At 36.2% G+C, this 57,671-nt stretch carries 58 protein-coding genes and 1 other annotated feature (1 of these 59 running past the window's edge); of the genes, 7 read left to right on the top strand and 51 right to left on the bottom strand.

Annotated elements, in window-relative coordinates; translation table 11 throughout:
- From VF726_RS11160 to panE, 29 genes are all read right to left on the bottom strand, one after another.
- Positions 1 to 345, bottom strand: partial view of an RluA family pseudouridine synthase gene (locus tag VF726_RS11160; RefSeq protein WP_001980601.1) — the start only. 564 nt of this gene lie to the left of the window's left edge; the window shows 345 of its 909 coding nt (coding positions 1-345); it begins with the start codon at positions 343 to 345; its stop codon lies beyond the left edge, outside the window.
- Positions 346 to 349: 4 nt separating this feature from the next.
- The gene (gene lspA, locus VF726_RS11155; protein ID WP_001980603.1) at positions 350 to 808 is read right to left on the bottom strand and encodes a lipoprotein signal peptidase LspA; all 459 of its coding nucleotides are present in this window, start codon (positions 806 to 808) and stop codon (positions 350 to 352) included.
- 124 nt (positions 809 to 932) lie between these two features.
- Entirely contained in the window at positions 933 to 1,262 is a 330-nt protein-coding gene (locus VF726_RS11150; RefSeq protein WP_001004659.1) for a molecular chaperone DnaK, read from the bottom strand.
- 156 nt (positions 1,263 to 1,418) lie between these two features.
- Positions 1,419 to 4,184 (bottom strand): isoleucine--tRNA ligase, encoded by a 2,766-nt coding sequence (gene ileS2, locus VF726_RS11145; protein WP_440168023.1) that lies wholly within the window; start codon positions 4,182 to 4,184, stop codon positions 1,419 to 1,421.
- A 71-nt stretch (positions 4,185 to 4,255) separates the two neighbouring features.
- Positions 4,256 to 4,480, bottom strand: a binding site (T-box leader).
- 51 nt (positions 4,481 to 4,531) lie between these two features.
- On the bottom strand, positions 4,532 to 5,038 hold the full coding sequence (gene divIVA, locus VF726_RS11140) for a septum site-determining protein DivIVA (RefSeq protein WP_001131611.1): 507 nt from the start codon (positions 5,036 to 5,038) through the stop codon (positions 4,532 to 4,534).
- 89 nt (positions 5,039 to 5,127) lie between these two features.
- Positions 5,128 to 5,895, bottom strand: coding sequence for an RNA-binding protein (locus VF726_RS11135; protein ID WP_440168021.1), 768 nt, complete (start codon positions 5,893 to 5,895; stop codon positions 5,128 to 5,130).
- Between the two features lie 15 nt (positions 5,896 to 5,910).
- Positions 5,911 to 6,174 carry a YggT family protein gene (locus VF726_RS11130; RefSeq protein ID WP_048530595.1) on the bottom strand — a complete coding sequence of 88 codons (264 nt, stop codon included), beginning with the start codon at positions 6,172 to 6,174 and terminating at the stop codon, positions 5,911 to 5,913.
- A 6-nt stretch (positions 6,175 to 6,180) separates the two neighbouring features.
- Positions 6,181 to 6,651 (bottom strand): cell division protein SepF, encoded by a 471-nt coding sequence (locus tag VF726_RS11125; RefSeq protein WP_000119136.1) that lies wholly within the window; start codon positions 6,649 to 6,651, stop codon positions 6,181 to 6,183.
- A 19-nt stretch (positions 6,652 to 6,670) separates the two neighbouring features.
- Positions 6,671 to 7,345 (bottom strand): YggS family pyridoxal phosphate-dependent enzyme, encoded by a 675-nt coding sequence (locus tag VF726_RS11120; RefSeq protein ID WP_440168018.1) that lies wholly within the window; start codon positions 7,343 to 7,345, stop codon positions 6,671 to 6,673.
- A complete protein-coding gene (pgeF, locus tag VF726_RS11115; RefSeq protein WP_440168016.1) occupies positions 7,342 to 8,160 on the bottom strand; it encodes a peptidoglycan editing factor PgeF in 819 nt (272 codons plus the stop codon). Before pgeF ends, VF726_RS11120 begins: the two co-directional genes overlap by 4 nt.
- A gap of 120 nt (positions 8,161 to 8,280) precedes the next feature.
- Complete coding sequence (locus tag VF726_RS11110; protein WP_440168014.1) at positions 8,281 to 8,565, bottom strand: YlmC/YmxH family sporulation protein; 285 nt, start codon at positions 8,563 to 8,565, stop codon at positions 8,281 to 8,283.
- Between the two features lie 166 nt (positions 8,566 to 8,731).
- Positions 8,732 to 9,511 (bottom strand): RNA polymerase sporulation sigma factor SigG, encoded by a 780-nt coding sequence (sigG, locus tag VF726_RS11105; protein WP_000197753.1) that lies wholly within the window; start codon positions 9,509 to 9,511, stop codon positions 8,732 to 8,734.
- 157 nt (positions 9,512 to 9,668) lie between these two features.
- Entirely contained in the window at positions 9,669 to 10,388 is a 720-nt protein-coding gene (gene sigE / locus VF726_RS11100) for an RNA polymerase sporulation sigma factor SigE (protein ID WP_000976948.1), read from the bottom strand.
- A 19-nt stretch (positions 10,389 to 10,407) separates the two neighbouring features.
- Positions 10,408 to 11,325 (bottom strand): sigma-E processing peptidase SpoIIGA, encoded by a 918-nt coding sequence (gene spoIIGA, locus VF726_RS11095; RefSeq protein WP_440168011.1) that lies wholly within the window; start codon positions 11,323 to 11,325, stop codon positions 10,408 to 10,410.
- Between the two features lie 259 nt (positions 11,326 to 11,584).
- On the bottom strand, positions 11,585 to 12,739 hold the full coding sequence (gene ftsZ / locus VF726_RS11090) for a cell division protein FtsZ (RefSeq protein WP_000888987.1): 1,155 nt from the start codon (positions 12,737 to 12,739) through the stop codon (positions 11,585 to 11,587).
- 39 nt (positions 12,740 to 12,778) lie between these two features.
- Positions 12,779 to 14,086 (bottom strand): cell division protein FtsA, encoded by a 1,308-nt coding sequence (gene ftsA / locus VF726_RS11085; protein WP_001087553.1) that lies wholly within the window; start codon positions 14,084 to 14,086, stop codon positions 12,779 to 12,781.
- A 400-nt stretch (positions 14,087 to 14,486) separates the two neighbouring features.
- The gene (divIB, locus tag VF726_RS11080; RefSeq protein WP_000798231.1) at positions 14,487 to 15,257 is read right to left on the bottom strand and encodes a cell division protein DivIB; all 771 of its coding nucleotides are present in this window, start codon (positions 15,255 to 15,257) and stop codon (positions 14,487 to 14,489) included.
- A 98-nt stretch (positions 15,258 to 15,355) separates the two neighbouring features.
- The gene (murB, locus tag VF726_RS11075) at positions 15,356 to 16,261 is read right to left on the bottom strand and encodes a UDP-N-acetylmuramate dehydrogenase (RefSeq protein WP_440168007.1); all 906 of its coding nucleotides are present in this window, start codon (positions 16,259 to 16,261) and stop codon (positions 15,356 to 15,358) included.
- 61 nt (positions 16,262 to 16,322) lie between these two features.
- Positions 16,323 to 17,417: an undecaprenyldiphospho-muramoylpentapeptide beta-N-acetylglucosaminyltransferase gene (gene murG / locus VF726_RS11070; protein WP_087959020.1), complete on the bottom strand. Its 1,095-nt coding sequence runs from the start codon at positions 17,415 to 17,417 to the stop codon at positions 16,323 to 16,325.
- 105 nt (positions 17,418 to 17,522) lie between these two features.
- Positions 17,523 to 18,614, bottom strand: a complete 1,092-nt coding sequence (spoVE, locus tag VF726_RS11065; protein WP_166701990.1) for a stage V sporulation protein E — start codon at positions 18,612 to 18,614, stop codon at positions 17,523 to 17,525.
- Positions 18,615 to 18,704: 90 nt separating this feature from the next.
- Positions 18,705 to 20,057 (bottom strand): UDP-N-acetylmuramoyl-L-alanine--D-glutamate ligase, encoded by a 1,353-nt coding sequence (murD, locus tag VF726_RS11060; RefSeq protein ID WP_166701989.1) that lies wholly within the window; start codon positions 20,055 to 20,057, stop codon positions 18,705 to 18,707.
- Complete coding sequence (gene mraY, locus VF726_RS11055; protein ID WP_062923009.1) at positions 20,058 to 21,032, bottom strand: phospho-N-acetylmuramoyl-pentapeptide-transferase; 975 nt, start codon at positions 21,030 to 21,032, stop codon at positions 20,058 to 20,060. It abuts the gene before it with no gap.
- A gap of 22 nt (positions 21,033 to 21,054) precedes the next feature.
- A complete protein-coding gene (murE, locus tag VF726_RS11050) occupies positions 21,055 to 22,530 on the bottom strand; it encodes a UDP-N-acetylmuramoyl-L-alanyl-D-glutamate--2,6-diaminopimelate ligase (protein ID WP_342715541.1) in 1,476 nt (491 codons plus the stop codon).
- Between the two features lie 208 nt (positions 22,531 to 22,738).
- Positions 22,739 to 24,655: a stage V sporulation protein D gene (locus tag VF726_RS11045; RefSeq protein WP_048530613.1), complete on the bottom strand. Its 1,917-nt coding sequence runs from the start codon at positions 24,653 to 24,655 to the stop codon at positions 22,739 to 22,741.
- A 54-nt stretch (positions 24,656 to 24,709) separates the two neighbouring features.
- Complete coding sequence (locus VF726_RS11040) at positions 24,710 to 26,869, bottom strand: penicillin-binding protein (RefSeq protein WP_440168003.1); 2,160 nt, start codon at positions 26,867 to 26,869, stop codon at positions 24,710 to 24,712.
- Positions 26,870 to 26,890: 21 nt separating this feature from the next.
- Positions 26,891 to 27,253: a cell division protein FtsL gene (ftsL, locus tag VF726_RS11035; RefSeq protein ID WP_000067082.1), complete on the bottom strand. Its 363-nt coding sequence runs from the start codon at positions 27,251 to 27,253 to the stop codon at positions 26,891 to 26,893.
- Positions 27,254 to 27,268: 15 nt separating this feature from the next.
- Complete coding sequence (gene rsmH, locus VF726_RS11030; protein WP_166701987.1) at positions 27,269 to 28,201, bottom strand: 16S rRNA (cytosine(1402)-N(4))-methyltransferase RsmH; 933 nt, start codon at positions 28,199 to 28,201, stop codon at positions 27,269 to 27,271.
- A 368-nt stretch (positions 28,202 to 28,569) separates the two neighbouring features.
- Positions 28,570 to 30,186 (bottom strand): bacillithiol biosynthesis cysteine-adding enzyme BshC, encoded by a 1,617-nt coding sequence (gene bshC, locus VF726_RS11025; RefSeq protein WP_440168001.1) that lies wholly within the window; start codon positions 30,184 to 30,186, stop codon positions 28,570 to 28,572.
- 79 nt (positions 30,187 to 30,265) lie between these two features.
- Positions 30,266 to 31,150 carry a 2-dehydropantoate 2-reductase gene (gene panE, locus VF726_RS11020; protein WP_440168303.1) on the bottom strand — a complete coding sequence of 295 codons (885 nt, stop codon included), beginning with the start codon at positions 31,148 to 31,150 and terminating at the stop codon, positions 30,266 to 30,268.
- 302 nt (positions 31,151 to 31,452) lie between these two features.
- Here panE and VF726_RS11015 point away from each other — a divergent pair, with 302 nt between their 5' ends.
- Complete coding sequence (locus tag VF726_RS11015; RefSeq protein ID WP_000506704.1) at positions 31,453 to 31,926, top strand: N-acetyltransferase; 474 nt, start codon at positions 31,453 to 31,455, stop codon at positions 31,924 to 31,926.
- Positions 31,927 to 31,960: 34 nt separating this feature from the next.
- Here the strand turns inward: VF726_RS11015 and VF726_RS11010 are convergent, their stop codons facing one another.
- The 3 genes from VF726_RS11010 to VF726_RS11000 form a co-directional block, all read right to left on the bottom strand.
- Positions 31,961 to 32,467, bottom strand: coding sequence for an RsfA family transcriptional regulator (locus tag VF726_RS11010; protein ID WP_087958559.1), 507 nt, complete (start codon positions 32,465 to 32,467; stop codon positions 31,961 to 31,963).
- A gap of 128 nt (positions 32,468 to 32,595) precedes the next feature.
- On the bottom strand, positions 32,596 to 32,769 hold the full coding sequence (gene rpmF / locus VF726_RS11005; protein WP_001984764.1) for a 50S ribosomal protein L32: 174 nt from the start codon (positions 32,767 to 32,769) through the stop codon (positions 32,596 to 32,598).
- Between the two features lie 62 nt (positions 32,770 to 32,831).
- Entirely contained in the window at positions 32,832 to 33,332 is a 501-nt protein-coding gene (locus tag VF726_RS11000; protein WP_000872144.1) for a YceD family protein, read from the bottom strand.
- 153 nt (positions 33,333 to 33,485) lie between these two features.
- Between VF726_RS11000 and VF726_RS10995 the strand changes: the two genes are divergently transcribed.
- Positions 33,486 to 34,727: a nucleotidyltransferase gene (locus VF726_RS10995; protein ID WP_440168301.1), complete on the top strand. Its 1,242-nt coding sequence runs from the start codon at positions 33,486 to 33,488 to the stop codon at positions 34,725 to 34,727.
- A 24-nt stretch (positions 34,728 to 34,751) separates the two neighbouring features.
- Here VF726_RS10995 and VF726_RS10990 read toward each other — a convergent pair whose 3' ends face one another.
- Both VF726_RS10990 and VF726_RS10985 read right to left on the bottom strand, forming a co-directional pair.
- Positions 34,752 to 35,777, bottom strand: coding sequence for a SepM family pheromone-processing serine protease (locus tag VF726_RS10990; protein WP_440167997.1), 1,026 nt, complete (start codon positions 35,775 to 35,777; stop codon positions 34,752 to 34,754).
- Positions 35,770 to 36,561 (bottom strand): patatin-like phospholipase family protein, encoded by a 792-nt coding sequence (locus VF726_RS10985; protein ID WP_440167995.1) that lies wholly within the window; start codon positions 36,559 to 36,561, stop codon positions 35,770 to 35,772. The genes VF726_RS10990 and VF726_RS10985 overlap by 8 nt, the downstream gene beginning before the upstream one ends.
- A gap of 113 nt (positions 36,562 to 36,674) precedes the next feature.
- On the opposite strand from VF726_RS10985, the gene ylbJ reads away from it, so the two are divergent.
- Positions 36,675 to 37,904: a sporulation integral membrane protein YlbJ gene (ylbJ, locus tag VF726_RS10980; RefSeq protein WP_440167993.1), complete on the top strand. Its 1,230-nt coding sequence runs from the start codon at positions 36,675 to 36,677 to the stop codon at positions 37,902 to 37,904.
- On the opposite strand, the gene coaD is transcribed toward ylbJ, so the two are convergent.
- A complete protein-coding gene (coaD, locus tag VF726_RS10975) occupies positions 37,896 to 38,387 on the bottom strand; it encodes a pantetheine-phosphate adenylyltransferase (protein WP_000200599.1) in 492 nt (163 codons plus the stop codon). The two genes, ylbJ and coaD, sit on opposite strands and share 9 nt — an antisense overlap.
- The gene (gene rsmD, locus VF726_RS10970; RefSeq protein ID WP_429606865.1) at positions 38,384 to 38,950 is read right to left on the bottom strand and encodes a 16S rRNA (guanine(966)-N(2))-methyltransferase RsmD; all 567 of its coding nucleotides are present in this window, start codon (positions 38,948 to 38,950) and stop codon (positions 38,384 to 38,386) included. The genes coaD and rsmD overlap by 4 nt, the downstream gene beginning before the upstream one ends.
- 649 nt (positions 38,951 to 39,599) lie before the next feature.
- On the opposite strand from rsmD, the gene VF726_RS10965 reads away from it, so the two are divergent.
- Positions 39,600 to 39,989, top strand: a complete 390-nt coding sequence (locus tag VF726_RS10965) for a DUF7147 family protein (RefSeq protein ID WP_000616013.1) — start codon at positions 39,600 to 39,602, stop codon at positions 39,987 to 39,989.
- Between the two features lie 55 nt (positions 39,990 to 40,044).
- Here the strand turns inward: VF726_RS10965 and VF726_RS10960 are convergent, their stop codons facing one another.
- From VF726_RS10960 to VF726_RS10935, 6 genes are all read right to left on the bottom strand, one after another.
- The gene (locus tag VF726_RS10960; protein WP_002080814.1) at positions 40,045 to 40,311 is read right to left on the bottom strand and encodes a YlbG family protein; all 267 of its coding nucleotides are present in this window, start codon (positions 40,309 to 40,311) and stop codon (positions 40,045 to 40,047) included.
- Between the two features lie 126 nt (positions 40,312 to 40,437).
- Positions 40,438 to 40,887 carry a YlbF family regulator gene (locus tag VF726_RS10955; RefSeq protein ID WP_166701979.1) on the bottom strand — a complete coding sequence of 150 codons (450 nt, stop codon included), beginning with the start codon at positions 40,885 to 40,887 and terminating at the stop codon, positions 40,438 to 40,440.
- 115 nt (positions 40,888 to 41,002) lie between these two features.
- On the bottom strand, positions 41,003 to 41,575 hold the full coding sequence (locus VF726_RS10950; protein WP_440168298.1) for a histidine phosphatase family protein: 573 nt from the start codon (positions 41,573 to 41,575) through the stop codon (positions 41,003 to 41,005).
- 82 nt (positions 41,576 to 41,657) lie between these two features.
- Complete coding sequence (locus VF726_RS10945) at positions 41,658 to 41,903, bottom strand: YlbE-like family protein (RefSeq protein ID WP_001200991.1); 246 nt, start codon at positions 41,901 to 41,903, stop codon at positions 41,658 to 41,660.
- 11 nt (positions 41,904 to 41,914) lie between these two features.
- A complete protein-coding gene (locus VF726_RS10940; RefSeq protein WP_440167990.1) occupies positions 41,915 to 42,364 on the bottom strand; it encodes a YlbD family protein in 450 nt (149 codons plus the stop codon).
- 175 nt (positions 42,365 to 42,539) lie between these two features.
- Positions 42,540 to 43,574, bottom strand: coding sequence for a CAP domain-containing protein (locus tag VF726_RS10935; protein WP_166701977.1), 1,035 nt, complete (start codon positions 43,572 to 43,574; stop codon positions 42,540 to 42,542).
- A 206-nt stretch (positions 43,575 to 43,780) separates the two neighbouring features.
- On the opposite strand from VF726_RS10935, the gene VF726_RS10930 reads away from it, so the two are divergent.
- Positions 43,781 to 44,146 (top strand): YugN family protein, encoded by a 366-nt coding sequence (locus tag VF726_RS10930; RefSeq protein ID WP_087958552.1) that lies wholly within the window; start codon positions 43,781 to 43,783, stop codon positions 44,144 to 44,146.
- A 37-nt stretch (positions 44,147 to 44,183) separates the two neighbouring features.
- Here VF726_RS10930 and ctaG read toward each other — a convergent pair whose 3' ends face one another.
- The 6 genes from ctaG to ctaB all read right to left on the bottom strand — a co-directional run bounded on the left by ctaG (position 44,184) and on the right by ctaB (position 50,096).
- Complete coding sequence (gene ctaG, locus VF726_RS10925) at positions 44,184 to 45,089, bottom strand: cytochrome c oxidase assembly factor CtaG (RefSeq protein WP_440167987.1); 906 nt, start codon at positions 45,087 to 45,089, stop codon at positions 44,184 to 44,186.
- A gap of 85 nt (positions 45,090 to 45,174) precedes the next feature.
- Positions 45,175 to 45,507: a cytochrome c oxidase subunit IVB gene (gene ctaF / locus VF726_RS10920; RefSeq protein WP_000985699.1), complete on the bottom strand. Its 333-nt coding sequence runs from the start codon at positions 45,505 to 45,507 to the stop codon at positions 45,175 to 45,177.
- 3 nt (positions 45,508 to 45,510) lie between these two features.
- Complete coding sequence (gene ctaE / locus VF726_RS10915; protein ID WP_000557861.1) at positions 45,511 to 46,134, bottom strand: cytochrome c oxidase subunit III; 624 nt, start codon at positions 46,132 to 46,134, stop codon at positions 45,511 to 45,513.
- Positions 46,134 to 47,969 carry a cytochrome c oxidase subunit I gene (ctaD, locus tag VF726_RS10910; protein ID WP_176539115.1) on the bottom strand — a complete coding sequence of 612 codons (1,836 nt, stop codon included), beginning with the start codon at positions 47,967 to 47,969 and terminating at the stop codon, positions 46,134 to 46,136. Before ctaD ends, ctaE begins: the two co-directional genes overlap by 1 nt.
- Positions 47,970 to 48,029: 60 nt before the next feature.
- Positions 48,030 to 49,079 carry a cytochrome c oxidase subunit II gene (coxB, locus tag VF726_RS10905; protein ID WP_048530648.1) on the bottom strand — a complete coding sequence of 350 codons (1,050 nt, stop codon included), beginning with the start codon at positions 49,077 to 49,079 and terminating at the stop codon, positions 48,030 to 48,032.
- Positions 49,080 to 49,172: 93 nt separating this feature from the next.
- Positions 49,173 to 50,096: a protoheme IX farnesyltransferase gene (ctaB, locus tag VF726_RS10900; RefSeq protein WP_087958549.1), complete on the bottom strand. Its 924-nt coding sequence runs from the start codon at positions 50,094 to 50,096 to the stop codon at positions 49,173 to 49,175.
- A gap of 497 nt (positions 50,097 to 50,593) precedes the next feature.
- Here ctaB and ctaA point away from each other — a divergent pair, with 497 nt between their 5' ends.
- Positions 50,594 to 51,529, top strand: a complete 936-nt coding sequence (gene ctaA / locus VF726_RS10895) for a heme A synthase (protein WP_440167983.1) — start codon at positions 50,594 to 50,596, stop codon at positions 51,527 to 51,529.
- Between the two features lie 86 nt (positions 51,530 to 51,615).
- On the opposite strand, the gene pyc is transcribed toward ctaA, so the two are convergent.
- The 3 genes from pyc to VF726_RS10880 all read right to left on the bottom strand — a co-directional run bounded on the left by pyc (position 51,616) and on the right by VF726_RS10880 (position 56,989).
- On the bottom strand, positions 51,616 to 55,062 hold the full coding sequence (gene pyc, locus VF726_RS10890) for a pyruvate carboxylase (RefSeq protein ID WP_166701972.1): 3,447 nt from the start codon (positions 55,060 to 55,062) through the stop codon (positions 51,616 to 51,618).
- Positions 55,063 to 55,394: 332 nt separating this feature from the next.
- The gene (gene ftsW, locus VF726_RS10885; protein ID WP_440167981.1) at positions 55,395 to 56,576 is read right to left on the bottom strand and encodes a putative lipid II flippase FtsW; all 1,182 of its coding nucleotides are present in this window, start codon (positions 56,574 to 56,576) and stop codon (positions 55,395 to 55,397) included.
- A gap of 125 nt (positions 56,577 to 56,701) precedes the next feature.
- Positions 56,702 to 56,989 carry a YlaN family protein gene (locus VF726_RS10880; protein WP_000135695.1) on the bottom strand — a complete coding sequence of 96 codons (288 nt, stop codon included), beginning with the start codon at positions 56,987 to 56,989 and terminating at the stop codon, positions 56,702 to 56,704.
- A gap of 150 nt (positions 56,990 to 57,139) precedes the next feature.
- Between VF726_RS10880 and VF726_RS10875 the strand changes: the two genes are divergently transcribed.
- Complete coding sequence (locus tag VF726_RS10875) at positions 57,140 to 57,637, top strand: peptidyl-prolyl cis-trans isomerase (RefSeq protein ID WP_440167979.1); 498 nt, start codon at positions 57,140 to 57,142, stop codon at positions 57,635 to 57,637.
- Positions 57,638 to 57,671 lie beyond the last annotated feature (34 nt).

Raw genomic sequence — 57,671 nt, 5'->3', positions numbered from 1 at the left:
ACCGTTCACAAGCGTACCACTTGTATGACCTGGTGCTGGATGTACAACCATACCACGCGGCTTATTAACAACGAGTACATCTGCATCTTCATAATAAATTTCTAAGTTCATATCTTCTGCTTGAATATCTAACTCTTCCGGATCAGGAATCGTTACTGTAATTTCATCATTTTCTTTAACTTTATAATTTACTTTTACCGATTTCCCATTAACTGTTACAACATCATCTTTAATCCATTGCTGTACTTGTGAACGTGACCATTCACCGTTTATTTCTGCAACGAATTTATCAATTCGCTCACTTTTTTGTTCTTCTGCAACTGTTACTTGTACTACTTCACTCATTCAATTACTCCTTCGTTTTCTTGCCTTCTAATAATGTTTGAATAATAATTAATACAACACCAATACATAATGCTGAATCAGCTATATTGAATACTGGGTAGTTGTACGAAAAAATATACACGTGAATGAAATCCACTACTTCTTGTCTAAATACACGATCAATAAAGTTACCAATTGCTCCACCTAAAATTAGACCCAATGAAATTCCTAGAAGCTTGTCTGTTTTTGCGTATTTTTTCATATACATTACGATAAATACTACAAAGACAACTGTAATAATGTAGAAAAACCACATTTTATTTTCTAAAATGCCCCAGGCAGCTCCTCTATTTCGATGTGATGTTATGTATAATACATTATCGATAATCGGAATGCTCGTACCCAATTCCATGTTCTTTACAATTAGCCATTTCGATATTTGATCGATGGCAATGACAAATAACGCTATTACATAATATATCATTTTCATTTCCCCCACAAAGACAGTGTACCTCAAAATTTTAGCATAGCTGCAACCTTTTCACAATGAACCTTTATAGAAGAATAAAATAAATTAAAAAAAGGTAATATAATATCGTTGTGCACATTCATACATTTACTTTTTCATAGAAAAATTCATGTATAGTACGGGCAGTCGGCATCGTCTTCATTTGTTTTACCGAAATTACTCTCCCCGTTTCTTCACAAATACCATACATATCTATTTCCATTTTGAATAATGCACGTTCTACATCTTTTAAATCCTCTTTTATATCATGTAATAACAGTTTTTTCTTTATCTCTTCCTTAATTTCATATCCAAGCTCTTCGCTAAACTCTGTATCATATTTGTGCATGACCTCTTTAGCTAGCCTCTCTTGTAACTCTTTTCGCATCAATTGCAATTCTTCTTTGATTTCCATATACATTTCATTCACGTGTACATTCCTCCCAGCTGCAATGTACGATTAGTGTGTCCGAAATTTCTATGCTTACCTCACACACATTTTTCCTTCATAGGAAAGAGGGTGAAAGTTATTTCAATATATCGTCAATAAAAAAACTGACTGCACTTACGCACAGTCAGTTTTTTATTATTTTACGTAGTTTTCTTTAACAACTGTTGCACAACGCTCACATAATGTTTCATGTTCAGCATCTTTACCAATTGTTTCTGAAACTACCCAACAACGTTCACATGTTTCACCAGTTGCTTGAGCAACAACAACTGCTGTATGCTCATATTTCGGTGCATCTGCTGGCGCTTCTTCCATCATGCCACCAAGTTTGTACTCAGAAACGATGAATAGTTGCTTTAAGTCTTCATTAATAGACTCTAACATAGCTTTCATTTCTGCAGTTGGATATAATGTAATGCTTGCATTTAATGACTTACCGATTACTTTCTCATTACGAGCTACTTCTAACGCTTTTAATACGTCATCACGCAATGTCATAAATGCATCCCATTTGGTTTTTAATGCTTCCGCATCATCTAATTGTACAGCTTCTGGCATATCAGTTAATTGTACACTTTCTTCTGTTACACCTGGAATGTATGGCCATACTTCATCCGCTGTATGCGGTAAGATTGGTGTTACAAGTTTCGTCAACGCAACAAGAACATCATATAATACAGTTTGAATTGCACGACGATCTTCATGGTTTGCACCTTCAATGTATAAAATGTCTTTTGCAAAATCTAAGTAGAATGAACTTAAATCAATTGTACAGAAGTTATGAATTGCATGATATACAGCAGCGAAGTCGTATGTCTCATATGCTTCTTTTACTTTTGTAATTAAGTCATTTAATTTCACTAACATGTAACGATCTACTTCACGAAGTTCAGCTACAGCTACTGTATTTTCACTTGGCTTAAAGTCGTCTAAGTTTCCTAATAAGAAACGGAATGTGTTACGGATTTTACGATACACTTCTGCTACTTGTTTTAAAATATCATCTGAAATACGCACGTCAGATTGATAGTCAACAGAAGATACCCATAAACGTAAAATATCTCCGCCTAATTGATCCATAATTTTCTTCGGTACGACGATGTTTCCAATCGACTTACTCATTTTACGTCCTTCACCATCTAATACGAAACCATGGCTTAGTACGCCTTTATATGGAGCTTTACCTGTTACAGCAACTGCTGTTGATAATGAAGAGTTAAACCAACCACGATATTGGTCAGATCCTTCTAAATATAAATCAGCTGGACGTTGTAAATCATTGCGCTCTTCTAATACCGCTTGGTGAGAAGAACCTGAGTCGAACCATACATCCATGATATCTGTTTCTTTACGGAATTCTCCATTTGGGCTACCTGTATGTGTAAATCCTTCTGGTAATAGATCTTTCGCTTCACGCTCGAACCATACGTTAGAACCGTGCTCACGGAATAAGTCTGCTACGTGGTTAATTGTTTCATCTGTAATGATTGGATCGCCATTCTCTGCATAGAATACAGGGATTGGCACACCCCATGCACGCTGACGAGAAATACACCAGTCACCACGGTCACGAACCATATTATGAAGACGAGTCTCACCCCATGCTGGTACCCATTTTGTTTCCGCAACAGCTTCTAATAATTCTTTACGGAACGCTTCAATAGATGCGAACCACTGTGCTGTCGCACGGAAAATAATTGGTTTTTTCGTTCTCCAATCATGTGGGTATGAATGCGTAATGAATGTTAATTTCAGTAACGCGCCTACTTCTTCTAATTTTTCTGTAATTGGCTTGTTAGCTTTATCATAGAATAAGCCTTCAAATCCAGGTGCTTCATTTGTTAATACACCTTTATCATCAACTGGGCAAAGTACTTCTAATCCATACTTTTTACCAACAACGAAGTCATCTTCCCCATGTCCTGGTGCTGTATGAACACAACCTGTACCTGCATCTGTTGTTACGTGATCTCCTAGCATAACTAATGAATCACGATCGTAGAATGGGTGTTTTGCAACTGTATACTCAAGTTCGCTACCTTTTACTGTTTTCACAACTTCAGCATTTTCCCACTCTAACGTTTTTGCAACTGTCTCAAATAGTTCAGAAGCAATAATATATTTTTCATTATTTACTTTTACAATAGCGTAATCAAGTTCTGGGTGAACAGAAATACCTAAGTTTGCAGGTAACGTCCAAGGTGTTGTTGTCCAGATAATGAATTTCTCATCACCTTCTAATACGTTCTTTCCGTCTTTTACAGGGAATGCTACGTAAATAGATGCTGATTTTTTATCTTGATATTCAATTTCAGCTTCTGCTAAAGCTGATTCACTCGTTGGAGACCAGTAAACTGGTTTTTGTCCTTTATAGATATAACCTTTTTTCGCCATATCACCAAACACTTTAATTTGTTGTGCTTCATAAGCTGGCTCTAAAGTAATGTATGGGTTATCCCAATCAGCACGTACACCTAAACGCTTAAATTGTTCACGTTGACGTTCTACTTGTTCATATGCATACTCTGCACATAACTTACGGAACTCAGCAACTGTCATTTCTTTACGCTTTACACCTTTATTTGTTAAAGCTTGCTCAATTGGTAAACCGTGTGTATCCCAACCTGGCACATATGGTGCACAGTAACCAGTCATTGATTTATAACGTACAATAAAGTCTTTTAACACTTTATTTAATGCATGTCCCATATGAATGTCACCATTCGCATATGGAGGTCCATCATGCAGTACAAATAAAGGACGACCTTTCGTATGTTCTTGTACCTTTTCATAAATATTCATTTCAGCCCACTGTTCTTGCATTGCAGGCTCACGTTTTGGTAAATTCCCACGCATTGGGAACTCTGTTTTTGGCATTAGTAATGTATTTTTGTACTCCATGCTCAATTCCTCCTTACATGTATAAAAGAAACACTTAAAAAACGGAATAAAAAAGAGACCTTCTCATCCCAAAAAGGGACGAGAAAGTCTCCCGCGGTACCACCCTAGTAGATCCTATACGTATGTATACAATCCTCTTTATATTCTTAACGCGAATATACGCCTACGCTTACTCTATTTGTTCAGCGCGGAACTCCAGGGTGATATTCCCATTATCTCCTTATCCTGAGCTTACACCATCCTCAGTTCGCTATATAAGGTATGAAAAAGGTACTTATCCCTATCTTCGTTTTTCTTAATAAATATGTTGTTTAAAATTATATGTAATAATGAGAAAAACGTCAAGCTTACACTGTTTCTTCTTTTTTCAACAGCTCGTCTACTTCGTCTTCTAACTCAATTAATTTATCCCAATCATCGTTGTTTAACATTTCAAGCTGCGTTTCTAGTAACATACGGAAACGCGTGCGGAATACTTTCGCTTGTTTCTTTAGCTCCTCAATATCAAAAGCAACTTTTCTTGATTTTACTAACGCTTCATTAATAATACGGTCTGCATTCTTTTCAGCTTCACGTACGATTAATTTTGCTTCTTTTTGCGCATTACGTTTTACTTCTTCCGCTGCTTCTTGAGCAACGACGATAGATTTGTTTAACGTATCTTCAATATTAGAGAAATGATCTAATTTCCCTTCTAATTGCGCAACTTTTTCTTCTAAAGCTTTTTTCTCACGAATGACTAATTCATAATCTTTGATAATTTGATCAAGAAACTCATTTACTTGATCTTCATCATAGCCACGGAATCCGCGACCAAATTCTTTGTTATGAATGTCTAATGGTGTTAACGGCACAACGCCACCTCCAAGTAGTTATCTAAATTTCCTCTTTCAATTATATCTTTTCTTCGACAAAATAGGAGGATTTCCTTCTAAAAAACCAATCATTTTAGTATACCATACAAAATTCTCCATTTGTCGCGCTTTGTTCTACCTTCTACAGAAAACAATTTACTTCGTCCATATCCTCTCACTGAAAAAACATCTCCTGGATAACATTCATAAGAGGTTTGCTCCACTGTTTTCCAATTGACTTTTACTAAACCATTTTTTATGAAAGGTTGTACTTTTTGTCTGGATATATGTAACATTTCTGCTAATATAACATCTAAACGAAGCGAAGAAACCGTTCCAGATTTCTCTCCCCACGTTTCTTGCATCTGTAGAATTTTTTCTCCTTGCACTGGTGATAAGGAAACCTTCACTTTCCCTATCGATTGTAAGTTCATCTCAATATAAGATACAACTTCTTTCGCAACTACAATTTGGGCACGATCTTCTTGAAGCAAAATATCACCACATTTTTCTCTCGTTAAACCGAGAGACATAAATGTACCTAATATTTGCCTATGCTCTAGCGTATAAAACTTAGAAGGATAGTCAATTTCAAATACTTCTACTTGAAATTCCTCTTCATTTACTACTAGATAGTCCGGATAAATGAGTGCTCTTTTACGCTCTGCATGAGGCGTTGCACCATCAAACTGTACAGCAACATCCCCTTGTCCGATTACCATAGTGACAATTTGTTGTTGTCTTGGATCAAGGAAGTCTGTTAACTTCACTTGATGGTACTCCGCTACTCGCTTCCACTCTAACACCTTATCCACAAAGACCTCTTCATCAGGTCTGAAATGTTCATAGATGCTCATGTATTTAACCTCTTACTATAAGAAATAGGCGAATATACTTACTAAACCCTTCGTAGCAAGCTTTAACGTGAAAATCGCAACGAGTGGAGAGATATCAATCATACCAAGCGGCGGAATAAATCTGCGAAATGGTTCTAAATACGGTTCACAAATACGCGCAAGAACATCTCCGAAAGTTGATTCCTTTGCACCTGGGAACCATGATAGGAGAATGTAAATAATAAGTGCCCACGAGTAAATCTCGATAGCATAAACTAAAAGCCTTAAAACTGTTTCCATGGCGTATTACCACCTCTTTATATTTGTGTCTTCTTCTTCACCGAACAACTCTGAAATTGCACCAACAATATCTACATTTTCAGGCGTACACATAAATGTTTTCGGTCCTATTTTTTGAATGTCCCCGCCTATAGCGTATACAGTACCACTTAAAAAGTCAACGATACGTACAGCTTGATCAGTAGACATCCGTTGTAAATTAATTACAACAGCTCGTCTACCTTTTAAATGGTCCGCAATTCCTTGCGCTTCCGAATATGTGCGTGGTTCTAATAAAACAACTTTTGAAGATTGCTTTGCCGTTTCAATGCTCACAACATTTTGTTTCGGTTGTGCTTTTGGAAACGTAACATCTTGTTGTTCTGGCGGATCTTGCTGCTTCTTCATGTCTGTTTGCTCCTTTTCATAACTATATTGAGCTGCTTCTTTTTCTTCTGGTGTATCAAAAAAGAAGTATTTTACTTTTGACCAACTCATAATAAGATTCTCCTTCCTTTTACGCTTTTCCTACTAAAATCGTCCCCAAACGAATATATGTAGCGCCTTCTTCAATTGCAATCGTGTAGTCATTGGACATCCCCATTGATAACTCCTTACATGGTGCATATGACAATCCTAGCCCCTGCACCTCTGTTTGTAGCACACGTAATTTTTTAAAGCAGCGACGAACCTCTTCCTCTTCTTCCGTAAATGGCGCCATCGTCATTAGTCCGACCACTTCAATCTTATCCAGTTCTTGCAAACTTTGAATAAAAGATATCGTCTCTTCTATTGCCAACCCTTGCTTCGATTCTTCAGGTGAGGTTTTCACTTGAAGAAAGCATTTCACTTTCTTATCGGCACGTTTTTGAATTTCTTTCGCCAAAGAAAGACGATCTAATGAATGTAAATAATCAATTTCATTAATGATTTCTTTTACTTTTCTCGTTTGTAATGAGCCAATAAAATGCCAATTAACTTTTGAGCCAAAATGCTCATATTTCTGTATGAAACCTTCATTTCTATTTTCACCTAAATCGATAATTCCAGCTTCAATTACTTCGCTTGTTTTTTCAGTTCCTACCGTTTTTGTAACCGCAACGAGTTTAATATCTTGCACCGAACGTCCCGCTCGTGCACAAGATTGCTTAATTACTTCGTTTACAGTTGTTAAATTTTTTTGTACTGTCACTTGCTTTCTTCCTCCTTAAAACCTATGAAACTCAACATTCTTCCTGTCTTACCTTGATCACGGCGATGTGAGAAAAATAGTTGCTCTTCACAGCTTGTACAAAGAGATGACATTACAATATTCTCTTCTTTTATGCCTGTTTGTACACATAATATACGATTAATTTCTTTTAAATTAATTGCGTACTGCCCATCAGAAATTTTTTTATAAGGGACAGAACCTTTTACTACTTGCTCTGCTGCTGTTAACACTCGATCATCAACAACGTAACAACAAGATCCAATTGCTGGTCCGATTGCAACATGAATTTCATCGCTTGAAATGCCTTCTGCATTCCATTTTTGAATCATTTCCTTTGCAATCTCTTTTACAGTCCCTTTCCATCCCGCATGCGCAAGTCCTATCATACCATGTGATGGCGCATAAAAATAGAGTGGAACACAATCTGCGTAACAAGATGTTAGAAGAACATCATTATTAGTCGTATAAATGCCATCTGTTTTTGAAATGCCGTCTTCATATGAATAGACGCCACTTCCTTTTTCTTGTTGTCCTACTTTTTCAACATGATGATCATGAATTTGTTCAGAGCAAATCCAGTTTTCTAATGGTTTTTGTAACTTATTTGCTAAAATGCGTCTGTTTTCATGAACGTTCTCCACGATATCATTCACATGTAATCCTAAATTCATCGCATGAAAGGAGCCCGTACTTATCCCACCATCTTTTGTCGTAAATCCAGCAGTAATGTTTCCAAGTTCTTTCCAAGCTTGTAAATACAGTATACCGTCCACATATTTAAATGGTTCTCTCATAACAAAGCGACCCCTTTTAATTAAAATATCATAAAAAAGCATGGTACTTCCTGTCTATTTTACCATACTTTTATTTTTTCATAATCCTAACAGAAAAAAAAGAGGAATTTGTAATATTCTTTATGAAATTGTCGGTGTTTGTATTGATTCTGTTACAGAATTAACAGTATTTACTCTAACAAGTATGACATCTTCCCCAATTTTCACAATTTCTTTCCAAGGAATTACAATTTCTACATCTTTCCCAAAGATCCCTAACATACGTGCCTGTTTGGAAATAATAATAGACCCGATCTTCCCTGTATTCATATCAATTTCAATATCTCCAATATTCCCAAGTCGTTTTCCATTTGAAACATTTATTATATCTTTCATCTGCAATTCCGAAATTCGTATCACTTTCATCCTCTCCCTTATATGTGACGAATTGAAAAAAGCTATTTCTTAAATTAACAGGAAGTACCCTCTTGCCAACCCCATATTATTTTCATTATATGAACACCCTTTCCCTACTATGAGCACAAACAAACTATGTTACATATAAAAAGGTTTCACCATAAATGGTGAAACCTTATCCTTGAATCGTCTTATTCATTTGTTTAATAGCTGATTTCTCTAAACGTGACACTTGCGCTTGAGAAATCCCAATTTCTTCTGCAACTTCCATTTGTGTTTTTCCTTGGAAGAAACGTTTTCGAATAATCATTTTCTCACGATCATTTAAACGCTTCATTCCTTCTTTTAGCGCTAACTCTTCAACCCACTGCTCGTCCTTTTGTTTTTCATCACTTAACTGATCCATAACAAAGATAGGATCTCCCCCATCGTTATAAATCGGCTCAAATAATGAAACTGGATCTTGAATTGCATCTAACGCGAAAACAATTTCTTCATGAGTTACTTCAAGTACTTTTGCAATATCCATCGCTGTTGGTTCTTTTGAATTTTCTGCAATCAACTTTTCTCTTACTTGTAACGCTTTATACGCAATATCTCGTAATGAGCGAGATACGCGAATCGGATTGTTATCACGCAAATATCTGCGTATTTCCCCAATAATCATCGGCACAGCATACGTTGAAAATTTTACATTTTGGCCTAAATCAAAGTTATCAATGGATTTCATAAGTCCGATACAACCAACTTGAAATAAATCGTCAACATATTCTCCTCTGTTATTAAATCTTTGGATGACGCTCAGTACAAGACGTAAGTTTCCATTCACTAATTTCTCTCTTGCGCTTATCTCTCCACTTTGCATTTCACGAAATAATTTACGCATTTCATCATTTTTTAGTACGGGAAGTTTAGCTGTATCAACACCGCAAATTTCTACTTTGTTTCTCGTCAAAGTGTTCCCTCCTATCGGGAGTTGCTGTACAGTGTAAAGTATTTCCTTTGAAGGGGATTTTATGCACATGGTTTTTTCTTCATTTTTCATTTCAGTTGCCTCTCCTCATACAACTAAATAAAATAAGACCAGCCGTTATATAGGCTGATCTTATTCTTTACACCATTTTATTAAATTCTTTTCGTAATCTTTTTATGATTCTTTTTTCTAAACGCGAAATGTATGACTGTGAAATCCCAAGCATATCCGCCACATCTTTCTGCGTCTTTTCCTCTCCTCCAGCTAACCCAAAGCGAAGTTCCATAATTTGTTTTTCACGATCATTTAATTGATGTAATGCTTTCATTAGAAGATGACGATCAACAGTAGCCTCTAAATCTTTTGTAATAATATCATCGTCTGTACCTAATACATCTGATAATAAAAGTTCATTCCCATCCCAATCGATGTTAAGCGGTTCATCAAAAGAAACTTCTGAACGATTTTTATTATTCCGGCGCAAATGCATTAAAATTTCATTTTCTATACAACGCGAGGCATATGTTGCTAATTTTATTTTCTTTTCCGGATTAAATGTATTCACCGCTTTAATAAGGCCGATTGTTCCAATACTAATCAAATCTTCAATATTTATCCCTGTATTTTCAAACTTTCTTGCTATATATACGACTAGCCGTAAGTTGCGTTCAATCAGTAACGATCTTGCTGCCTGGTCTCCTTTTGGCAATTTATTTAAAAGAACTTCCTCTTCCTCTTTCGTTAACGGTGGTGGCAACGCTTCACTTCCACCAATGTAATAAATTTCATCGGTCTTAATTCCTAATTTCAGCAATACTTTATACCAAAGGTATACTAAATAAAATTTTAATTTCATCATATTATCCCGCCTCCCATTATTAAGCAATTACCATTTTTTGCGAAATTAACATTTTCGGATGCACAATACATTGATATTCTCCATTGGTTGACAACTGTTGTGTATTTAACCCAATCAATACTTTGCTGACTACAATAGAACTACCTTCATGATTAATGTGTACACTGTCTGGCTTAACGGCCCATAAAAATTGACTCTCTACTCCTACTGCTCGGAAAGGAATTAAGCGTAATTTTGTCGCCCACCCAGAATCATTTTCTGGTATTTGAGGAATCTCTGTTTTGGAATAAACTTGTTCTGTTAACCAAGCTGGCAAGCAATGTTCTAATGATGAAATATGCATAATCATAACGGGGGTTTTTGTTAACGGATCGTATAGTTGGTTCCCACTATCAATCAAACCTGTGAGTTCTAGTTCCTCTTCAGCTAATTGAATTTTCAATTTCACAATTTGATCATAGTGTATTTTTGTAACCTCTACGCTTTCAATACGCTTTTTAGAAAAATAATAGATTACTGGAAAACCAAAAACAACAAACAACCAGCTAATTGGATCACCGTAAGAAATAGATTGAGATTGAACCAATCCATTTACCATTTCATTCGTTTGCAAAAAGAAATGAGTGCCAATTAACCCTCCGCCAACCATAAAAGTTACAAAATAAAAAGTAAAAACAGTTTGTGCATAATTTCTAAACGTTGTAAATCCAAATGCTGTATACACAATAAGTAACGAATACAGTAGTTTCATAATCGGATGTGTCATCATAGAAGCAAAAGGAGTAAAGGCAAAAATAACAATGGTTGAACCTATAAATGCCCCTAACACAAGCCTCCATCTTTTGATCTTCTTTTTTAACACGGTGGCTGTTAATAAAAGTAAAAGAAAATCAATGCAGGCGTTTAACAACCAAACAACGTCGGCGTAAACAACCAAACAATTCACCTCTTTTTTTAAGTTGAGACTAGTATAATGCATATCCAATAGGAAAGTGTGTCAATTTGCGGAGGTGTTTTTTTGTTATTTTGTGCTTTCTAGACATAATCTGTCGGTAAAAAATAAAAGTATATGTTTCATAGAATACTATACTTCTTTACTTACATATGAATTGAAATATATTAAATAAAAAAAGACCTGCTTAGCAGATCTTTTCCCTGTATAAAACAAAAAAGGAGCATGAAAGCTCCTTTTTCTTTTATCGTCTACGACGATTACGTAAAAATGCTGGAATATCGATATCATCTGAATCTGAATGACGCTCATGTACAACCGGCTCTTCACGCTTCATTTCACGTTTTACTTCACGTTGTTTTGGAGGTTGAGCTACTGGCTGTTGCTGTTGTTGCGTGTGGTTCACATTCGGACGAATGATTGGTTTTGGTGGTTGAGTTGCAATGCTATCATCAAAACCAGTTGCAATTACAGTTACAACGATATCATCTTTTAATCCTTCGTTAATAACAGAACCGAAAATCATATTTACTTCTGGATCTGAAGCTGAAGCTACAATGTCTGCCGCTTCTTGTACTTCATATAAGCTTAAGTTAGCTCCACCCGTAATGTTCATGATAACACCTTGAGCTCCATCAATAGATGTTTCTAATAATGGACTAGAAATCGCTTTTTTCGCAGCTTCAGCAGCACGATTTTCTCCATTACCAGAACCAATACCCATTAAAGCAGAACCTCTATTAGACATAATTGTTTTTACGTCTGCGAAGTCTAAGTTAATTAAACCTGGTGTTGCAATTAAATCAGAAATACCTTGAACACCTTGACGTAATACGTTATCTGCTTCACGGAATGCTTCTAACATTGGCGTATTTTTATCAACAATCTCTAATAAGCGATCGTTTGGAATTACAATAAGTGTATCTACATTTTCTTTAAATGCCGCAATACCAGATGCTGCTTGTGTTGCACGCTTACGTCCTTCAAATGTAAATGGACGTGTTACAACACCAACTGTTAATGCACCTAATTCTTTTGCAACTTGAGCAACAACTGGAGCTGCACCAGTTCCAGTTCCGCCGCCCATACCAGCAGTTACGAATACCATATCAGCACCACGAAGCGCTTCTTGGATCTGTTCTTTGCTTTCTTCTGCAGCTTTTTTCCCTACTTCAGGGTTTGCACCTGCACCAAGTCCACGTGTTAATTTTCCACCAATTTGCATTTTTGTTTCAGCTTTTGATAGATTTAATGCTTGTGCATCAGTATTTACAGCGATAAAGTCTACACCTTGTACACCGTGTTCAATCATACGGTTTACAGCATTGTTTCCGCCACCGCCGACACCGATAACTTTTATATTCGCTAATTGATCTTGAGTAGTATCAAACTCTAACATGTCGAAATCCCCCTAGAACCTCATTTTTCGTGTCCAATTTTAATCCCATAAATAACGGAATACACGTTTTACTTTTGACATCATACGGTCATCATTTTGATTATTATTGTTTTGATTACGAGTTTTTTGTTTCGCAGGTTGCTGTTGTACCGGCGTTGGAGCTGGTGCTGGTACTGGTTCAAAATGCTCTTGCTTTTCCTGCACATTTTTTCCACGTAATTTAGCTTTTTGATAAGAATGTTTAATTAATCCCACTCCACTTGTATATTGTGGCTCACGCACACCAATATAATCAGGAGTTGCTATACGAACATTTTCATGTAAAATATCATATGCAAGATCAAGAACACCTGGCATAGAAGCAATTCCACCGGTTAGTACATAACCAGAAGCTACTTGCTTTACTCCTAACTTACGCACTTCATCTTGAACAAACATTAAAATTTCCTCTACACGAGCCTCTATTATATCCGATAATTCCAATTGAGAATATTGTTCTGTTTGATCGCTTCCCATAATGGGAACCGTAAACATCTCTTCTTCAGATGCTGTATCATAAAAAGCATGTCCATATTTCAACTTAATTTGATCTGCATTTTCTGTTGAAGTTTTCAACCCAATCGCAATATCCTTCGTTATATGGTCTCCACCTAATGGTAATACACTCGTCGCTTGTAACTCTCCATCTTTAAAAATAGATAAAGTTGTAGATCCTCCCCCCATATCAACAAGGGCTACTCCTCTATTTTTTTCATCTGAAGATATAGCAACTGTAGCAGCCGCTAAAGGCTGAAGGCAAATATCAACAATTTCAAGACCTGCTTTTTCTACACAACGAAGTAGGTTATGTAGTAAAGTTCTCGAGCCTGTAATAAGTGTACCTTCCATTTCTAATCTTACACCGATCATCCCTCGTGGATCGTTAATCTCGTCAAGACCGTCTACAATGAACTGTCGAGGTACCACATCAATAAACTCACGTTCTGGAGCAATTGACACAACTTGTGCTGCATCTAGAACGCGTAAGACATCTTCATTCCCGATTTCACGATCTTCATTTGAAACAGCGACTACTCCGTGACAAGGAAGTAGCTGTACCTGGTTTGCATTGACACCTACTACAACTTGCTCAATGTGGATTCCCACCATGCGCTCAGCTTGTTCAATTGCTTTTTTAATTGATCGAACAGTCTCGTCTATATCAACTATCGACCCTTTCTTCAAACCATTTGATTTTACATTTCCAACACCAATTATGTTTAAGCTGTCATTAACCATTTCACCAATGATGACTTTAACATTGGATGTACCGATGTCAAGACTAACATATATTTCATTGCTGTTCATTCTTTGGCACCTCCTTCTTTATTTATACCATACAACTCAATATATGGAACAACAATCGCAACTTTACTATTTATAAGAAAAATATTCAACGTCTTTATACGTTTCCCTTTTTTAACCCTATATTTTTCTTATTTTTATTTAACATTCATTTAAGAATATCGCAGTAAACTGTGAATAACTGCTTATCTTGAAATAATTCTATTTCAAGTGTAAAGATTACCGCCAAGTATAAGTCTACACTAAGATGTACTCATAGAAAAGTGAAACTTGTACCAATCCTAGTATGAATCTAAGAATTTTTACATATTTTTCATCAAATGAACCATTCTTGTAAATTCCTATGCATCAAGTAGAACGTTCGTTTCGTTTTTTCTACAATAACGTAGTGAAAACTATCGTTCTATTCTTTTTTTTCTTCCGCTCCTATTTCTTTCGTATATGCCCCTACTTCTAAGTCAATTAATACCTTTTTACCCGGCTCAATTGTTTTTAATATAAGTGGATAAGCTTCCATACGTTTTGCGAAATTTTGAATCGTAGTGCTCACTTCATACCCTTCATTCATATATAAAGTAAGGTGGTCCTCATTCGCATTTGTCGGCGAATAACGAATTTCAGAAATAGACCTTAAAATAGTTGGTGTTAATTTTTCAAGCTCAGCAATTAACTCCTTCATTTTCTCCTCTTTAAAAGGTTCAAAAATTGGCGCTGCAACAGGAAGTTTTCCGTTCGGAAGTACATCAAGTGTTTTCCCGTTCTCTAATAACGGTTGTAATTTCCCATCTTTGTTTATATAACCAATCGTTAAATATTCTTCAATATGAACATCAATTTTATTTGGAAAACGTTTTTTTACATTTACCGCTTTAATTTCTTTTCGTTTCGTTAAGTTTTCTTCTGCTTTATGTGCTGTCACTCGGAAATAACTTGTATCATATGTCACACCTGATTCCTTCATTACTTGTTCATCTGTCATATAATGATTTCCAAACACACTTATCTTTTTTATATTGCTAAGCGGAGACCGAAAATAAATCAAAAAGAGCACTAATAAAAATAAAATTGATATGTATAAAATCAACCGATGATTAACATTTTTCTTGTTTTTTTTCTGTTGATTTTTTAACTTTGGTACACGATCCTGTAGTTTAATTACTTTACTATTTTTCATGTACGATCCCCCTACGTAACATAAAGAACGGCATGTTCCTCATGCCGTTCTTATCTTCTTATTATAACATAAATGATAATGAGCGGAACGAATAACCGTTATCTTCCAATGATTTCTACTTCTGTATGCATTTCTACGCCAAATTTATCCTTGATTGTTTGTTTTATTAATGCAATTAAAGATAAGACATCTTGCGCACTGGCTCCCCCAGTATTAATAATAAAATTCCCATGCATTTCAGAAATTTGAGCTCCACCTATTTGATAACCACGAAGCCCTGCTTTTTCTATTAAATCTCCTGCAAAGTATGGAATTGGATTTCGGAACACACTTCCTGCACAAGGATGATTCCATGGCTGTGTTTCACGGCGGTAATCTTTATTCTTTTGCATGATACTTACAATTCTTTCACGCTCTCCTATCTGTAATTGAAACTCAGCTTCCAAAACAATACCAGGACGTTTCGTTTGCAATACAGATGTACGATAGGAAAACTCCATTTCTTCATGCGTTAACCAATCAATTGTTCCATCTTCAAACAAAATAAGAGCTTTTGATACTATATTTGATATATCCGATTTATGTGCTCCCGCATTCATATATACTGCTCCACCAACACTTCCTGGAATACCACTTGCAAACTCCAGACCGGCTAATCCTTGACGACTAAGTAAAGTTGATAATTTAATAAGGGGATACCCACCACCAACTCTTACTTTGTATTTTTCGACTTCTAAGTGGTCTAATCCTTCTCCTAAACGAATAACGACACCATCAATACCTAAATCAGATATAAGAAGGTTCGAACCGCGACCAATTACAGTCCACTTTGTTTTATACTTTTTTACTAACTGCAACGTTTTTTCAATACCGGCAACATGCTTTGGCACAATTAAAATATCAGCTGGTCCACCTATTTTCATAGTCGTATAACGAGCTAACGGTTCATCTACTAACACGCGACCAACATTTGCTTCTATAAGCTCATTTACTAATTGTTCCATAAACAATCTCCCCCATACTAAGTATCCTTATTACAGTAGTATGCAGGGCTTTCACCTAACGTTATTTTTTTACAAGCTTATTCATTACTTCATACAACTTATTTGCTGCATCAGGAATACCTAATTGCCCAGCAGCAAGCTTCATATTTTGTAATGTTTGTGTATCTAATAAAATCTCATCAATGTCACGAATAAGCGTTTCTGCTGTTAAATCTTTTTCAAGCAACATTTTTGCTGCTCCTTTATCGACAACAGAACGTGCATTTTTTTCCTGATGGTTATTTGTTACGTAAGGACTTGGAATTAATACACTTGGCTTACCTAACGCTGTTAATTCTGCAAGTGTTGTTGCCCCAGCTCTTGAAACAACAAGATCTACACCTGTAAGCACTTCTGGCATATTATGAATGAAAGGTTTAATAATAACATTACTCGGATTCCCTTTTTGCTTCACTGCTTCCATCACTTTGTCGTAATGAACTTCACCTGTTACATACAATATTTCGTAACTTTTATTTCCAAACTGCTCAATTGCCTCTACGAAAGCATCGTTAATCGGTCTAGCGCCACGGCTTCCACCAAAAATAAGTACGGATTTTTTAGGAAGAGATAAACCTACTGAACGTTTTCCTTTCATTCCATTTTGATCCATTACTTCTGATGCTCGTGGATTTCCTGTCATGACCACTTTCGATTGTGGAAAATGCTCTACAGCTGCATCAAAACAAACCGCAACTTTATCAACATAGCGGCTTAAAAATTTATTCGTTACACCAGGTACACTATTCTGTTCATGTACAATAGTTGGAATACCTAATTTTGCAGCAGCATATACAACAGGTCCACATACATATCCACCCGTTCCAATTACAATATCCGGATTAAAACGACGAATATATCGTTTACTATCTTGTACACCTTTTAGGAAACGCATCACTGTTTTCACGTTATCTAACGATATTTTACGCTTAAATCCACTTATAACAATAGATTGAAACGGTATACCTGCTTTTGGCACAATTGTGCTTTCTAATCCATTCTCCGTTCCAATATATAAAAACCTTGCTTCCGGATTTAATTTTTTTATTTCTCTTATTAAAGCAAGAGCCGGATAAATATGACCTCCAGTGCCCCCACCACTTACTAATACACGCACTACTAACTCCTCCGCTTCTCTGTTTCTAATTTCAGGCGTATTTATTTCTATATACATATTGTTTCTTCACGCACATACGAAAAACCCTGTCTTATAAAACAGGGTTTAGTAGCGAGAATGGCGACTTATATTTAATAATACACCTACTGCCATTAACATTAATGTCAAACTTGATCCACCATAACTTAAAAACGGCAAAGTAATACCCGTAACAGGCATCAATCCTGTTACAACACCAACATTAATCATTACTTGAATCGCAATCATCGCCACAATACCTACTGCTAAAAACGTACCATATAAATCTGGCGCTCCTAAAGCTATACGAATCCCACGCCATAATAATAGACTAAATAATAATAACACAAATGAACCACCAATAAAACCTAATTCCTCGGATAAGATTGCAAATATAAAGTCTGTTTGTGGTTCAGGTAAATAAAGAAACTTTTGTCTACTTTGTCCAAGTCCAAGCCCGAATAATCCACCCGGTCCAATTGCGAGTAACGATTGAATAATTTGAAATCCACTTCCAAGCGGATCTGACCACGGATCTAAATATGATGTTATACGTTTCATTCGATACGGTGCTGATGCAATTAACCCTACAAATCCTGCTACACCAATCAAACCAAACATTGCAAAGTGAAAGACCCTTGCTCCCGAGATAAATATCATAATGATACATGTCCCAACCATTACCGTTCCTGTACCAAGATCTGGCTGTAACATAATCATTCCGAAAGCAAGAAATACAAAACTTAGAGCTGGTAGTAAACCACGTTTAAAAGAAGTAATTAATTTTTGTCGTTCCGCTAAAAATTTTGCTAAGAAAATAATCATCGCAAACTTCATAAATTCTGACGGTTGAATGGAAAATGCCCCGATTCCAATCCAACTTCGCGCCCCGCCTCGAACAAGTCCTACTCCAGGAATAAGAACGAGAATAAGAAGAATGAAGCAAACTAGCAAAATTACTTTTGAGTACGTACGCCACACCCAATAATCAATTTTCATAATTAAAAACATAGCCACTACACCAAGACCTGCAAATAGCAATTGCCTTTTTGCAAAAAAGAATGAGTCCCCCATTTTATAAGAGGCCCAAACCGCACTCGCACTATACACCATAACCATTCCGATTGTTAACAACGCAAGTGTAACGATGATGAGAATAAAATCAGGCGTTTTCTTCATTACCCATAAACACCACCTCTTTAGGCAGAAACTTTTGCCCTATGTAACAAAACATCAGTAGGTGTTAGCCTACTGATGTTTTGATTTACTTTATATAAGTTTATGCACAGCTTGTATAAAAATGTCTCCTCTTTCTTCAAATGTTTTAAATTGATCCCAGCTTGCACATGCTGGAGAAAGAAGAATTACATCACCATCTGTAGAATGAGCGTAAGCTTTCACTACCGCTTCATCTAAAGTATCGACACTTTCAATTGTATCTAATCCTGCTTTTTCTGCAGCTCTTACTAATTTGGGAGCTGTTTGTCCAAATGTTACAATTGCTTTTACATTTTTGAAATATGGAATTAAATCATCAAATTCATTTCCACGATCCAGGCCACCTGCTAATAACACAATCGGTTGTGTAAACGCAGATAAAGCTTTCTCAGTCGCTAACATATTCGTTGCTTTTGAGTCATTATAAACCTTACGATTGTTAATAGTTGTTACATATTCTAAACGATGTTTAACACCCGTAAATCGTTTTAATACCGCCGTAATCGCTTCATTAGAAACACCCAATAATTTTGCGATACTCATCGCTGCTAAAATATTTTCTAAATTATGTTGACCAGGTAAAACGATATCGCCTACTTCAACAACTTTTTCACCTTTAAAATAAAGAGCATTATCTTTTATACACGCGCCATCTTCAATTTCTTTCGTTGTTGAAAATAGTACTTTTTGCCCTTTACTATAAGCAGATAAAGCCATCACATCTGTATCATCTGCATTTATTACACTATAGTCATTTTCTGTTTGGTTTTTAAATATATTTGCTTTCGCTAAACCATATTCTTTCTTCGTCCCATGATAATCTAAGTGGGCCTCAAATAAATTTAAAAACGCAGCAATTTTAGGCTGGAACAATTCTACTCCCATCAATTGGAACGATGAAAGTTCTGTAACTACAACTTCATTTTCTTTTGCATCCTGTGCTACTTCACACGCTACAGTTCCAATGTTTCCTGCAATTACAGGATGCTTTTGTCCTTCTTTTAGCATTTCAAATGTAAGCATTGTCGTCGTCGTTTTACCGTTAGACCCCGTAATTCCAACAAATGGCGCTTCTGAAATACGATATGCTAATTCAACTTCCGTAACAATCGGAATTTGTTTTTCTTTCGCAGCAACTAATATTGGATTAGAATACGGGATTCCTGGATTTTTTACTACAAGAGAAATATTTCTCTCTAACAACTCTAAAGGATGACCACCACATACAACGTCCATTCCTTTTGCTTGTAATTCCGCAGCAAGTACATTATCTGCTAAAGGCTTTCCGTCATTTACAATAACATTTGCCCCTAATTTTTGTAACAACGTAGCTGCTGCATAACCACTTTTTGCAATGCCTAATACAAGAATATTTTTATTTTGAAATTCAGTTACAGTTTTCAATTACATCCACACCCCGATATAAATTCCTAACACAGCTAATAAAAATCCTACAGACCAAAACGTCACAACAACACGCCATTCTGACCAACCACATAATTCATAATGATGGTGTAATGGACTCATTTTAAAGACACGTTTTCCTGTTGTTTTAAATGAAATAACTTGAATAATAACAGATAAAGTTTCCATTACGAATACTCCGCCAATGATTACAAGTAACAATTCTTGCTTTAATAAAATTGCTACAGCTGCAATGGCTCCACCTAAAGCTAAAGAACCTGTGTCCCCCATAAATACTTTCGCTGGATTCGCATTGAATACTAAAAATCCAAGTACAGCTCCTACAACCGCCATACAGAATATCGCTACCCCAAATTGCTCTTGTGCTACAGCAATAATACTAAACGCTCCAAATGCAATAGCAGCTGTTCCTGATAATAAACCATCTAAACCGTCAGTTAAGTTAACTGCATTTGATCCACCAATAAGCATAAATAGTACAAGTACAAAATATGCCCAACCTAATTCAAACTTAACATCTGTTCCCGGAATCATGATGTATGTGTGGAACGCTTGCCCTTTTCCAATTAAAAAGAACGCAATAGCAATAACAAGCTGACCTACTAATTTTTGTTTTGATGTTAAACCAAGATTTCTCTTCTTAACTACCTTTATGTAGTCATCTAAAAATCCAATCAATCCGTAACCAAACGTCACTAATAGTAACAATGAAACCTCTGCACCTAAATGTTTAAACTTAATCGCCATAATAAGTGAAGTTACCATCATAGATACGTATATGACGATACCACCCATTGTCGGTGTCCCTGATTTTTTTTGATGTGACTTTGGTCCCTCATCACGAATACTCTGTCCGAACTTTAATTTTCTTAAAAATGGAATAAACAATGGCGAAAGGGCAACAGAAATTAAGAATGCTACCCCAGCCGTTACTAATAAACCTTGCTCAAGCACATGTAGTCCTCCTCTCACGTTGTTACTCTTCGTTGTTTAAACGCTCTGTAATTGCTTCTTTAGCGACTTCACGATCGTCAAAATGATGAACGTCTTTACCAATAATTTGATACGTTTCATGACCCTTACCAGCAATAATGATGATATCTTCAGCTTTCGCGTTAGCAATTGCATGGTATATCGCTTCTTTTCTATCAATAATTACTTCATAATTATTCCCATTTGCACCCTGTACCATATCATCTAATATAGCCCCTGGTTCTTCACTTCTTGGATTATCTGACGTATAAATTGCGTGGGTTGCATATTTTGTTGCAACACTTGCCATGATCGGTCTCTTCGTTCGATCTCTATCGCCGCCACAACCGACGATACAATATACATCACCTTTTGCAAATTGCTTTGCTGTTTTCAATACATTCTCTAAACTATCTGGTGTATGAGCATAATCAACAATAACTGTATAATTCTGTCCACCATCAACCACTTCAAAACGTCCTGGAACTCCAGCTAGTTTCTTTATCACATCAAGGATTGTTTCTAAACTTACACCAGAAACAAGTCCTGCCGCTGTTGCCGCTAGTACGTTATATACATTAAATTTCCCAATCAATTTCATCGTAACATTTACACTTTCATACGGTGTTACAAGCGTAAATGTAGTTCCACCACTCGTCATAACGATATCTTTGGCCATAATATCACTTGTTGTATCAATTCCATATGTTACAACAGTTGCTGCAGTACTTCTCATATATTCCTCTGTTACAGCATCATCGTTATTCAGTACCGCGTACTTTTCACGATTATGATTATAACTATTGCCAAGTTGTGCAAATAACAACCCTTTTGCATGTTTATATTCTTCCATCGTTTTATGATAGTCTAAATGATCTTGTGTTAAATTTGTAAACACTGCTACATCGTAATCACATCCGTGTACACGACCAAGATCTAAAGCATGTGACGAAACTTCCATTACTGTACTATCCACACCGTGTTCAACCATTTTTGAAAATGTTTGTTGAAGTGTTAGTGCATCTGGCGTTGTATTTTTCACCTCAAATGTTTCATCACCGATTTTCATATTAATCGTTCCAATTAGCCCCGTTTTATGACCATGTGCTCGCATAATCTCATCCATAATATGCGATGTTGTTGTCTTTCCATTTGTACCTGTAATTCCGATTAAATGTAACTTGTGTGTTGGTTGACCATAAAAATAATCAGCTAAAACCGCTAACGAACGAAAAGTGTTTTTCACAAGTACAACTGGAACGTCAACATCAATTGGTCTTTCCGCAACAATAGCAGCCGCTCCTTGTGCCGCTGCTTGCTTAGCAAAATCATGGCTATCAACCGTATACCCTTTCATACATACAAATAAGCTTCCCTCTTTCACTTTACGTGAATCAGCTTCTATAGATGTGATTTCTGGATTTTCTTTTGGAACAACTGGAAAATCATGCAAACATGATACAAGTGTATGCAACTTCATTTCACTAAACCCTCTCTACATTGTGTATTTATCTCTTTTTTTAATAAGCAACACGTTACCTCCTAATTATGTAAAATAGGAGGTAAGTGCTACTGTGTCTAATAAATAGACTTATTTATAATTGAAACTCTTACGGTCTCAAATTAAGTAACTCTTCTATAGAGAACTCACTTCCACCAATTGTACCATAAAACGTACTAGGTTACCTTTAATTCCCGAAGTAAATTCTAATTTTTGAGCCTTCTTTCACTTTAGCTCCTGCTTCTGGGGACTGTTTAATGACTTTCTCTCCATCTCCACTTATATCAAGCTTCAAATCGACGAGCTGCGTCTGTAAGTCTTTCTTTTTCATTCCAATTAAATTCGGAACTTCCACAGTTGGTATATCGCCCCATTTATATTCTCTCTCAACTTGTTCTGTTCTCGGTTTCACTCCCATAACAGGAAGTGCATCCCGAAGAATATTCCCAACAATTGGAGCTGCTACTACTCCACCGAATTGCGTTACACCTTTCGGATTATCAACAGCAACATAAACAACAATTTCCGGATCATCTGCTGGAGCAAAACCGATAAAAGATACAATATAATTATTCTCTAAATATTTACCATCTTTCACTTTTTGAGCCGTACCTGTTTTTCCACCTACACGATACCCATCAATGAAAGCACCTTTACCAGATCCTTTTGCTACAACATTTTCTAATGCATACCGAACTTTTTCTGAAGTTTCCTTGGAAATAACTTTTCTTTTTTCTACAGGTGTCTTTTTGCTTACAACTTGATTGTTTTTCGGATCAATAAATTCTTTAGCTATATACGGTTGATACAAAGTTCCACCATTTACAGCCGCTGCTACCGCCGCTACTTGTTGGATTGGCGTAACAGAAACACCTTGACCGAATGAAGTTGTTGCTTGTTCGACTGGACCGACTTTATCTAAATTAAATAAAATCCCACTACCTTCACCTTGCAGATCAATTCCAGTCTTCTGTCCAAAGCCGAAATTACGAATGTATTTAAACAATCGGTCTTTACCAAGGCGATCACCCAGTTCAATAAATCCTGGGTTACAAGAGTTTTGAACTACTTCTAAAAACGTTTGGCTACCGTGGCCTCCTGCTTTCCAGCATTTCAATCTTGCTCCACCAACTTCAGCTGCTCCATCATCATAAAACGTATCTTTCTCTAAGTCTACTAAATTTTCATTCAAAGCTGCAGCTAACGTAATGATCTTAAATGTTGAACCAGGCTCATACGTACTCCATACTGGTAAATTTCTATTGTACACTTCTGGAGAAACACTTTGAAAATCTGCCGGATCAAAACTCGGCCGACTCGACATACCTAAAATTTCACCATTTTTCGGATTCATCGCAATCGCAATCATACCATCTGGATTATATGTCGACTCTGCAATATTCATTTCTCTTTCCATAATTCTATTAATACGCGCATCAATTGTTAAACCTAAATTCAAACCAGCTTCTGGTTTTTTGAAGTCATCACCAACATTGGGCATCCTTTGTCCTTTTGCATCTGCAAAAAAACGAACATGGCCTTCATCACCATTTAGCTCTTTATCATAATATTTTTCTAGCCCCATAAGACCTTGGTTATCACTACCAGCAAACCCTAATACGTGCGATAAAAAGTTGCCAAATGGATAGTATCGGATAGAGTCTTCTGCGATATAAACACCTTTCAAACTTAATCCTCGTACCTCTTTCGCTTTATCATGCGATATTTTCCTTCCGCCTTTATCTAACCTTACAATTGATTCTTTTTTTGTAATTCTCTTGTAAATCTCATCTTTTTCCACACCTAATACTGCAGCTAACTTCTCTGCAGTCTCTGCTGGTTTTTCAATTTGCCTCGGTACAACAAAGACAGTTGGAGCACTTTTATTCGTAGCAAGTTCCACACCATTTCGGTCTAAAATCTTCCCACGTTCAGGTTCAAAAGTAATATTACGACTCCATGAATCTTTCGCACGATCCGTTAACATATTCCCAAGAAAAAATTGCACATATCCAAGACGAATATCGATGATAGTGAAAATAAGTATACCTGATATGAGTATAAAAATAAGTCTTTTTCTAACTGTTACATTTGATACACGCATATTGGAACAAGCCTCCCTTACGCCTAGCTTGTTCCAATATATGCTTGTACTTATTTAATTAGAACTTGGCTTTTCTGCTTCTTGTTGTGGTTCAAGTGGCGGTACAAGTGTTACACCTAACTCTGTACCAGGTTGCAACAATGTTCCTTCTGGCACACTTTGTTCAGTTACGTATCCTGTACCATTAGGTTTTAGGTTAAGCTTTAATGTTTTCGCTAAATTCATAACATCGCGAAGCGCCCAGCCTTGTATATTTGGCATTGTAGGTTTATCCGCCACTAAGAAGACTCGGTCACCCTTCAATGTTTGTTCAGTCGCTTTCGGTACTTGTTGCTGTACTTTCCCTTCACCTAATACGATTGGACGAAGTTTTGCTTTATCAATAGCTTTTTTCGCTTCTTCCATCGTTTTTCCGGTTACATCTGGAACAGCAGTTTGCTGCTCTTTCACATATTTCTTCGGATCTTTCACTTCATTAGGCTTAATCTTTAAATACTCTAAACTATTCTTCGTTACATATTTAAAAATATCAGCTAAAGGTTGTGCGCCACTCTCATCATCTTTCAACTTCGGTTGTTTAACAGCTACATATACAACAAGTTGTGGGTCATCCATAGGTGCCATACCTAAGAACGAGAATATGTAATTCTCTCTCCCTGTCATATAGCCACCTTTTCCATCCGGAATTTGCGCTGTTCCTGTTTTACCACCAACTGAATATCCATCGACTTTATAAGCAGTTCCAGTTCCTTTCGGCGATGTAACAACACGTTCTAATAACTGTCTTACTTGCGCCGCTGTTGCTTTCGTAACAGGTTTTCCTACTTCTTCTGGCTTATGTTCTAATTTTACTTCGCCTGTTATTGGATCTACAATTTTATCAATTGTATAAGGCTTCATCATTTTCCCATCATTTGCAATAGCTGTTGCAGCTTGTACAAGTTGAATTGGCGTTACAGTAGAACCTTGTCCAAAAGCTGTTGTTACTTGCTGTATTTGCTGATCGAATATAATTGTATTTGACCCTTCACCAGGTAAATCAATGTTCGTTTTTTCATCTAATCCGAAAGCATGGATATATTTTCGGAAACGTTCTGGGCCAAGTTTTTGATCCCCTAAAATTGCAAACGCTACGTTGGAAGAACGCTCTACCCCTTCATCGAACGTGATAGATCCCCATCCAGCACCGCCGTTATGATCTTTTATTTTTCTGTTTCCTACTTGATATGTACCAGACTGATAATAATCTTGTCCCTTATACACACCTTCATTAATAGCTGCTGCTAGCGTGAATATTTTCATTGTTGATCCAGGTTCAAATGCATTTGCAATTGCATCATTATAAAAATACTTAATATTCTCTTGGTTCGGATCATAACTAGGCTTACTAGACATTCCTAATATTTTCCCTGTTTTTGGATCCGCAACAATTCCTATTAAGCTTTCTGGTTCATAATGTTTACTCGCTTCTTTCATTGCGTCTTCTAAATAACTTTGAATACGCTGGTCAAGCGTTAAATATACATTATCTCCATTTTTAGGTGCCTCTACATTCACTTTCCCGCCGTCAAGAGACACACCTTTACGATCGCCTGTATAAGCTACTTTTCCGTTAGAAGCTCCTAAATACTTATCCAAACTCTGTTCTAAACCAAATTGCCCTTTAGCAATCCCCTTATCATCAGGTCTCGCATGACCTACGACATAAGATGCGAAATCACCGTTTGGATATACTCTTGCATTTTCAGTAATAAAAGATATACCTGGCAATTTTAACGCTTCTATTTGATCTTTCTGTTCTTTCGTCAAGCCCTTACCTAATTTCCCAAATTCCACTTGACTTCTACCTTCTTTATTTAACGTGGCTAAAATCGTCTCTTCATCTGTTCCGAGTACTCCCGCAATTTTCTTTGCAGTATCCTCTTTATCCTTAACCGGCTTCGCACCTTTTAATTCCGCTACAAGTTTATAAGAGTTTGCATCTTGCGCTAATACATGGCCGTTTTGATCATAAATCGTCCCGCGATTCGCTTCCAGAACTCCTGTTTTACCATGTTTTTGCTGAGCGAGTTTATCCAAATCTTGATTATGCACGGTTCCTGTTGCTTGTATGTAAAAAAATCGGGCTAATAACAGCAAAAAGAGCAGGAGGAATAAAATCATAAAATACCCTGCTCCCTTATTGGTATGAAATTTAGTCATAGTTCTCTTCATTTTCCCTTCACACCTATTGCCTTATTTGAGGCCTTTCACATTATTCGCATTAATTTCTAGCCCGTGTTTTTTCGCAACTTCAGAGATGCGTTCATAACGACTTAACTTCTCTACTTCAGCTTGTAATTCTTGATTTTCTTTTTGCTGCTGTACAATTTTTTGTTCTATCGTCGCAGCTTCTACATTAACTTGATAAAGACCTGCTTTATTTCCAATAAACGCTACACAGGCATACAATAAAAAGCCAATAAACGCTACATACAACAGTTTTTCGATTCTTGTAATCTTCGCTTTAGCTTTTGGCTGAACCATCTGCTGTGGGGGCGTTTGAATCTGAACCTCTTCTTGCGCTTGTTGTTTGTACTTTACAGCTAAGTTACTCATACCTCTCTCCCCTTTTTATCTTTTTTCAGCGATTCTCAATTTCGCAGAACGCGCTCGATTATTTTCTTCTAACTCAATATCAGAAGGTAAAATCGGTTTTCTCGTAATAAGCTTTAATTTCGGCTTAAATTCATCAGGAATAATTGGTAATCCTGGTGGCAATTGTGGCGTTGTACTATTTCGCTTAAACGTCGTTTTACAAATACGGTCTTCTAAAGAATGGAATGTTATAACACTAACTCTTCCGCCTGGCTTAACCATTTCAATTGCAGATTCCAACGCTTCTTCAAATACTTTCAATTCATCATTTACTGCAATACGGATTGCTTGGAACACTCGCTTCGCAGGATGCCCCCCCGTTCTACGAGCAGGAGCTGGAATACCCTCTTTAATTAGCTCTACTAATTCCCCTGTCGTTTCAATAGCTTTATTCTCACGATACGCTTCAATTTTTCTTGCTATTTGTTTTGAAAATTTCTCTTCACCATACTGGAAGAAAATTCTTACAAGTTGTTCATATGACCAGCTATTTACAACATCATATGCTGTTAACGGTGCATCCTGATCCATTCGCATATCTAACGGTGCATCATGATGATAACTAAAACCACGCTCTGGTGTATCTAATTGCGGGGATGAAACACCTAAATCAAATAAAATACCGTCTACTTCTGTTATACCTAATTCCTGTAGTTTTTCAGATAAATAACGGAAATTACTCTTTACTGTTATGAACTGCTCACCGTATGAAGAGAATTTTTCTTTCGCATTTTGAATCGCTATCTCATCTTGATCAAACGCGATTAATCTTCCGCCTTCAGTTAGTTGGGATAATAAATAAGAACTATGTCCTCCTCCCCCCAGTGTACAATCTACATATGTACCATCTGGCTTTATATCTAAGCCGTCTACTGTTTCCTTCAAAAGCACTGTTACGTGTTTAAACATTGTTGCACCTACTCTTTTTCCAATTAATTATGTTGAATGTATCTCCTCCTCTAAACGCATAATTCACGATTAGAAAACGAAATACTATGAAAGAACGACTCATTTAACTTGCCTACAAAGGCAGCATACTATACAAATCGCTATTTTCTTTTATTATATACTAAATTTTATCATCTTTTGCGGGAATTGAAATAAAAAACTGTCGAAAAAGATAATAATACGTTTACATTTTGTGCTATTTTGTCATATATTTAAGTATCCTGCATAATTACGATATTCACCATTTTTAAATTAATAATTCAGAAAAATTTCACTTCACAGTAAATTCAACGAGATAAAAATAAAATCCTGCTCCTAAGAGCAAGATTCTATAGTTTTATAACATGATGTTTCCCGTTCCAAGAAAATGATGTTTCCATTACACGATCAACGAAATCTAAACCGTACTGATTTAAATAATAACATACATTCCACACACGCTCTTGCGGCGCTCCTGATGGGCGGAGTGCAAATTGTATACGACGGAATTTATTTAATTGCACTTCATGTTTTTTCTCAACATTTCTTTTCAACATTTTTTCCAACAGTTCAATTTGTTCATTAATTTTGAATTCGTTTTTCCCTGCAAATGCACTTAATCCAGGATCTATTTTCTTCACAAATTGTTGTAATGACATATGAATATCAATTATTTCTTTTTTCGCCTCTACAAATCGGTCATCTATCGGTTCCTCTATTTGATTAGACAACCAATCATCACGCAACTTATCTACGTTATTTAAAAACGGATCACTCTCTTGCAATTGTAAATCATGCAAATCTGTCGCTATATCCCTCTCTATATAAGTGATTGTAATACGCGGAACGACAGGCGGCATTCGGAAACCAATCGTATGGAAGACTTGTTGTAATTCACTCCAGTAAGCTAATTCTCCTGGCCCCCCAATAAATGCCAACGTAGGAAATACATACTCTTGCATAAGAGGGCGCGTTACAACATTATTACTAAAGCGCTCCGGGCTTCTTTCCATCTCATCAATCAATTCCTCATATGAAAAGGAATACGCTCCATCCTTCCCAACAAACTTGCCTTGATTGTCTTCAAGTAACACTCGCTCATTATCAATTTCCATGAATATATGCACTGCATTAGACTTCGTTTCAATAATTGGTTTATATCCTAATTCTTTAATTACTTCCTGTTGGTTATGTAGCCCTTCTTGTACGTCTTTATACTTCCCTATAATTTGTTTAAAAAATGGCACTTCTAATTTTCTTAGTTCAGGATGATGCGAATCGACAAGAATTAAACCAGAATTCACGAACATTTTCATAATAAGATGACCAAAGAAATCTACATACGTATTTGATTTCGCCAGTGAATCATCAATAAATTGAAGTACATCCTTTGTAAAATTCGTTTCAGGGTATGTTTTAAAAATTTCTTCAATCCACTTTCTACAGTCTTCCAAAGAAAGCTCGGACTCTGAAGCACTCGCCTTTTTCGGATTACGATCATGAAAAATAGTCTTTTTTATTTTTTTATTCTTCGTTACAAAAGTATGATTGATTTCATCCATATCATGATCTTCACCAGCAATCCAGAAAACAGGAACAACTTTAACACCTAAACTTTCTTCCTTTTCCTTCGCAAGCTGTAAAACTGAAATAATTTTATGAATCGTGTAAAGTGGCCCTGTTAATAACCCAGCTTGTTGCCCAGCTATTACAACATATGTATTTTCATCTCCAAGCGATTTTACATTTTGAATTGTAGCTTCTCCCGCTTGTAATTTTGTATTATATTCTAATAAATGCGCTACTAAATCTTGGCGGAAAAACTCCCTCTCACGCAAATCTTGTACACGCTGTTTAAAAGCATCTTCTGTTAACATATAATCAAAACACGACTGTATCTCTTTTTTACCGTTCATATAGTCCGCTACAACACCTTGTTGCGGAACAGAGATTTCTTTTATCTCCATATAATTCTTCCTTTCGTATCCTGTTCTCTCACCAATCCACATTGTAGTCAATGTTGCACGTAAAAGCAAAGAATTACACTTATACTTTTACTTCTAATCCTTTTATTGCATCAAACAAAAATTGAAGTGTCGGAACGGATCTTTGCTGTTTCTTAGCTTCTTCTAATACATACCCAACAATTGCACCAATTTCCGTTTGTCTATTCGCTCTTACATCTGCCAGCATAGATGATGTATTATGAGACGTTCTTTCACATACGTGACGTACTAGTTCCCATACCATTTCTTTTTCTTCTTTAACAAGAAAAGCGACTTCGTGAAATACTTGCTCCATCATCTGATAAAAAAATGGATTCGTAATCAAATCTCCATTCTTGACTTGTAATAATGCTGTTAATGGATTGATACATACATTAACCACTAATTTTTTGTGCATAACATCCTTCCAATCCTCTTCTATGTGAATCGGAAAATGTGGAAATGGAAAGCAGTTAAACATTTTTTCAAAATGTATAGACCGGCCGTGCACAATTCCAAACTTTGTTACACCTATTCCCGTATGATAAACGGTATGTATTTCTTCTTTTTTTGCACCATGCTCTACAATTCCAACTGCAATATTTTCATTCTCTATTTTCTGCATAGCATGAAGATGTGACATTCCGTTTTGCAAAAAGATTAATGAGGATTTCCCTCGCACAAAAGGTAGTATGTCAGTTATATGATATTGCTTAACAGCAATAAATATATAGTCTAGCTGTTTGTCTAACATACTTTCTATTGGTAAAACAGGCGGGAATACCGTTTCGCGTTTCCCCTCCCTAATACAAGTTACACCCGTTATATTCAATTCATCAGCCTGCTTAGCTGTCCTTGTAAACAACGTAACATCTTGATTACTTTTTTGTAAATAAAATGCATATAATAGACCGATTGCTCCTGGTCCCACAACTCCAATTTTCATTATCACACAAGGAACTTATTTGAACACGATACATAAGTCCCTTTTTCCCCTCCCCTTTTTATCCCGCAAATGCCCAATTGATACGGGATCATAATTAACTAAAGATGAACAAATGCCACCTCTTCTTCCAATATGTACATACTACTTATTAATATGCTCCTACTCTTAGTTTAGCAAATCCTCAAAAAAATAATAAAAGAAATATACTATCATCTTCATAAAAATAAAAAAATGAGTTATAATATTATTATAAATATTTTTACTTTTCTGCATTCAACGAGACAAGAAAAGGATGTGATGTTATGGGATTCCCAAAAGTTGAGCGCTTGCTCATCAATTATAAAACATTAGACGAGTTTAAAAAATTTAAAGGTTGCGGAGCTCAAGAACTATCCATGTTAGAAGAATTACAAGCGAATATTATTGAAAACGATAGTGAATCTCCATTTTACGGTATTTATTACGGCGGATCACTAATTGCACGTATGAGTCTATACATGAAAAGGAACGGCGGGGAACCATTCGAAATTACAGGTACTTACCTAGAACTCTATAAACTTGAAGTGTTACCAACTTTCCAAAAACAAGGATTCGGAGAAATGCTTGTAAATTATGCGAAAGGGCTGCAGTTCCCAATTAAAACGATCGCACGTATCCATTCAGCTGGTTTTTGGGATAAATTAAATTTTCAGCCTGTATCAGTACCCGATGGTGATTTTTACGTTTGGAACCCAGAAACAAATTTGAATACGGTTACAAACGAAGAGTCTGCATAAGAAATAAAAAAACAGCTACATAGCAGCTGTTTTTTTATTTCTTTAACTTCTCTAATTTCCCATTCGAACGAGCACTATTCCTTTCTGCTACCATTACACTTCTTTTTTGATCGATATAATCAAGCAATGTTCTATATTCTTCCTCATATACTGATAATCGTTCCAAAAGACTCTCTTTCTCTGTTTGTAACGATTCAATTTGCTGTTGCAACACCATTAAAGAGTTTTCATCTTTATAATTTTGCAAGAAATCAATAACATCATTCAATGTAATTGACGTAGGCTCTAATACCTTCGTCTCTTTCACTTCATAATTTTCCACTTTACGCAGTTGCTTCGCTTCTTCAATACGTTCTTTGTATTGCTTTCTAACGTAAGAATTCCATCTAAAGCCACATGCTGCTGGTGTACGAGATAAATGTCTTCCCACCTCTTTAAAGGCAGATAATTGCGTTCCGCCTTCTCGAATATGCCGGAGTACTACTTCTGCCAGAAGCAAATCTTCATCATCAGTCCAAGCATCTTGTCTTGTTGTCGCCATCTCTCTAGTCCTCCCTATGCATTTTTTATTAAACATATGCAGTTACTAGAAAAGATAGAATACATCAAATGAAGAATAAGACAAAAAAAATAAACGTAGAAGATATCTTCTACGTTTATTTCCCGCAATTACTTGCTGATTACTTCTTTACCTTTGTAAGTACCGCATGCTTTACATACACGGTGAGCTAATTTCGCTTCACCACAGCTTGGGCACTCTACCATACCAGGTACTGATAATTTGAAATGCGTACGACGCTTTCTTTTTACTGTTTTAGAAGTTCTTCTAAAAGGTACAGCCATTCTTCCCACCTCCTTAAAAGAAATAGTTATTTTCATATGAAGGCCTGAACCAGTCTTCCGAGTTATTTGTCAAAAAACTTTGCAAGTCCTGCTAATCTTGGATCAACAGTCTTTTCTTTGTTTTCTTCCGAAATCACTTGCCAGTCTTGACCTTGCATCGGTGCTCCACCAGAAACATCATCACTGAAAATTTGCATTGGAATCTCCAAAAGTATATTTTCCTTGATTACGGGCAGTAAGTCAAGTACTTCTCCTTCTAAACAATGAATTTCAGCTTCAGTTTCAAATTCTTCTTGTGAAGTTTGGAACACCTCAGTTGTTTTAATGTCAAATGGTAATGTCACATCTACTAAAGAGCGAGAACATGGTAAAACCATGCTTCCAGTTATATGTAGATGGAACGTAAACTTACCGGAGCCAAAATCAACTCTTCCTGTTACATGAACAGGATTAATTTCACGAATATCTTTCTCGACCTCTTTTAGCTCACTTACATCTACCATCTCATCCAATGTCAATCCTTTATTTCTCAATTTATTCAATTGATGGATGGACCATTTCATATCATATCACCTCAAGGCAACAAACAAAATTATAGCTAGCCATTTTATATTTGTCAATGTTTTTTCTTTACACTATAATGAAGTCATCATAGTAAATATTATATAGAGTATCACGTTTTTCAAAAAGATGCTACATCGAAAGGAGAGATTACCATAAAAGCCAGTGGTATTGTCGTTGAATATAACCCTTTTCATAACGGTCATGATTATCATGTGCAACAAACAAAAAAGTTAACACACTCTGATATTACAATAGCTGTTATGAGTGGCCCTTTTTTACAACGTGGCGAGCCGGCACTCGTATCCAAATGGTATCGTACCAAAATGGCCTTAGCATGCGGTGTAGACCTCGTTGTAGAGCTTCCATATGCCTTTTCAACACAAAAGGCTGAAACCTTTGCAAATGGCGCTATATCTATTTTAAACGCCCTACACGTTTCTGAAATTTGTTTCGGTAGTGAAGATGGCCAAATCGAAAATTTTTATAACACCATCTCTGTGCAAAAAAATAAAGAAGAGACTTATAATCGTCTTGTAAAGCAATTTATGAACGCAGGTAATAGTTACGCAAAAGCTACTTCTGAAGCTTTCCGACACATTTTACCTTCCGAAAAAAACATAGACATGTCACAACCGAATAACATTTTAGGCTTCCAATACATGAAAGCAATTTTGACGCAAAATAGTTCTATGCAAGCACAAACGATAAAAAGATTTGCCTCTCATTATCATGATGAAACTTTTAACGACCAACATATTGCAAGCGCAACAAGTATTCGCAAACAACTTTTTAGCGAAAATAGTTCCTTTACAGAAATTGAGCCTTTTATCCCAAAAGCGACTGCCTCTCTTTTAGCAAGTTATAAGCAAAACTACGGGACATTACATAATTGGGAACAATACTTTTCATTTTTCAAATACAAACTTATGACAATGTCTCCAGACGACTTACGACATATATATGAAATTGAAGAAGGTTTAGAGCATCGTATTTTATCAAAAATACAAACCAGTTCCTCCTTCCATTCATTCATGGAAGCATTAAAAACGAAGCGTTATACGTGGACTAGATTACAAAGAGCTTGTACACATATTTTAACGAATACAACAAAAGAAGAAATACATAACGCAAATATAGAGCAGCATGCACCGTACATCCGTCTACTAGGCATGTCACGAAAAGGACAAACTTACCTTTCAAAAAACAAGAAAAAAATAGAGCTTCCAATCCTTACCCATACAAAAATATTTGACCATCCAACTTTACATATAGAGCGAAAAGCCAATTCTGTATATTACTCCATCATGCAAGAACCGTTACGAACACAACTACTAAAACAAGATGCAACACATCATCCCATTCGTTATGATGAAACAACCTCAAAATTTCTATAAAAAACCTCTCTTTTTCAGAGAGGTTTATTTTTTATTGCCTATTTTTTCTAAATACATTAATGCATCTTCCAGCGTATCAACTGGCACAACTTTCATTTTTGTTTTAATGTCTTTCGCAGCCTCAAGTGCATCTTTATAATTCGATTTCTCAGCACCTTTTTCATTTGGTGCAAAGAACACTTCAGCACCAGCATCACTTGCAGCGACCACTTTTTGCTGAATACCGCCAATCGGGCCAATTTCTCCCTTTTCATTAATCGTACCTGTTCCAGCTATTTCATGACCTCTTGTTAAATCCTCTTCCACCAGCTGATTATATATTTCTAATGTAAACATTAGACCTGCCGATGGTCCGCCTATTTCATGAGAATCAATTTTCACTTTCGGATCTACCACTAATTCTCTTTCCGTAACGATAGAAACACCTATACCAACACGCCCATTTCCATTCGGAATGGTCTTTACATTTAAGTTTTCTTTTAACTGTTTTCCATTCCTCTTGTACTCAATACTTACTGTATCTCCTTCTTTTTTCCCTGTCATATATTCAATAAATTGCTCCGTCTTTTCAAATATTTTTCCGTCGACAGCTATGATAACGTCTCCAAGTTTAAGCTTACCTTCTGACGGCATCCCTTTCGCTACACCAGCAACCAATACACCTTTATCTTCAAAAGAAACCGTACGATTTGCACGTTTGTAAGCATTATAGATTGCTGCATTTTGCGAATCTTTCATCGCATAATTTTGGCGAAATTGATATTCTTCATCACTTTCACCTTTTTGCAATATTTCTTCCGCTTTTGAAATATGTGTATATTTATTAAACTGTGCCGCTATTAAATTCACCACATTTGCTGGTCCCATCGAAACCGTAACAAGCATAAAGTCACCAGATTCTTTCGTTCCCCCTTCAACTTGAACGTAAGGCTCTAATTTGGCAGCCATTCCTGGTTTTGTTATATAATACGGTAAACGTACGTAAACAAGTAACATCGCCAATATAACCCCTATTAAAATTGCATATATAAACCGAAAACGCTTAAACATTATGTTTCTCCTTCCACTGCTCAATTAATAAATGAATATTTGCAATATGTTTTTCCGCTTCTACTTCTCCAACTCGAATAATGTCTTCAATGTTTGTAAAAGCACGGGAACTAAATTGTTCTACAGCTGGTCGCATCATTAAATCCGATGCAATTTGCCGATTCATTACAAGCTCATGTTGCATAATTTCAATACTCTGCATAATCACATCATAAATAGACGTAACTTCACCATTTACTTTAATTGGGGATACATCAACAGCAATGACAATATCGGCACCTAACTCTTTCACAACCGATACTGGAATACGATCAATCACTCCGCCATCCACCAATAATCTTCCATCTATTTTCTCTGGTACAAACACTCCAGGTACAGATATGCTAGCTCTCACCGCTTCTGCAACAGGACCACTTGTAAAAACTACTTTTTCCCCCTTCAAAATGTCAGTAGCCACAACAGCCGTCGGGATATCTAACTCTTCTAAATTTTTATTATATGTAAACATTTTAATCATATCTTTGACACGTTTTCCAGCAATAAATCCCATTTTCGGAACCGTAAAATCTAAATAATATTTCCTTTTAAAAACATTTGCCAGTTTATATAGTCTTTCAACGTTAGAGCTAGCTGCATAAAATGTACCTACTAAAGCCCCCATACTACTTCCTGCAATCATATGAATCGGTATACCATTTTCCCTTAAAACTTTTATAACACCAATATGGGCAAATCCTTTTGCACCCCCAGATCCAAGCGCTAAACCAATTTTCGGTTCTTTCATTTTTCTCACCCTTTAATTTTTTTCATTCCTTTTTCATACTTATGGTCTAAATTCACTACGTATCCACGTATACTGAAATGAACGTTTTTTGGGACAAAGGGGGATTTACTTACATGTATGAAAAATGGAAAACGGCTTTCCTTACCATATCAACACTGTTTTTAACCTTTTCTCTTGTACTCCACCCCCAAGCTGCTTTGCAAGCTTCCATTCGAGGGTTAAATATATGGTGGGAAGTTGTATTCCCTTCACTTTTACCGTTTTTCATCATTGCCGAACTTCTCATTAGTATTGGTGTTGTAAAATTTATAGGCGTTATATTAGAACCACTTATGCGACCACTTTTCCGCGTGCCAGGGATAGGCGGATTTGTTTGGGCAATGGGAATGGCTTCAGGATTCCCCGCTGGCGCCAAATTAAGCGCCAGACTGCGTAAAAGCAATCAACTAACACAAATCGAAGCAGAGCGCCTCGTATCTTTTACAAACTCATCCAATCCACTTTTTATTTTCGGAGCTGTTTCTATCGGTTTTTTCAATAATCCGAAATTAGGAATCGTATTAGCTGCTGCACATTATTTTAGTAACTTTTTCGTCGGGTTACTGATGCGATTTTACGGTAATAACAAGATTTCCACGCATGATAAACATACTACTAAAAAACGCTCTTTTCAAAACCCATTTTCAATCCTACACGAAACACGTATGCAAGAAAAAAGACCAATAGGAAAATTACTTGGAGACGCTATCGTTTCTTCTATTCAAACACTACTTATGATTGGTGGATTTATTATTTTATTCTCTGTTTTAAATAAAATGATTACTGTATTTCATATTACCGTAGCTCTTTCTTTTATTATGCAACATATTTTATCATTCTTCCAACTAACTACCGAATTTAGTATTCCGATATTATCAGGCATTTTCGAAATGACACTCGGGAGCCAAATGATTAGTCAAATAAATGATACACCCCTCCTGCAGCAAGCGATGGTAACAAGCTTTATTTTAGCATTTAGCGGCCTTTCTATTCAGGCACAAGTTGCTAGCATATTAGCTGAAACAGACATACGATTTAAGCCTTATTTTTTCGCACGAATTATCCAAAGTATCCTTGCTCCTATTTTTACCTTTATATTTTGGAAACCATTTTATGAAAAAGTAAGCTCTTTTTCACCTATGCAAAAAGATATTCCCGTATTTTTTTCCAACTCTTCTTCTATACTGCATGAAATTTGGACATCTTTTATACACTATGGACCGATATTTACTTTATTTTGTTTATATGTATATGTTATTTTATTATTTTTTCGTAGCAACAAAGAAAAACCCCGTTCACTTTAACGGGGTTTGAAACTTTTCTTTTAAAGCACGTTCTACAACAGGGGGTACAAGATCTACTACACTTCCGCCATATCTCGCGACTTCTTTCACAATGCTCGAACTTAAAAATGAATATTGGTTATTTGTCATAATAAAAAAGGTTTCAATGTTTTCATCTAATTTTCGATTCATAGAAGTAATTTGCATCTCATATTCAAAATCAGAAACCGCTCGTAACCCACGTAAAATTGCATTTGCATTACGCATTTTCGCATACTCCACTAATAGTCCACTATGTGAATCTACTTTTACATTCGGTATTTCCTTTGTTGCTTCTCGAATTAAGTCTAAACGCTCTTCAACTGAAAAGAACGGTTTTTTTGACGAGTTGTTTAAAACTACTACGTATACCTCGTCAAATACCTTTGCTCCCCTTTTAATAATATCCAGATGCCCAAGGGTAATTGGATCAAAACTTCCTGAAGAAATAGCTATACTAGTCATTCTGTCCCCTCACCTTCATACTTATAGATCGATATTGCTGTAACGCCGTAATTCTCAGCTCGCACTTTTACAAGTCTTCCTATAGACTCAGGTAAAACTACATCATTACCATGCTCTGACATAATTAATCCATCTCTATGTAGCAATCCATGTTGATCCATCACACTAATTAAAGATACAATTTTTTGATCTTTATACGGAGGATCAATTAATATAAGATCGAATGCTATTTCACGTTTTATAAGAGCCTTTACCGCACGTTCTGCATCATTTCGATATACTTCAGCTTGTTCCTGTATTCTACAACTTTCTAAATTTTGATGGATTACCTTTATCGCTTTATTATCTCGATCAACAAAGATTGCTTTATCAATCCCTCTACTTATAGCCTCAATTCCAAGACCACCACTACCGCCAAATAAATCAAGCGCGATACCACCATCAAAATAAGGGCCTATCATATTAAAAATCGATTCTTTTACTTTATCTGTCGTTGGACGTGTTGTATTACCCGGCACCGCTTTAAGTGGGTGTCCTTTACATTTTCCTGAAACTACTCTCATCTGTTGTCACTACCTTTATTTCAATCTATCGAGCAATTATAGAAAACCCTTCTCCATTCGGTAACCGCTACCAAACTATACGATTCCATTCATCTTTCAACGAACACTAGAAGAACTTCGTTTAAAATAACTGCTCTGCATTTTTATGTATTCATCTCACCATTCGCTAACACGAACTATTCGTTTCACTTTACCCCGCGTTAACGGGCAGTAAAACTCCCACCTCAAAATTCAGCTAGAGCAAAGAAGTTAGGTGGGAGGTCTAACTGCCCGTAAAAGCCCGATTGGTTCAACTAATAATCAGTGGGAAATGCCCCCACTGATTAAAGTTTCACTTTATCTTTTTTATCCTATCATAAAATAAAAAAAAGAAAAATAAAAAGCCCAACATAAAATTTAATTTCATGATGTATATCTTCATTTAGATTGGACATAAATAATTATAACAACATCACCTTCGATGTTGTTGCCAACCGCGGAGAAGACTTACGTTTCCCCATAAGTTCTTCCTCCGGTTTCTCCTCTCCCTTTGCCTTCTTACTAGTACATGCTAGTATAAGAAGGGCCCTGCTTTGCAGGGTTTTTTTTCGTTGTTTACTTTTCATTTAAAAAGTGAGATGGTACAGTAAAAGAAAGAGGAGGAAAAAATATGATTCAACGCTTTATAGAACTCGGAGAAGGCTACTCTGATTTATATGAATTACTTGAAATTGCCAAAGCAAATCAAGAACGTATAACACATATGTTACAGTTTGAAACGATTAAAAATGAAAAAAAAGTGTGCTCACTTGTTGTAATATTAAAACCAACTACTACTGGTGACTTCCAGCCATTATACATATGTCGTGAAGGCATTCCTGTACTTGAAAATAAAAAAAGTAAACGTGTCCTATTATTTGAAGAAACGGCAGAACAACTAGGAAAAAAAGTGACTACCTTTACAGTAAAACCATCCACAACTTTTCCAGAAAAAGAACTGTTTTTCAATCATTTAATTGGTATTTTACGAATGAATAATTTCATTCCTCCAATGAAATAACACTTTATTCCAATAAAAAAAATCCCCCGCTAAAATTAGCAGGGGATTTTTTCTATTAACTATAATCGTATTCTTTTGCCCGATCAGGACGAGAATTTTCAAATTCCGTTTTTAAATACGGGCGGTACGACTGTTCTATCTTTTTCACAAAAGGAAGTTTATTCAACTTTTGCATCATATGCTCAATTTGTTCCATATCACAATATACTACTGCATATTTTAAGCGTTTTGATATGTAATGTATGTTACCATATTTCCTTAAAATCTTGGCATGTTTCAATGAATGTAAATAAACAATCATACTTTGTCGTTGCCCGAACATAATCTTCTCCATCTTCTCCTTTTAAAAACATATATTTTATATTTTATGAAAACCAATCAGAAATTTATGACATTACAGGACAAACTCTGTATACGTTTTCTTCTATCTTCTAAAAAACGGGGTGATTTACCCCGTTTTACAGCCGCAACCCCCGCCAGTACCACAACCGCCACCACAGCCACCAGCATCGAAAAATGGATTTCCTGTTGGAACTTTGATGGAAGAGGACACCTCAGAACCGATTGCTACACTAACTTCATCTAACAACTTTTGTAAAGCCGTTTCTACTCGTTTAAAAGCTGCAATCTTATCATGTAAGTCTACAGAACGTTTTAACTCCCTCATTTTCGTCGAAACGAAAGTATAATCAGGATGGTATTTACCGAAACGTTGCACTTCCTCATATCGTTCTTTCATCGCTGTAAATTGCTGAATCAACGTTTGAACTTCCATATCTTCATGCAATTCTTTATAACACTTACGATAATCTTCTGCTATATCTGAACAGATAATCGCTTTTGCAAGCTGCTCTGCCTTATCTAATATTAATACGCTTTCCAGCGTCGCTACAATCATGAGTGACACCTCCGAGTATTCATCATACCACATTTAGAATAGAACTACTAATTGAAGTGCCTCACTAAATAGAAAGATATCATTCTAACTATTTTTATATAATGTCCACACAAATTTATACATGAATATGTTCTGCAATATTATATTTAAGAACATCCCATTTCCCACTATTTTCGTTTACATAGCTAATACATGCATTTTTTAACGGTGTCTTAAACGAAATATCTTCCGGGGCAATTGCATGTAGAATCGCTTTTATCGCATGTGAATGGGCTACAATGATAATACGTTTGCCAGAATGAGCCTCTGCAACATCTTTTACAGCAGCAAAACAACGCGCTACAATCTCTTCATCTTGCTCCATACCTTCTACTTCCCCTGCTGCAATTAATTCCCTAACAGTCGCAACCGGCTTCCCAGAAGCTTCACCAAAATTACGTTCAACAAATCGCTCATCTAATAAAATTGATTGTAATCCAGTTGCCCCTGCAATTTCCTTAGCTGTTTCGTGTGCTCTAATTAACGGGCTACTAATAATTACATCCCATGCCTCCGCTTGTAAAGCAGCTGCACTTTGACTCGCTTGCTTCTTCCCTACTTCATTCAGCGGAATATCTTCACGTCCCTGAATAATCTCTTGAAAATTCCAATCAGTTTGTCCATGTCGTACTAAACAAATTTCCGTCATGCTCATGCTGCAACTCCTTTTTAAATAATCCGCTTCTATTGTATCAAAAGTTCTGCATGACGGACATAGTTTTCCCTTCCAATTATGTTGTATTTTGCTGCTTCATATACTGAAACATATCAATCATAATGGAGGCAACTGCTAATTGATTTTGGAATTTCTCAACTTTATCTGGTATCGTTTTTTTGAAATGTTGCATAGCCGCTAACTCAAACGCCTCTTTTTCTTCCGGGTTTCTTGTTAGTTTTCTATACCAGTACGGTTGCTCCCTAATATACCGAGATAAATCCTCATCAGCCTTTATAAACTCCATAATTTCTGCTCTCATCCGCTTTCCCCCTAATCCTTCTGAAAGAAAAATGGATTATTTTCGGAAGTACTCTCTTCTTGCTGCGCGGGCTTCCCTTGAAATTGTTGAAAAGCTTGTTGCACACTACCGATAGCACTCGTCACATTGGCTAAATGCTGTTGCATTTGTTCCACGTCTAGCTTTTTAAAGAAAGACAGCATTTGTCCCATCACATCAGCAGCTTTTTCCTCTTCAGTTCGAGTATCTTTTTCTTTTCTTTTTTCTTTTTTCTTTTCTTTTACTGAAGAAAAAGCAGGTGCTCCATCCGGTCTAAAAGTTGCCCATATCGGATCTTCTTCACCAAGTAAATACCATTCTTCATAAAACTGTTGCCAAGTTTTATTACCACTTCTAACTTCATGAACCATTTTAGGGTGATGGTTTACAAACTCTTTAAACTGTTGAACCGATGGATGTAACGGTCCTTTTGTTGTCGGCATAATCCTCACCTCTTCATGTATATCTACTATATAATAAGAAAAAAAAGGCGCATGGTTCGCCTATTTTTAGACGATTCATGCACCTTTTTATCCTACTAATTGCATGCGGTAACATTACCACCTACAATACGGGTAAATAGCCGAGAGATGTACATCCCTCTACTTAAACTCCATTTTATTTTCGAATAAAGTTTTGTGTGTAAAATTTATCGTATACCCCGACACCTAACCCTGTAAATTGTTCATTTAACAAATTCTTTCTATGACCTTCACTATTTAACCAACCTTGCACCGCCGCAATTCCATCACTATGTTGCGCAGCTATATTCTCACCAGCAAGTTGAAATCCTACTTTCCCGCGCTGCAAACGATCTCCTAACGTACCTAGTGTAGGTGAATCGTGTGAAAAGTAATTATTATCTTTCATGTCTTTACTATGACCAATAGCCACATCTGCCGTTTGTTGATCCCATGTTAATAACGGCAACTCATGACGACTTCGAATAATATTTGTTAAATCAAAAATTTGTTGCATATTTCCATTCTCTATTTGTTTCATTTTCTCTGGAGTTAATGGTTGTTCTGCTAATAATTCACCTGAATAAACAAGCTGATACGGTCTTTGTCGTAATAACGTTTCGTCATCCATATACCGAACACCAACAAGCTCATGTGTAAAATGATCAAAATATAATTGTGCCCAGCCATCTTCTACAGGTATTAATGGTTGTTCCATCACTTCGGTATCAGATAACTCAAATTGATAACTATTCTTCCCTCTTTTTAACGAAATCTCATGAGAGAGTGGATTCTTTTTATACACATCTTCATACTTTTCATTTATATAATAAGGCGGTACTTTAACTTGCTCACCCGCAACATACGCCGTTACAACTTTACGTTCAGCAACCCCAAATTGAACATACTGAGCTAAATCTTGACTGTACACCCACCATTCATATCCGTAAGCAGACGGCTCTATTCGAGAAGGTTCTCCCCATTTTGCTAATAAATTTTCAGAGTCCCCGCCAATCATATTTAAAACCGTATTTGAAGAGTCTTCATTTACTTGCTTTTTCTTTTTCACAATTTTATTTTCTTGCTTTGATTGAGATGGGGTTAATATATATTGTGAAACGAGTAATTTCCCGTATAAATCAACAGCTAAAATTAAAACTGTAATCATTACGATACGCAATAATTTCTTCAATCGATATACCTCCTGCACAAAACATAAAATTGAGATATACACAAATCCTTTTCTTTCCTTTTTTGTGTGTACCGTACTCTTTTCACTATATCATATTTTCGTAAAAAAAGTCTGGATTATCCCTTTTCTCTCAATATGAATTGCACTTTCTTATTATTCATACTATTATAAAAATAATGATGTAACATTAAACAAGGAGGTATTATATGCAATTTACAAATACGAAATTTAATGGGGCAGTCGTTGATTTAACACTATTAACAGAGATTATGGAGAAAAACCATTTTGTCCTTGCTGGACAATGGGATTATGAACGAGTTACATACGATTATAAATTCGAAATATTAAATGATGTTTATTATTTACGCGTACAAGGTTTAGCTGTTGAAGGTGACGTTGGTAGTAGACACGCTGAAATAAAGCTACTTCCTCCCTTATTAGGCAAACATTATTATCCTCACGGCGTTGAATATGGTGATGGTGAAACTTTCCCAACGAATGTACTTCAAAAAAGCGAACAACTCCTACAAAATGTTGAAAAAGAGTTAAAAGAATTCCAAATCATTGAATAAAATAAAAATGAGTGCATCAAGTATGATGCACTCATTTTTATTTCGTCTGTAAATACGGAGGTAATTGTTGCAACTGTTCTTTATCCTTTTCACGCTCTCTACGTGCCCACCTAAAAAATACATAGCCAATAATCGTACCGTACACTATTTCCTGGACAATTTTCATAATGATGCCGCCTGTTTGTTGATCTTGCACGACCGGCATCCAGTGTAAAAATTCCGGTCCAGTTATATTTAAATCAGATAAAGTTCCTGCTGGTACACATAGCTCCATCGCCTTCATCCAAGCAGCCGAATCCGTATACGTTGCAAATAACGGTGCCGTCGCAAAAATGATTAACGCGCAAGCTGGCGTTAATAATATACCGTTAGCAAACATATAACCAAGTTTCTTTATATCACTTAACGTTTGATATTCTGGTAATGGATTTAGCATCGGCCACCACATCATGATTGCTGTAAAGAACAATATAGCGAGACAAATAGGATGAGCAATTTGACTTTGTTTTACTGTATCAAAAACAACTGGTAAATGATAAAAAGAAAACAGGCCATTAAATACAAACAATGCAATAAGTGGCTGAGCAAATATCTTCAATATAATTTGCACGAACTTAAAAGAAGTAATATAACGATATAACCAAACTGGTATACCAAGCAACAATAACGGCGGAACGGCAATATACATGACTGCCATTTCAAACATATGTGCACTAAATATAATATGACCAATTAAATCAATAGGCCCTCCCTTTACAAAATACAAAAGTACAATTCCGGTCGTAAAATAAAAAACTTGCTTCTTACTTACCTTTGTCGCATGTTCAAATCGCATTCTATATGGCCCAATAATTAAAAAGTACCCGACAAGGATTGAAAGCATAAATAGTAAAAAGATCGGACTCCATAGAGCTTGAAAACCAAATATCCACAAGTTACTCATTGTCACACCTACCTTCTTAAGGTTACCCTTTCACATAACATGAAGAGGGAGCTGTGGCGACACAAGCTCCCTTATTCTTCACTTTTCAAATCCACACAATTGTCATAAAAGCTAAAATTGTAATTAACCCGATTAACAGACCAGAATAAAGAAAGAAACTCGCTGCTTCATGTCCTTTATGACTCATATGCATAAAATAATACAATTGAAAAATCACTTGTACCACCGCTAATAGTAAAATAAATGGTACTGAGAAAGTCGGACTAAAAGTTTTCGGATATGCTACTGCTGCAAATGCAACTAATGTTAAAAAAATCATTAATGCAAATGTAATAACTTGATGCTTCATTTCCTCCGCACTTTTTCTCTTCCGATAAACAAGATCAACTTTAGGATTATTCGTTTGCTTTATCGCCATTGTTTATCCCACCATTCCCATCAAATATACTACAGTGAAAATAAACACCCAAACTACGTCAATAAAGTGCCAATAAATCGATGCAACATAAAACTTCGGTGCATTGTATAAATTTAGACCTCTCTTCGCATTTCTAAAGATTAATGTTAAAATCCAGCATAATCCAAACAATACGTGGAGTCCATGTGTACCAACAAGAGCATAAAAAGCAGAACCAAATGCACTACTTCTCATAGTATGCTTAAATTCATGCGTATAATGATAAAACTCATATATCTCAAATCCTAAAAAACCTAAACCTAACAGCACTGTTACGAGTAGCCAAAGTTGCATTTTTTTAAAGTTAAAGTTTTTCATATGATACATCGCATATACGCTCGTTAAACTACTCGTTAATAAAAGCATCGTCATAATGAAAACGAGTGGCATTTGGAACATCTCTTGAGATGTTGGTCCACCATTTGTAGAATTCTTTAACGCCAAATATGTGCCAAATAAGGAAGCGAACAATACTGTTTCGCCTCCAAGAAATAACCAAAAACCGACAAACTTATTTTTCCCCTCAAGGGTTGCTTTTTCAGGCTCTGCTGGAAATGTTTCATTCGTTAATTTTTCATCTACATGCATTATGCCTTGCCCCCCTTATCTTCTAAATCTTCCTTATGAATATGATATCCATGATCATCGATTACTGAACGTAGGAACATTGCACCAAATGTAATGATTAAACCGATAATTGCTACTAATAACCAAAACTTATCTTTTCCACCCTGCATATACATTGCACCGAATGCCGCTATAAACAATCCTAAAGAAATGACAAATGGTGAAAATGATGGATTCGGCATATGAATATCACCAACTGGTTCCGCCGCTGTCATCTCTTTATTCCCTTCACGTTTTTCAATCCAAAACGGATCTAACCCGCGAACAAATGGTAATTGTTTAAAGTTATATTCTGGTGTAGGCGCTGGCATTGTCCATTCTAATGTACGTGCATCCCATGGATCTCGACCAGCCTTTTCTTTTGAAACTGTCGTTTTAATTACATTGAATAGAAGAACGATCGTTCCAAGAGCCATAAATATCGCTCCAATTGAACTAATCATATTCCCCATTTCCAACCCTTGGCCTTCAAGATATGTGTAGTAACGACGTGGCATACCAATTAACCCAAGGAAATGCTGAATAAAGAACGTTAAATGGAAACCGATAAAGAATAGCCAAAATGTTATCTTCCCTAACGTTTCATTCAATACTTTATTAAACATTAGTGGCCAATAATAATGAGCTCCGGCAAGTAAACCAAATACAACACCGCCGACGATTACATAATGAAAGTGAGCTACTACGAAATAGTTATCATGAAATTGATAATCCGCTGGTGCAGATGCTAACATAACACCTGTAACTCCTCCCATTACGAATGATGGAATGAAAGCTACCGCCCACATCATCGGTGTCGTAAAACGAATACTTCCTCCCCACATTGTAAAGAGCCAGTTGAATATTTTAATACCGGTCGGTACTGCAATCGCCATTGTTGCAACTGAGAAGATAGCATTTGCAACTGGACCAAGCCCAACAGTAAACATATGATGCGCCCATACCATAAATCCTAAAAATCCAATCAATACTGTCGCGAACACCATCGACGAATAACCAAATAATCGTTTTTTCGAAAATGTCGCGAAGATTTCTGAGAATATTCCGAAAGCTGGGAGTATAAGAATGTATACTTCTGGATGACCGAAAATCCAGAATAAATGCTCCCATATAATCGTATTCCCGCCCAATGCTGGATTAAAGAAACTTGTTCCAAATAAACGATCTAGCATTAATAGTCCTAATCCTACAGTTAACGGTGGAAAAGCAAATAATATTAGTGAAGATGTTACAAATGTCGTCCATGTAAACATCGGCATACGCATATACGTCATCCCAGGTGCACGCATATTAATAATAGTTACAAGGAAGTTAATACCTCCAATTAATGTACCAATACCAGAGATTTGTAAGCCGAGTACATAAAAATCAACACCATGGCCTTTAGAAGCTAAAGCTAAAGATGCATAAGATGTCCATCCTGCATCAGGTGCTCCACCTAAAAACCAACTTAAATTTAAAAATACTCCACCAAAGAAAAATAACCAAAATCCAAGTGAATTCAAAAACGGGAACGCTACATCACGTGCACCAATTTGAAGTGGTACAGCGGCGTTCATAAATGCAAACACGAGTGGCATAGCTGCGAGGAAAATCATTGTTGTACCGTGCATCGTTAATACTTGATTATAAGCATCCCCAACAAGGAAAGCGTTGTTAGGAATCGCTAATTGAAGGCGAATAAATAGAGCTTCTATTCCGCCTATTACAAAAAACAATCCACCTGCAATTAAATAGAGAATGGCAATCTTTTTATGGTCTACTGTCGTTAAATAATCCCATATGACAGCACCCATCCCCTGTTTTTTTGCTACAGAACTCACGTTTTCAACCTCCCCTTCGCGAATAATCCCTCTTTACTTTTCAACTTTTAACGTTTGTAAGTATGCATTTAATGCATCAATTTGATCATCCGTTAAGTTGCCATATTTACCAGTCATTTTATTTCCTGGTTTCATATTTTCAGGATCTTTCAGCCATTTTTTTAAGTTTTCTTCATTGTTTTCGGCAATACCGGCAACTGTATCGCGATCCGCAAAGTTTGCTAAGTTTGGTGCGATACGAGCGGAAGGTGGTCTACTATCATTAGATCCAACTGCGTGACAACCAATACAGCTTTTATTAAATATTTCTTGGCCTTCTTGCGCCTTCGTTGAAGCTACTTCTTTCTTCCCATCAATCTTCTTCATATCAGCAAGCCACTGTTTGTACTCGCTTTCATCTAAAGCTTTCACTTTGAATTGCATTAAAGAATGTGATGGGCCGCAAAATTCTGTACAAAAACCATTATAAGTGCCCGATTTATCTGCCTTTAACCACATTTTGTTCACATTATCTGTGTTTGTATCCATTTTCCCAGCTAAAGATGGAACCCAAAACGAATGTTTAATATCGGCACCCTTCAAATTCAAATACACTTTCTTACCTGTGGGGATGACTAAATCTTGAGAAGTTACTATTTTTTCTGATTTATAAGAAAATTCCCACCAATAAAGATTCGCTGTTACATCAACAACGATAGTATCTTTATCAATATTCTTTTTCTCCATCGCACTTACATCAGCAAGTTTGAATGTATATGTAACCGTCGGAACAGCTAAGATTAACAAAAGAATAATCGGAATAACTGTCCATATAATTTCTAGTTTGTGATTCCCTTCAACTTGCTCCGGAATATAATCTTCCTGACCTTTCTTTTGTCGGAAACGCACAATTACATATAAGAAAATAATAGTAACTACTAGTACTACTCCTACCATGATTGCACTTGCTAGTAAGAGTAGATCATATTGCATTTTTGCTACTTCTCCTTGCGGAATTAAAGTAGATTGAAAGGCTTTACCGCATCCCCCTAACAGTAAAGCCAGCAGTGAAACGAACGAAAGCAGTCGCCACTGTTTCTTCATACAAACAACCCCCACTTTCCTTGTGAATTAGATTGTACTTTATAGTTAAGTAAAGTAAATCTCAACGTAAAGAAATCCAATTATGCTGTTGTCTTAGAAGAATGTAACTACAATCATTGATACAAATAAGATTGTTAAATAATTTAGGGAATAAACAAACATTTGTACGGACCATTTGATGTCATCTTGCTTACGGAAGCCATAAAATCCTAAAACGATCCATCCGATGTTAAGCAGTGTTGCAATTACCATAAATGTTATCCCTAGTCCACTCATATAAAATGGTAGTGGTAATAAACATACTGTCCAAATCATAATTTGGCGTTTCGTAATTTCAAATCCATGAACTACAGGAAGCATTGGAATTCCTGCATTTCGATATTCATCAACACGTTTCATCGCTAATGCAAGGAAATGTGGGATTTGCCAAATAAACATAATTAAAAATAACATCCAAGCAATTGGATGACCTAAAGATGGATCGATTGCTGCCCATCCAATTAAAGGTGGAACTGCACCAGAGATACTACCTACAACCGTATTTAGTGTATACTTTCTCTTTGTCCATAAACTATATAGAACAACATATGTGAAAGCACCAATAAACCCCATTAATACTGCCATTGGTGTTGTTAATAATAAAAATACAAATCCAAGAAGTAATATAACTAATCCAAATGTAAGTGCAAATCCTGGTTTATACTTTCCAGTAACCGTTGGACGGGTCTTTGTTCTTTCCATTAATGGATCGATGTCTCGATCAATGTAGTTGTTCAAACAACATACCCCTGCCATAACTAATCCAGAACCAACGATTGTAAAGAATAACTTATCCAGATTGTCCATCACACTTAATCCATTAAAGTGTAATGCCAACCAAAATCCTGTAAATACAGTAAGTGTATTTGAGTTTACAATCCCCATTTTAACGAGTGCTTTTAAATCTTGTAACCGAGTTGTTTCCGGTACACTTGTAACAGCAGACTCATCATGCAGCTCACTTGTTGCATGGTTCATCACTTTAACCCCCTCTTAAAACTTTCATCTTTCTTTTTGCGCCTATTTCAAATGAAATATTTCGCTTCTATATAGCAATATTATTACAGTAGAAACATTGTTAACCCATTCTACTACTAATCTACGCCCATACTCCAATATATTAAATCATATTTCCCGAACATTTTGTGAAGAAAACATGAACTTTTTGTGTCGAATGTAAAAAACTTAATTCTTACTTATCCATATCATAACATGATGTTACCTTCTATCATAAACTTTTTTGTCATATTTAACACGTATTCTCCCCATTTCTTTTCAAAATAGCCTATTTTTCACCTAAAAATTTCCTTATACATCTTATTTCCACACCCATTTTCTCTCCCCTGTCTCCACCCGCCATTTCTTTGCTATTTTATTATTTTTTATATATCATAGGAACTAGCGCGTTTTATTCTATACATAATGGAATGAAAATATTTCGCAATAACTTCATAGCAGAAAGATGGTGAAAGAGATTGCAACGCTTTATTAAATGGTTAGCAGTCATTACGAGTCTTGATTTATTAATAGTTTTATTAGGAGGCGCCTTAGTTACAAAAACAGGTTCTGGCCAAGGATGCGGTAAATCATGGCCGCTTTGTAACGGTGAATTTGTTCCATCTAATTTATCAATGGAAACTATTATTGAACTAAGTCATCGCCTTACATCAGGATCAGCAGGAATTCTTGTCACTCTCCTTTGTATTTTGTCCTGGAAATATTATAAACATGTGCGCGAAACAAAAACGTTAGCAATTTTATCCTTCGTATTTTTAGTTGCACAAGCATTAATGGGAGCCGCAGCAGTTGTTTGGGGGCAAATGCCAGCTGTACTTGCTATCCATTTCGGTATTTCCTTAATTTCATTTGCTTCTGTTATTTTATTAACGTGTCTGATCTTTGAAATTGACCAAAAATTCGATGCACGTTCACTTATTATGGACAAAAAAATGAAATTTCATATTTACGGTGTAACAATTTACTGTTATCTCGTTGTCTACACAGGAGCTTTAGTACGTCACGAACGAGCTAGCTTAGCCTGTCCAGACTTTCCTTTATGTAGCAAAAATAGACCTATGCCAACTCAGTTACATGAATGGGTTCAAATGGGACATAGAGTTGCAGCGATGTTAATTTTCGCTTGGATACTATACGCGATGATTCTCGCTATTCGTCATTACAAGCAGCAGCCTGTCGTATACTGGGGATGGATTATTTCATTTATCCTTGTTACACTTCAAGCTATCGTAGGAATTTTAGTCGTATATACAAATGCTAGTTTAGCAATGGCATTATTACATTCACTATTCATTTCTTGCTTGTTTGCTGTACTGTGCTATTTAGTTATGTTAGGTACAAGAAGTAAAGTGAATGCAAAAGAATCTGCATCAACTTCTAAACAAACAAAATAAATCCACATTAAAATACCTTGCCGAATTGGCAAGGTATTTTTTCTTAATAAAGAAAAAGAGCTGCATTTACACAGCTCTTTTCTATTTTAGTGATCTAATTCAATAAGTAAGTCACCCGTTTGAATTGCATCTCCATCGTTAACATATACTTTTTTCACTTTACCATTGAACGGCGCTTGAACTGTCGTTTCCATTTTCATCGCTTCTGTAATTGCCATAGAATCGCCTTTTTTCACTTCATCGCCTTCTTTTACAACTACTTTAATAACCGTTCCTGGCATTGTTGCGCTAATGTGGTTTGGATTTTCACGATTTCCTTTCACACGTTGTGCCACTGTTGCTTTCACACTTTCGTCTTTCACAACAATCTCACGTGGTTGACCGTTAAACTCCAAGTAAAGAACACGATTTCCATCTGGCTGAGGCTCTCCAATTGATACTAGTTTAACCATCAACGTTTTACCTTGTTCAATTTCCACATCGATTTCTTCACCAAGTCTCATGCCATAGAAGAATGTCGCTGTATCAAGAACAGATACATTTCCATAAAGCTCAGCGACTTTTTCGTAATCCATAAATACTTTTGGATATAATGCATATGCAACTACATCAAAAATCGTCACTTCGCGTCCAAGTTTATGGAATAACTCTTCTTTTAACGCGTCGAAATCTACTGGCTCTAATAATTCACCTGGTCTTACTGTTAATGGCTCTTTCCCTTTTAAAATAATTTCTTGCAATTGTTTCGGGAAACCACCATATGGTTGTCCTAAATCTCCTGAGAACATTTCAACAACAGATCCCGGGAAGTCCATAGAATGCCCACGCTCTAAAACATCTTGTTCTGTCAGATGATTTTGAACCATAAATAATGCCATATCACCGACAACTTTTGATGATGGCGTTACTTTAACGATGTCACCAAACATGTCATTCACACGTCGATACATTACTTTTACTTCATCGAAGCGATCGCCTAAACCAACCGCTTTCGCTTGTTGTTGTAAATTACTATACTGTCCGCCTGGCATTTCGTGCATATATACCTCTGTATGAGGAGCATTCATACCACTTTCAAACGGTGCGTAGTATTTACGTACATCTTCCCAGTAATGAGATAGTTTTTCTAATGAATCTATATTAACGTCTGGCTGTCTTTCGTTTCCACCTAACGCATAGTATAGGGTGTTCGCACTTGGTTGTGACGTTTGACCAGCCATAGAACTCACTGCTACATCGACAATATCAACACCTGCTTCAATTGCTTTCGTATACGTTAATATACCATTCCCACTCGTATCGTGTGTGTGCAGGTGAATCGGAATCGATACCGTCTCTTTTAACGCTGAAACTAGATCATATGCCGCATTTGGTTTTAGTAAGCCCGCCATATCTTTAATACCTAAAATGTGAGCTCCTGATGCTTCCAACTCTTTTGCTAAATTTTTATAGTAGTTTAAATCATATTTACTACGTAACGGATCATGAATATCTCCTGTGTAACACATTGTTGCTTCTGCAATTTTACCAGTATCTCGTACAGCATCAATCGCAACTCTCATACCTTCTACCCAGTTTAAACTATCAAAAATACGGAACACATCAATTCCAGCTTGAGCAGAACATTCTACAAACTTTTGAATTAAATTATCCGGATAGTTTTTGTAACCAACTGCATTTGAAGAACGAAGTAACATTTGGAATAAAACGTTTGGCATTTTTTCACGAAGATCTAGTAATCGTTCCCATGGATCTTCTTTTAAGAAACGATACGCAACATCAAACGTTGCACCGCCCCACATTTCCGCTGAGAATAGGTTCGGTAACATTCTCGCTGTCGGTTCTGCAATTTGATGTAAATCTTTTGTACGAATACGAGTTGCAAGTAATGACTGATGTGCATCACGGAATGTTGTATCCGTTAAAAGTACACGTTTTTGATCTTGTACCCATTTCACTAATCCGTCCGCTCCACGCTCATCCAAAATTTGTTTCGTTCCATTTTGGATTGGCTCAGAATGTAATACATTCGGGATACGAGCATCCGGGAAAATTGGTTTCTCTTTTTTTCCTACTCCCGGGAAACCATTTACTGTTACTGTCCCAATGTAATTTAACATTTTCGTTCCGCGGTCTTTACGTTTCGGGAACAAGAATAGTTCAGGTGACGCATCAATAAATGAAGTGTCGTATTCTCCTGACAAGAAGTTTTTATGTTTTACTACATTTTCTAGGAATGGGATATTTGTTTTAATACCACGAATACGGAATTCTTTTAAGTTACGTTCCATTTTCGCAGCAGCTTGTTCAAAAGTAAGTGCCCATGTTGTAACTTTTACAAGTAAAGAATCATAGTACGGTGTAATAACAGCACCTTGGAAACTATTACCTGTATCAAGACGAACACCAAAACCACCACCTGATCGGTATGCCATAATTTTCCCTGTATCCGGCATGAAATTATTTAGTGGATCCTCAGTCGTTACACGTGATTGTATTGCAAATCCATGTACAACAACTTCCTCTTGCTTTGGAACACCAACTATTTTGCTATGTAATGCATGTCCATCAGCTATTAAAATTTGTGATTGAACGATGTCTACTCCTGTAATCATTTCTGTAATCGTATGTTCAACTTGAACACGTGGATTTACTTCAATGAAATAGAAATTATCATCTTTTACAAGGAATTCAACTGTTCCTGCGTTTAAATAGTTTACATTTTTCGTTAACTTCACAGCAGCGTCACAAATACGTTGACGCAAATCATCTGAAAGTGACACACTAGGTGCAATTTCTACAACTTTTTGATGACGACGTTGTACAGAACAGTCTCGCTCGTATAAATGAACAACATTGCCCTCTTCATCTGCTAAAATTTGAACTTCTATATGTTTAGGTTTTTCAACGAATTTTTCTACGTATACTTCATCATTACCAAAGGCTGCTTTTGCTTCTGACTTCGCTCGATTATACGATTCTCTTAATTCTTCACTAGTACGTACAATACGCATACCACGACCGCCACCGCCAAGGGAAGCTTTAATAATAATCGGGTAATCATACTTTTCAGCAAATTCTTCGACTTCTTCTATTGAATCTACTGGACCATCACTACCAGGAATAACTGGAATTTGTGCTAGCTGCGCTTGTGTTCTTGCTTTCACTTTATCTCCAAACATATCTAAATGCTTACTCTTTGGACCGATAAAGATAATTCCTTCTTCTTCACAACGTTTTGCGAATTGAATATTTTCTGACAAGAAACCATATCCAGGGTGGATTGCATCTACATGATTACTTTTCGCAATCTCAATAATGCCCTCAATATCTAGATAGGCATCAATTGGCTTTTTCCCTTCCCCAACTAAATAGGACTCATCGGCTTTATAACGATGATAAGAACCACTATCCTCTTTAGAATAGATTGCAACTGTTTTTAATCCAAGTTCCGAACAAGCTCGAAACACACGAATTGCAATCTCTCCACGGTTAGCTACCAATACTTTTTGAATACGTTGCAGCTTTGTCATGATTTTCCCCCTCTACTTTCCTACCACTCTAGAGATAAAATATATACACACCATAAAGAGCGTGAAGTTCTTCACTTTCTACATTATATTATACTTAGAAAGCTTCACTTTATTTTTATCCATCATACCTTATTTTTTAACAAATGATAAGTTTTCTGATCAATTTGTTTCACAAAAATAGTATAGCATACCTCTTCCTTTTCTAACAACTAAAAGGTATATCACATTAAATTAAATGTGATATACCTTTTAGTTTTAATACGAATTGATGTATCACATTTAGAATTTCTTGAAAATAAAAAACACATCGCGCTCTAAAGCACAATGTGTTTTTATTTCACAACTACAAGACGTGGTCCATCTTGTTCTCTTTCTTTCATTTCCTCATTTTGCTGTTTCTCTTGTCGCTTTACGTGACTAGCAACATTTAATAATATCCCCATCGCAATTAGATTAGCCAATAAAGAACTACCACCATAACTAATAAACGGTAAAGGTACTCCTGTAAGCGGTATTAATCCAGACATACCACCAACATTAACAAAGGTTTGTATCCCAAGTAAACTTGCAATTCCAATCGCAATTAAACTCCCAAATGGATCTTTACATTTTTGCGCCACTCTAAACGACCGAATGATAATAAGTAATAAACAGATTAAAATGATAGCTACTCCTATAAACCCTAGTTCTTCAGATATAATCGCCATAATAAAATCCGTTTGCGGCTCTGGTAAGTAGCCATATTTTTGTATACTGTTTCCTAGTCCTCTACCATTTAACCCACCTGAAGCAATTCCAATAAAGGAATTAACTAATTGAAATCCATCATTTTGAGGATCACTAAATGGATCAAGAAAAACTGAAAATCGAGCTTTTTGGTATTTACTTAATTTATAGTCCCCAATAAAATACAACGCAGGAATCCACACGACAGATGTTAATAAAAATCTTTTTATCCACAAATTAACATTAACTCCTGAACAGAAGAACATAATTAACACTGTTCCACCTATTAATATGTCAGTCCCTAAGTCATTTTGTAATAAAATTAATATCACCGATCCACCGACAACAAATAGGGGAGGTATTATCCCTTGGAAAAAAGGTGTTTGCCTCTCTTGTTTCTTAGCAAAAAAACTTGCTAGCGTAATAATAACTACTATTTTTACAAACTCAGCTGGTTGTATACCTAGTATCCATCCTTTTGCACCATTGATTTCCTTACCGAAAAGGAAAGCTGCTGTTAGTAAGGCGATACTCCCTAGCCCCATTGCTGTTAGAACTATTTTTTCCCTCCACAATTTGTAAGGGATTATAACAATAATCACAAGCATTACCGTTCCAATAGCAAGAGCAACTAATTGTTTTTTAAAAAAGTGATCTGCTGGCCAGTTATATTTCGACAAAATTGCGACAATAGAACTAGAACTATATACCATTATAACTCCCAACACACATAAGATAACAAGAGGAAGTAACAATGAGTAATCCATTGATTTCCATACTCTTTTCATTTCATTTCCTCTCTCTGTTTCAATTTAATTATTGTTGTATTCCATATGTACATTGATTCTTCCTGCTTTATTATACAAATAAAAAGCCCAAACTTTTTCAGTTTGAGCCCCCTTATTTGAACCCGTTATTGTTGTTTGTTTGTAAATGCTTCATGAAGTGCAGATAACTCACGTTCAAGCTCTCCTAACATTGCTTTCCCTTGTTCTTCTGCAATAAGACCAAGGCGAACTGCAAAATCGACCTCGCGGGATAGTCCAAACATTTGTGTGTCTAACACTTCTTCATATAATGGACATTGCGGCATTGTAAGATGGTCCATTTGCACCTTAATAAGTCTTAAAATCTTCTCCGCATCCGCTTGTAGAAGGGCTAGTGCCTTTTCCTGATGATTTGATACTGTCTCAGACGCCAAATTGATTCCCTCCGTTTCCGTCCTACTCTCTCCTATCTATTAATATTAGCGATAGTTTTAATAAATTGCAATAGAAACATTTTTTGTGACAATAGTGTCTAATACTATTATACTGAAAAGTGGGAGTATAACACAAATGGGGGAACAACTATGAGCGAAATTTTATTTATTAATGGAAAAGTTCGTTTTCCAATCACTATCGATCCAACCGTTTGGATTTTTGATGATCGAAAAGTAGATTTGACAACTTACTTTGATGAAACGAGAGAAAACATATCAGAACTAGAAACTTATTTAAAAAATACTTCAGAGCATTGGGATCGCGAAATTCGTGATGGTGCTGCGTTTCCACCGATACAACAGAGTGTAAAGAAATATAAAAAAGAACAGCTAATTACTGGAACGTTCGGTATACCATTCTATCCTTTCCTTGCTAACTCCGAGATTTTAGATGACGCTACGCAAGTCGACATTGAAACAGTAGATCAAACGATAACGCTTCCGTTAGAAACTGTCAAAAATGCTATTCTTGGTTTTTCAAAAGAAGGGAAACCATTAAAAGAAGATGGACCCGTTCATCTATATTACAATGATGGATCTAATAGACAAAACCCGATCCGTAACATCCGTAAATTTACCATTATTTAAAGTGTATATTCGAAAGAAAAAAGGAGTGAGCCAA

Source organism: Bacillus sp. Brlt_9 (assembly GCF_051948935.1).
Taxonomy (GTDB): domain Bacteria; phylum Bacillota; class Bacilli; order Bacillales; family Bacillaceae_G; genus Bacillus_A.
Note: the sequence above shows the minus strand (reverse complement) of the source record. Positions and strands in the feature narration are given on the sequence as shown.

Coding starts and splice junctions, on each gene's coding strand:
- lspA (WP_001980603.1), bottom strand. CDS start 808: ATGATATATTATGTAATAGCGTTATTTGTCATTGCCATCGATCAAATA.
- ileS2 (WP_440168023.1), bottom strand. CDS start 4,184: ATGGAGTACAAAAATACATTACTAATGCCAAAAACAGAGTTCCCAATG.
- VF726_RS11135 (WP_440168021.1), bottom strand. CDS start 5,895: ATGAGCATCTATGAACATTTCAGACCTGATGAAGAGGTCTTTGTGGAT.
- VF726_RS11130 (WP_048530595.1), bottom strand. CDS start 6,174: ATGGAAACAGTTTTAAGGCTTTTAGTTTATGCTATCGAGATTTACTCG.
- VF726_RS11125 (WP_000119136.1), bottom strand. CDS start 6,651: ATGAGTTGGTCAAAAGTAAAATACTTCTTTTTTGATACACCAGAAGAA.
- pgeF (WP_440168016.1), bottom strand. CDS start 8,160: ATGAGAGAACCATTTAAATATGTGGACGGTATACTGTATTTACAAGCT.
- VF726_RS11110 (WP_440168014.1), bottom strand. CDS start 8,565: ATGAAAGTGATACGAATTTCGGAATTGCAGATGAAAGATATAATAAAT.
- sigE (WP_000976948.1), bottom strand. CDS start 10,388: ATGATGAAATTAAAATTTTATTTAGTATACCTTTGGTATAAAGTATTG.
- ftsZ (WP_000888987.1), bottom strand. CDS start 12,739: ATGTTAGAGTTTGATACTACTCAAGATCAATTAGCGAATATAAAAGTT.
- ftsA (WP_001087553.1), bottom strand. CDS start 14,086: ATGAACAGCAATGAAATATATGTTAGTCTTGACATCGGTACATCCAAT.
- divIB (WP_000798231.1), bottom strand. CDS start 15,257: ATGAAAAATAGTAAAGTAATTAAACTACAGGATCGTGTACCAAAGTTA.
- murB (WP_440168007.1), bottom strand. CDS start 16,261: ATGGAACAATTAGTAAATGAGCTTATAGAAGCAAATGTTGGTCGCGTG.
- spoVE (WP_166701990.1), bottom strand. CDS start 18,614: ATGAAGAAAACGCCTGATTTTATTCTCATCATCGTTACACTTGCGTTG.
- murE (WP_342715541.1), bottom strand. CDS start 22,530: ATGAAGTTGCATACACTTGTATCATGTTTGCATGATTTTCCAGTTGTT.
- VF726_RS11045 (WP_048530613.1), bottom strand. CDS start 24,655: ATGCGTGTATCAAATGTAACAGTTAGAAAAAGACTTATTTTTATACTC.
- VF726_RS11040 (WP_440168003.1), bottom strand. CDS start 26,869: ATGAAGAGAACTATGACTAAATTTCATACCAATAAGGGAGCAGGGTAT.
- ftsL (WP_000067082.1), bottom strand. CDS start 27,253: ATGAGTAACTTAGCTGTAAAGTACAAACAACAAGCGCAAGAAGAGGTT.
- rsmH (WP_166701987.1), bottom strand. CDS start 28,201: ATGTTTAAACACGTAACAGTGCTTTTGAAGGAAACAGTAGACGGCTTA.
- bshC (WP_440168001.1), bottom strand. CDS start 30,186: ATGGAGATAAAAGAAATCTCTGTTCCGCAACAAGGTGTTGTAGCGGAC.
- panE (WP_440168303.1), bottom strand. CDS start 31,150: ATGAAAATTGGAGTTGTGGGACCAGGAGCAATCGGTCTATTATATGCA.
- VF726_RS11015 (WP_000506704.1), top strand. CDS start 31,453: ATGGGATTCCCAAAAGTTGAGCGCTTGCTCATCAATTATAAAACATTA.
- VF726_RS11010 (WP_087958559.1), bottom strand. CDS start 32,467: ATGGCGACAACAAGACAAGATGCTTGGACTGATGATGAAGATTTGCTT.
- rpmF (WP_001984764.1), bottom strand. CDS start 32,769: ATGGCTGTACCTTTTAGAAGAACTTCTAAAACAGTAAAAAGAAAGCGT.
- VF726_RS11000 (WP_000872144.1), bottom strand. CDS start 33,332: ATGAAATGGTCCATCCATCAATTGAATAAATTGAGAAATAAAGGATTG.
- VF726_RS10990 (WP_440167997.1), bottom strand. CDS start 35,777: ATGTTTAAGCGTTTTCGGTTTATATATGCAATTTTAATAGGGGTTATA.
- VF726_RS10985 (WP_440167995.1), bottom strand. CDS start 36,561: ATGAAAGAACCGAAAATTGGTTTAGCGCTTGGATCTGGGGGTGCAAAA.
- ylbJ (WP_440167993.1), top strand. CDS start 36,675: ATGTATGAAAAATGGAAAACGGCTTTCCTTACCATATCAACACTGTTT.
- coaD (WP_000200599.1), bottom strand. CDS start 38,387: ATGACTAGTATAGCTATTTCTTCAGGAAGTTTTGATCCAATTACCCTT.
- rsmD (WP_429606865.1), bottom strand. CDS start 38,950: ATGAGAGTAGTTTCAGGAAAATGTAAAGGACACCCACTTAAAGCGGTG.
- VF726_RS10965 (WP_000616013.1), top strand. CDS start 39,600: ATGATTCAACGCTTTATAGAACTCGGAGAAGGCTACTCTGATTTATAT.
- VF726_RS10960 (WP_002080814.1), bottom strand. CDS start 40,311: ATGTTCGGGCAACGACAAAGTATGATTGTTTATTTACATTCATTGAAA.
- VF726_RS10955 (WP_166701979.1), bottom strand. CDS start 40,887: ATGATTGTAGCGACGCTGGAAAGCGTATTAATATTAGATAAGGCAGAG.
- VF726_RS10950 (WP_440168298.1), bottom strand. CDS start 41,575: ATGACGGAAATTTGTTTAGTACGACATGGACAAACTGATTGGAATTTT.
- VF726_RS10945 (WP_001200991.1), bottom strand. CDS start 41,903: ATGAGAGCAGAAATTATGGAGTTTATAAAGGCTGATGAGGATTTATCT.
- VF726_RS10940 (WP_440167990.1), bottom strand. CDS start 42,364: ATGCCGACAACAAAAGGACCGTTACATCCATCGGTTCAACAGTTTAAA.
- VF726_RS10930 (WP_087958552.1), top strand. CDS start 43,781: ATGCAATTTACAAATACGAAATTTAATGGGGCAGTCGTTGATTTAACA.
- ctaG (WP_440167987.1), bottom strand. CDS start 45,089: ATGAGTAACTTGTGGATATTTGGTTTTCAAGCTCTATGGAGTCCGATC.
- ctaF (WP_000985699.1), bottom strand. CDS start 45,507: ATGGCGATAAAGCAAACGAATAATCCTAAAGTTGATCTTGTTTATCGG.
- ctaE (WP_000557861.1), bottom strand. CDS start 46,134: ATGCATGTAGATGAAAAATTAACGAATGAAACATTTCCAGCAGAGCCT.
- ctaD (WP_176539115.1), bottom strand. CDS start 47,969: ATGGGTGCTGTCATATGGGATTATTTAACGACAGTAGACCATAAAAAG.
- coxB (WP_048530648.1), bottom strand. CDS start 49,079: ATGAAGAAACAGTGGCGACTGCTTTCGTTCGTTTCACTGCTGGCTTTA.
- ctaB (WP_087958549.1), bottom strand. CDS start 50,096: ATGAACCATGCAACAAGTGAGCTGCATGATGAGTCTGCTGTTACAAGT.
- pyc (WP_166701972.1), bottom strand. CDS start 55,062: ATGACAAAGCTGCAACGTATTCAAAAAGTATTGGTAGCTAACCGTGGA.
- ftsW (WP_440167981.1), bottom strand. CDS start 56,576: ATGAAAAGAGTATGGAAATCAATGGATTACTCATTGTTACTTCCTCTT.
- VF726_RS10875 (WP_440167979.1), top strand. CDS start 57,140: ATGAGCGAAATTTTATTTATTAATGGAAAAGTTCGTTTTCCAATCACT.